This is a genomic window from Leyella stercorea, assembly GCF_021531355.1.
Taxonomy (GTDB): Bacteria; Bacteroidota; Bacteroidia; order Bacteroidales; family Bacteroidaceae; genus Prevotella.
In genome coordinates this window covers 1-48,942 of record NZ_JADYTS010000013.1, presented here as the reverse complement: position 1 = coordinate 48,942, position 48,942 = coordinate 1, and the positions used below count along the sequence as shown (strand labels likewise).

The 48,942-nt window shown below is 47.8% G+C and carries 34 protein-coding genes and 1 tRNA gene; 25 read left to right on the top strand and 10 right to left on the bottom strand.

From position 1 onward, the window contains the following. The 11 genes from I6E38_RS05155 to I6E38_RS05105 form a co-directional block, all read left to right on the top strand. On the top strand, positions 1–744 hold a 744-nt coding region (locus I6E38_RS05155), incomplete at its 5' end, for an ISAon1 family transposase (protein ID WP_235392988.1). 157 nt (positions 745–901) lie between these two features. Then, positions 902–986 (top strand) — tRNA-Leu (locus tag I6E38_RS05150). A 181-nt stretch (positions 987–1,167) separates the two neighbouring features. Then, complete coding sequence (locus I6E38_RS05145; protein WP_407936642.1) at positions 1,168–2,244, top strand: PDDEXK nuclease domain-containing protein; 1,077 nt, start codon at positions 1,168–1,170, stop codon at positions 2,242–2,244. 393 nt (positions 2,245–2,637) lie between these two features. Then, on the top strand, positions 2,638–3,552 hold the full coding sequence (locus I6E38_RS05140; protein ID WP_235392987.1) for a DUF4268 domain-containing protein: 915 nt from the start codon (positions 2,638–2,640) through the stop codon (positions 3,550–3,552). Positions 3,553–3,666: 114 nt separating this feature from the next. Further along, complete coding sequence (locus I6E38_RS05135) at positions 3,667–6,375, top strand: DUF4236 domain-containing protein (RefSeq protein WP_235392986.1); 2,709 nt, start codon at positions 3,667–3,669, stop codon at positions 6,373–6,375. A 28-nt stretch (positions 6,376–6,403) separates the two neighbouring features. Then, positions 6,404–7,891 carry an ATP-binding protein gene (locus tag I6E38_RS05130; RefSeq protein WP_235392985.1) on the top strand — a complete coding sequence of 496 codons (1,488 nt, stop codon included), beginning with the start codon at positions 6,404–6,406 and terminating at the stop codon, positions 7,889–7,891. Continuing rightward, on the top strand, positions 7,857–8,240 hold the full coding sequence (locus I6E38_RS05125) for an HTH domain-containing protein (protein WP_235392984.1): 384 nt from the start codon (positions 7,857–7,859) through the stop codon (positions 8,238–8,240). The genes I6E38_RS05130 and I6E38_RS05125 overlap by 35 nt, the downstream gene beginning before the upstream one ends. A gap of 130 nt (positions 8,241–8,370) precedes the next feature. After that, entirely contained in the window at positions 8,371–9,177 is an 807-nt protein-coding gene (locus I6E38_RS05120) for a hypothetical protein (protein WP_235392983.1), read from the top strand. 399 nt (positions 9,178–9,576) lie between these two features. Beyond that, complete coding sequence (locus tag I6E38_RS05115) at positions 9,577–11,781, top strand: sodium-translocating pyrophosphatase (protein ID WP_235392982.1); 2,205 nt, start codon at positions 9,577–9,579, stop codon at positions 11,779–11,781. A 154-nt stretch (positions 11,782–11,935) separates the two neighbouring features. Then, a complete protein-coding gene (locus I6E38_RS05110) occupies positions 11,936–14,122 on the top strand; it encodes a family 20 glycosylhydrolase (RefSeq protein WP_235392981.1) in 2,187 nt (728 codons plus the stop codon). Between the two features lie 24 nt (positions 14,123–14,146). Further along, entirely contained in the window at positions 14,147–15,193 is a 1,047-nt protein-coding gene (locus tag I6E38_RS05105) for a M28 family metallopeptidase (protein ID WP_407936641.1), read from the top strand. A gap of 171 nt (positions 15,194–15,364) precedes the next feature. On the opposite strand, the gene I6E38_RS05100 is transcribed toward I6E38_RS05105, so the two are convergent. The 3 genes from I6E38_RS05100 to purL all read right to left on the bottom strand — a co-directional run bounded on the left by I6E38_RS05100 (position 15,365) and on the right by purL (position 20,469). Beyond that, positions 15,365–15,940, bottom strand: coding sequence for a chromate transporter (locus I6E38_RS05100; RefSeq protein WP_235392980.1), 576 nt, complete (start codon positions 15,938–15,940; stop codon positions 15,365–15,367). Beyond that, positions 15,937–16,473 (bottom strand): chromate transporter, encoded by a 537-nt coding sequence (locus tag I6E38_RS05095; protein WP_235392979.1) that lies wholly within the window; start codon positions 16,471–16,473, stop codon positions 15,937–15,939. The genes I6E38_RS05100 and I6E38_RS05095 overlap by 4 nt, the downstream gene beginning before the upstream one ends. Before the next feature lie 255 nt (positions 16,474–16,728). Continuing rightward, positions 16,729–20,469, bottom strand: coding sequence for a phosphoribosylformylglycinamidine synthase (purL, locus tag I6E38_RS05090; protein WP_235392978.1), 3,741 nt, complete (start codon positions 20,467–20,469; stop codon positions 16,729–16,731). Between the two features lie 332 nt (positions 20,470–20,801). Here purL and I6E38_RS05085 point away from each other — a divergent pair, with 332 nt between their 5' ends. Next, positions 20,802–22,322, top strand: coding sequence for an OmpP1/FadL family transporter (locus I6E38_RS05085; RefSeq protein ID WP_235392977.1), 1,521 nt, complete (start codon positions 20,802–20,804; stop codon positions 22,320–22,322). A gap of 637 nt (positions 22,323–22,959) precedes the next feature. After that, positions 22,960–23,325 (top strand): helix-turn-helix domain-containing protein, encoded by a 366-nt coding sequence (locus I6E38_RS05080; RefSeq protein ID WP_235392976.1) that lies wholly within the window; start codon positions 22,960–22,962, stop codon positions 23,323–23,325. Positions 23,326–23,410: 85 nt separating this feature from the next. Here I6E38_RS05080 and I6E38_RS05075 read toward each other — a convergent pair whose 3' ends face one another. After that, positions 23,411–25,462 (bottom strand): HD family phosphohydrolase, encoded by a 2,052-nt coding sequence (locus tag I6E38_RS05075; protein ID WP_235392975.1) that lies wholly within the window; start codon positions 25,460–25,462, stop codon positions 23,411–23,413. Between the two features lie 103 nt (positions 25,463–25,565). Here I6E38_RS05075 and gltX point away from each other — a divergent pair, with 103 nt between their 5' ends. The 3 genes from gltX to I6E38_RS05060 all read left to right on the top strand — a co-directional run bounded on the left by gltX (position 25,566) and on the right by I6E38_RS05060 (position 31,311). Next, on the top strand, positions 25,566–27,083 hold the full coding sequence (gltX, locus tag I6E38_RS05070) for a glutamate--tRNA ligase (RefSeq protein WP_235392974.1): 1,518 nt from the start codon (positions 25,566–25,568) through the stop codon (positions 27,081–27,083). Between the two features lie 225 nt (positions 27,084–27,308). Further along, complete coding sequence (locus I6E38_RS05065; protein ID WP_235392973.1) at positions 27,309–29,117, top strand: DUF349 domain-containing protein; 1,809 nt, start codon at positions 27,309–27,311, stop codon at positions 29,115–29,117. A gap of 154 nt (positions 29,118–29,271) precedes the next feature. After that, on the top strand, positions 29,272–31,311 hold the full coding sequence (locus I6E38_RS05060) for a TonB-dependent receptor domain-containing protein (RefSeq protein WP_235392972.1): 2,040 nt from the start codon (positions 29,272–29,274) through the stop codon (positions 31,309–31,311). 219 nt (positions 31,312–31,530) lie between these two features. Here I6E38_RS05060 and I6E38_RS05055 read toward each other — a convergent pair whose 3' ends face one another. Genes I6E38_RS05055 through I6E38_RS05045 form a run of 3 tightly spaced genes read right to left on the bottom strand, consistent with a single transcriptional unit; the run spans position 31,531 to position 36,754 of the window. After that, positions 31,531–32,340 (bottom strand): GSCFA domain-containing protein, encoded by an 810-nt coding sequence (locus I6E38_RS05055; protein ID WP_235392971.1) that lies wholly within the window; start codon positions 32,338–32,340, stop codon positions 31,531–31,533. Positions 32,341–32,344: 4 nt separating this feature from the next. Beyond that, positions 32,345–34,909 carry a YfhO family protein gene (locus I6E38_RS05050; RefSeq protein WP_235392970.1) on the bottom strand — a complete coding sequence of 855 codons (2,565 nt, stop codon included), beginning with the start codon at positions 34,907–34,909 and terminating at the stop codon, positions 32,345–32,347. Between the two features lie 60 nt (positions 34,910–34,969). Next, positions 34,970–36,754, bottom strand: a complete 1,785-nt coding sequence (locus tag I6E38_RS05045; RefSeq protein ID WP_235392969.1) for a DNA polymerase III subunit gamma/tau — start codon at positions 36,752–36,754, stop codon at positions 34,970–34,972. A 111-nt stretch (positions 36,755–36,865) separates the two neighbouring features. Here I6E38_RS05045 and I6E38_RS05040 point away from each other — a divergent pair, with 111 nt between their 5' ends. From I6E38_RS05040 to I6E38_RS05000, 9 genes are all read left to right on the top strand, one after another. Beyond that, positions 36,866–37,201, top strand: a complete 336-nt coding sequence (locus tag I6E38_RS05040) for an FtsB family cell division protein (protein WP_235392968.1) — start codon at positions 36,866–36,868, stop codon at positions 37,199–37,201. Next, positions 37,185–37,610, top strand: coding sequence for a hypothetical protein (locus tag I6E38_RS05035; protein WP_235392967.1), 426 nt, complete (start codon positions 37,185–37,187; stop codon positions 37,608–37,610). The genes I6E38_RS05040 and I6E38_RS05035 overlap by 17 nt, the downstream gene beginning before the upstream one ends. A 132-nt stretch (positions 37,611–37,742) precedes the next feature. Continuing rightward, positions 37,743–38,516 carry a DUF4369 domain-containing protein gene (locus I6E38_RS05030; RefSeq protein ID WP_235392966.1) on the top strand — a complete coding sequence of 258 codons (774 nt, stop codon included), beginning with the start codon at positions 37,743–37,745 and terminating at the stop codon, positions 38,514–38,516. Positions 38,517–38,592: 76 nt separating this feature from the next. Further along, positions 38,593–39,918, top strand: a complete 1,326-nt coding sequence (locus I6E38_RS05025; protein ID WP_235392965.1) for a dihydroorotase — start codon at positions 38,593–38,595, stop codon at positions 39,916–39,918. Positions 39,919–39,923: 5 nt separating this feature from the next. Then, a complete protein-coding gene (locus I6E38_RS05020) occupies positions 39,924–40,745 on the top strand; it encodes a vitamin B12 dependent-methionine synthase activation domain-containing protein (protein WP_235392964.1) in 822 nt (273 codons plus the stop codon). Positions 40,746–40,780: 35 nt separating this feature from the next. After that, entirely contained in the window at positions 40,781–41,944 is a 1,164-nt protein-coding gene (locus tag I6E38_RS05015; protein ID WP_235392963.1) for a metallophosphoesterase, read from the top strand. 5 nt (positions 41,945–41,949) lie between these two features. Next, on the top strand, positions 41,950–42,618 hold the full coding sequence (locus I6E38_RS05010) for a PaeR7I family type II restriction endonuclease (protein WP_235392962.1): 669 nt from the start codon (positions 41,950–41,952) through the stop codon (positions 42,616–42,618). Further along, positions 42,605–44,194, top strand: coding sequence for an Eco57I restriction-modification methylase domain-containing protein (locus I6E38_RS05005; RefSeq protein WP_235392961.1), 1,590 nt, complete (start codon positions 42,605–42,607; stop codon positions 44,192–44,194). Before I6E38_RS05010 ends, I6E38_RS05005 begins: the two co-directional genes overlap by 14 nt. 32 nt (positions 44,195–44,226) lie before the next feature. Continuing rightward, complete coding sequence (locus I6E38_RS05000) at positions 44,227–44,985, top strand: lysophospholipid acyltransferase family protein (protein WP_235392960.1); 759 nt, start codon at positions 44,227–44,229, stop codon at positions 44,983–44,985. Positions 44,986–45,095: 110 nt separating this feature from the next. Here the strand turns inward: I6E38_RS05000 and I6E38_RS04995 are convergent, their stop codons facing one another. From I6E38_RS04995 to I6E38_RS04985, 3 genes are read right to left on the bottom strand one after another with little or no spacing between them, the layout of a single operon-like run. After that, a complete protein-coding gene (locus I6E38_RS04995) occupies positions 45,096–46,862 on the bottom strand; it encodes a hypothetical protein (RefSeq protein ID WP_235392959.1) in 1,767 nt (588 codons plus the stop codon). 52 nt (positions 46,863–46,914) lie between these two features. After that, positions 46,915–48,258, bottom strand: a complete 1,344-nt coding sequence (locus tag I6E38_RS04990; protein WP_235392958.1) for an OmpA family protein — start codon at positions 48,256–48,258, stop codon at positions 46,915–46,917. A 53-nt stretch (positions 48,259–48,311) separates the two neighbouring features. Next, complete coding sequence (locus tag I6E38_RS04985) at positions 48,312–48,545, bottom strand: hypothetical protein (RefSeq protein ID WP_235392957.1); 234 nt, start codon at positions 48,543–48,545, stop codon at positions 48,312–48,314. Between the last annotated feature and the right edge of the window lie 397 nt (positions 48,546–48,942).

Sequence of the window (48,942 nt, the reverse complement as noted above, 5' to 3'; positions counted from 1 at the left end):
AAGGGTACGCTGGTTGCAATGGTAAAGGGAGTGAAATCAGACTTTATAATCAAGAAGTTACAGCGTCTTCCTGCCGGCAAACGTGCAATAGTCAAGTCTGTTACTATGGACATGTCAAACTCTATGTATAAGATAGTACGTAAGTGTTTTCCCAATGCAGAGCAGGTCGTTGACCGATTCCATGTGCAGAAACTTATGTATGATGCTCTTCAGGACTTACGTATAAAGCACCGTTGGGAAGTGATGGCAGAGGATAATCGCATGCGTGCTTTGTACAAGGAGAAAGGGCTTGAATACAAGCCTGAGATATTAAGCTGTGGAGACACTCTTAAGCAGCTTATGGTAAGATGCAGCAGGTTACTTGTAAGAAAGCCGAATGACTGGACCGAATCACAAGCAGAAAGAGCCAAGGTTCTGTTCTGTCGATTCCCGGACATGAAAGAGTTTTATTATCTTGCTTTAAGATTGGGTAAGATATATTCGGATTACGATAACAAGGACGTGGCACGACCTAAACTCGCATTATGGTTTAATCAGGTTGAGCAATGGAACTGTGAAGAGTTTAATACAGTCATCAAAACGTTTCAAAGCCATTATGACAGAATACTGAATTTCTTCAATGACAAAAGAACTAACGCCAGTGCAGAATCGTTCAACTGCAAGCTAAAAACATTCAGGGCAGAATTCAGAGGAGTGAACGATCTGAAGTTCTATCTTTATAGGGTAAAACAGTTGTTTGCATAAGAAATGCAGATTGTTAAAAACACAACAATATTATATGAGCCGAATCATTTTCAAATAGCACATCACTTGAATTTAAATAGCACATTAATATTTTGTGAGTTCCAACTTTTTTCATTAACTTTGCAAAAGTTTTGAAAAACAAACGACAAACCCCACTGCGCTTGTGGCGGAATTGGTAGACGCGCTAGACTTAGGATCTAGTGTCCTGCGACGTGAAGGTTCGAGTCCTTTCAGGCGCACCATAAGAAATCCTAACTGCTTGATATTGAGTAGTTAGGATTTTTGCTTTTATGAAATTGCCGAGTTTTATATTTTTTACACGATTTTAGATGGTTATATCCGTTTGATTTACGGTGAGAGAACTTCACCAAGTTAATAAATAAACATAAATTCCGTTGTTTTTATGTGAGATTGTTATGTTTTATGTCTATCTTTGTATTCAAACTTATTCCTAAATATGGCCAATCTTATGGAGATTGCAAACTGCTTGAAGTGGAAGAGGCTGACCTTCTCAATGGCTATGTCTCTACCGCATATTGGGAAATTGGCCAAATGCTTCATGAACGCAAAATTGAAAGTGGGTATGGTGACAGCGTTGTAAAAAGATTGTCGGCAGACCTAAAAGAACGATACCCTAAAATGGGTGTTTTACCACGCCAACTTTGGAACATGAAGAAATTCTATGAGCGTTACGCAGGACATAATGAGAAAGTGCAACGCAGCGTTGCACTTTTGCCGTGGTCACATAATATGTTGCTTTTGAGCAAAGAATTAGATGATGATGCAACACTCTATTATGCCACAAAGACGGTGGAAAAAGGTTGGAATCGCGACTTGTTGCTCAATGCCATCAAACTCAATATGTATGAGACACAGGCATTGGCAAGAGTAGACAACAATTTCGACCGAACTCTTCCTGCAGAACAAGTGCAGTATGCCAACGAAGTGTTCAGCAGCAGCTATAATCTCGGCTTCTTGGGGGTGACCAGTCCTATTTTGGAGCTTGAACTTGAAGACCGTCTTGTAAAAGCCATCACACGTTTCCTTATGGAACTCGGCAATGGCTTCACGTTCATAGGCAACCAGCATGTGTTGGAATATAACGGCAAGGAAAGTAAGGTGGATATGCTGTTTTTCCATCGTGGGCTGCGTAGTCTTGTTGCCGTTGACCTAAAGATTGGTGCTTTCAAGCCAGAATATGCAGGAAAGATGAACTATTATCTTTCTCTGCTCGACCGTCTTGAGCGTGGTGCAGACGAGAACCGTTCCATTGGCATAATCCTCTGTGCTGAAAAAGACCGTGTAGAGGTGGAACTCGCACTTGAAGATATGGGCAAGCCTATTGGAGTGGCGGATTATCAGCTGATAATACCAAAAGAGAAATTACAGAAAGTCCTTGCTGACGAGATTAAGGCGTTTAGTGAGGAAAGAAATATGAATCTAAATCACTGCTGTCCAAAGAAAAATCTTGGACATGATTTTTTCTTTGGACAGCAGTGATTTGATATATATATCATCTCATTAGTGTCTCGATTTTAACAGGACGCGAATTACTAAAAAACAAATAAGAACAAACCATATTACATAAAGCACAAGTTTGTTATAATTAATTATAAGTTTTGAGGCTTTTTACTTTTTATCATATTAAATTATTATATTTGCAATCAAAACAATTTATTGACAATATGGGAAATTTAAATAAGCTTAAATTGGTATTCTTTAAGAAGAAGGGACCAATAAATGGTTGGCGGAACAACTTAGAGTAAATTAAACTATAGTTTTCAAGCGGTGTACAAATACCGCACAACCTTATTTGGCAACTATGAAAAGATTCTCCGAATTACAGGAAGCCATGTGAGCGATTTTATAAACTTTGAATAAAATTTTTAGAACATGAAGCTTGGTAAATTAGAACAGATAACAGATTTGCGTTCCATATGGAAACATGAGGCAAATGACTTCACACCATGGTTGGCTAAAGAAGAAAACCTTTGTGTGCTAAGTGATGTTATTGGGATTGATTTAGTTTTAGAGGAACAAGAGTCAAGTGTAGGAGATTTTAATGTTGATCTATTTGCCACAGAAGAAGGAACAGGACGGAAATTCATTATTGAAAATCAGTTAGAAGAAACCAATCACGATCACTTAGGAAAGATCATAATTTATGCTTCGGGAAAAGATGCTGAAGTTATTATTTGGATAGTAAGAAGAGCTCGTGATGAACACAAAAAAGCCATAGAATGGCTCAATCAGCACACAGATGATAGCTCCGCATTCTTTTTGATAGATATTGAAGTATGGAAAATTGGCAATAGTGAACCTGCTCCAAAATTTAATGTTGTGGAGCGTCCAAATGACTGGGCAAAGGCTATGAAAAATGTAGGTGTCATCAAAACCCAATCTTTGCAAATCCAATTTTGGCAACATTTTGTAGAGCTATGGGATTACAATACAATGTTTGCCCATACTTTTAGAAAACGAAAGGCTCATCCTCAGAATTGGTATGATATAAGTATGGGTAGTTCGGATTATCATCTCAGTATGGAAGTACATTTCCAAAAGAATAAAATTAATGCAGGTTTGTACATACCAGATAATAAAGATATCTATAATCTATTCTTTGAAAAAAGAACTGAAATAGAAAAAGCTTTAGATTCCATTGAATGGAGAAAAGCGAAGAAGGCAAGTCGCTTTCTAATTAGTAAAAACATAGATATTAATGATTCTGTAAATTGGGATGAGGCTTGTAATTGGTTAATGGATATGTGCCTTAAAATAAAGAGCATCACCGATATTTTCAGCAAGTAAGATGTTGTTTGGTATATATCGATGAAGAAAAGTTGTACTAATATTGATTGAATAAAAATCTTGGGTTTAATTAGGTAAACATATAGTAAAAACAAATAAAAAAGATAGGATGTCATGGGATTAAGAATAAGGAAATCGGTTAAAATAGCTCCAGGTGTTCGTCTGAACTTTGGGAAAAAAGGAATTAGCACATCTATAGGTAAACGTGGGGTAGGTGTTACTTTTGGACCAACCGGAACAACAGCTCATATAAGTGTGCCTGGTACAGGTATATCATATGTAAAGAAGACAGGAATAAGTAAAAGTAAACAGAAAGAAGTCTCTGTTAATACGGTTTCTAATTCTAGTGGAACCATTTCTTGTTTATTTTGTTTACTTTTTTTATTGATTTTGGTTATTGCTGTAGGAATTCAAATCAAGTTTGGATGGATTCCTTTAGTATTTTGTGTAAGTATTATCGTTTGTATAATGTTGGTACTTTATCTTGTGTTTGTATCTAAAAAAGATAATGTGCAAGGCAAAACAGATATTGATGAACAAGAAAAAACTATGCATTCTTTTTCTGAGATAGAAAAGTCTAGACAAAAGGAAGAAATAGTCGATAATATATCACATAATAACCGACAAACCTATATTTCTATGCCACTAAATCCTAAGGAACCATTTGCAAGATATAGCTATCCAAATCCAAATCTTTTGGAAGAAATGGATATGCATAAAAATTCCATTAGAAGTATAGTTAAGACAGGTGAATTTCAAAAATGTAAAATGGCTTTACCACTAATTTTGGGTCGACCAATTAGTGGGGAAAATGGTATTGTAGATTTGGCACTGCTTCATAGTATCCTCATTGTTGGAGATAGAAAAAGTGGAAAATCTAATTTGTTGGAATGTATGATTCTTTCTCTGTTATTCAAAAAACATCCAAATGAAATAAAGTTTGTTATGTTGGATATGAATAAGGACTCGTTAACGAAATTTTCTAAGATTTCAAAATCCTTTATGGCCGCCATAGAAGAGCAAGAGGAGCCTGTTGTTATTAACACAACAGCTGCTTATAATACATTAAATAGCTTATGTAGGTTGGTAGATATACGTAAGAACATGCTAAAGAAGACTGATACACATGATATAGAAGAATATAATAATAAATATGTAAATTGTCAGTTAGAAATAGCAGATGGACATGAGTTTTGGGCTTCTATAATTGTAGTCATTGATGAATTCGGAAAATTAATGATGAAAGATCCTGAGGAAACAGAAATGTCTTTAAGCTATTTATGCAAATATGGTGCTACAGTAGGGATTTATGTTATAGCGACCACTAATCAAACAGTAGAATCTGTTATTAATCAGAATATAATAGAGGCTTTTCAAGTAAAAATCATTTTTAAATGTTGCTCAATAGAATCCTCTGCAGTAAAACTAGTAGATAATGTTGAAGAATTAAAAAACAATGGTGAGTTTCTTTATATTCTTGATGGTAGTTCTTCATTATTACAGAGTGCTTTAATTACGACGGAGGAAATAATGGAGGTTACTGACTATATTTATATTCAACCTGGTCCTGTTGAACCAATGGGACTTCCAGTTATATCATGTGAGCAAGATAAGACGACAGTTGACAATCTGGATCCTATTCTACCAAATGCTGCGGAATTTATAGTATCAAGTCAAATCGGCTCAACTTCTTTTCTACAGCGAAGTTTCTCTATTGGATATAATAGAGCAGGAAGACTTATGGACCAATTAGAGACATTGGGAATTCTTGGTCCTGCAAATGGTTCAAGACCACGTGAAGTATTAATAAAAACTATAGAAGAACTAAAACCTATGTTTTCATCTTGTCATAACTCTTCTGTTGTTACTGAAAAAAAACTATCAGGATACCGATTGTTCCAAAAGGAATATGTCTTTAAAAATATGGAGAGCAATAAAAAGTTAGTGGAAATAGAGGAATTATCAAGTAAAGATAGCAGATGTAAAAAAGGAGAGAAAGTTCATTATGATAGTTGCCAAGAAGAGTTAAAGTCATTAATAGGTCTCAGTTCTGTGAAGGATGAAGTTTTTTTTTGGGCTAATTTCATCAAGTTGAATCAAAAACGACTTGAGCAGGGACTTCCTGAAACCAAGATATCACTTCATTGTATTTTTACAGGAAACCCTGGCACCGGAAAGACAACTGTAGCACGGTTGTTAGCAGGAATCTTAAAAGAATTAGGTGTGCTTAAAAAAGGGCAACTTATTGAAACTGATAGGTCTGGACTTGTTGCTGAATATATTGGGCAAACAGCTGTGAAAACAAACAAAATAATTGATAGTGCACTTGATGGCGTTTTATTTATAGATGAAGCTTATACCTTGGCACAAGGTGGAGCCCAAGATTATGGACATGAGGCTATTGCAACATTGCTAAAGCGCATGGAAGACCATCGTGATAGATTGGTTGTTGTTCTTGCTGGATATGAAAATGAAATGAAGATGTTTGTAAATTCCAATCCTGGGCTAAAATCTCGTTTCAATAGATATATTAACTTTCCAGATTATAATGCAGTGGAATTAATGGACATTTTTGAGTTCTATCTCCAAAAACAAGAGTATGAATTATCCTTGGATGCAAAAGTATTTGCAAAAATGTATTTGTTAAATGTACTTTCCCAAAAACAAATAGATTTTGGTAATGCACGCTTTGTAAGGAATCTTTTTGAGAAAACAATTGAGCAACAAGCTAATAGACTGGCTAAAACTACGGAATACAATAAAAAGACACTCAAAGTCATTGTGAAGGAAGACATAGAAAGGTGTATAGAGCGAATGTCTTAAAGCATACTATTTTAAATGAATGATATTTATGAATATACTTTCCTTTATTGGCGAAGCAACCGCCTACGACAAGAAACAGCAGCTCGAAGTAAAGCGACCAAAGAGTTGGCTAAAAAGTGTATCTGCCTTTGCCAATGGCGAAGGCGGAACATTAGTGTTTGGCATCAGCGACGACGACCAAGTGGTTGGTCTTGCTGATGCAGAGAGCGATGCCGAAAGAATAAGCGAAGAGATAAAGACAAAACTTGACCCTATACCTGCTGTCAACCTTGAATTTAAAGAGGTTGAAGGCAAGAAGCTTGTGATGCTTCATGTTTACAAGGGGCAAGAAACACCATATTACTATATAGGCGATAAGCAACGCTTAGCATTTGTAAGAGTTGGCAATGAGTCTGTTGTTGCTGACCGACTTCAACTAAAAAGTCTTGTAATGCAAGGTGCAGGTCGCTCCTTTGATGCGATTCCTTCACCCTATAAGTTTGAGGATATGGCTTTCTCAAAGCTCAAATCCGTACACTTCAAGCGGTTGAACCAATCGTTTGATGATAGTGATTTCGTATCATGGGGTATTGTAGATAATGATGGAAAACTTACCAATGCTGGTGCTCTTTTAGCTGACGACTCCCCAATACGCCATTCTCGTATATTTTGCACCCGTTGGAATGGCTTAGACATGACAAGCGGTTTGGGCGAGGCTTTGGATGATGCAGAACTGGAGGGTAGCGTTATCGGACAATTGCAAGATGCGGTCGCATTTGTTCGGAACAATTCACACCGAAGATGGTGGAAAGAAGATGATTATCGGGAGGAACTGCCCGATTATCCAGAACGTGCCGTAACAGAAGTGATATGTAACGCCATCATTCACAGGGATTACATGGAGCTTGGTAGCGAAATACACATTGATATGTATGATGACCGAATGGAGGTGTATTCCCCAGGCGGTATGTTTGATGGACGCTTGATACAACAACTTGACCCTATGACTGTACCTTCGAAACGTCGCAACCCTTTGCTCGCTGATTTCTTTCATCGCTTAAAGCTTATGGAGCGTAGAGGTAGCGGTATGAAGAAGATTATAGGTGAATATAAGCGGTTTGAGAATTTGGAGGATTACCATGCTCCAGAGTTCAACTCCAATGCTTCTGAATTCCATGTTACCATGTGGAACCTCAATTATGCCATGGATGTCATAAAAGATAATTCTCATGTCGTAAAAGCACCCGAAGATGTCGTAAAAGACGTCGTAAAAGAGACCAGAGATGTCGTAAAAGCCAAAGCTAATGTCACAAAAGAATTTGTAAAGGCTCAGCGGCAAATCTATAAATTGATTTCACAAATACCTCAAATCAATGCCACGCAAATGTCTGAGAACATGGGCATTTCCCTACGCCAAGTACAGCGATACCTTAAACAACTTTCAGACCTTAACTTGATTGTCAGAGAAGGAGGTCGAAAAAAAGGCATTTGGAAAATAGTGGATGAAGAATACGAAGGGTTCTTCAATAGAATATAGAAGTAATATTGCCAAGCGAAAGAAGCATGGATTACAAGAGCAACCAGAACTTATGCAAGTTAAATTGACTCTGCATATTCAAAACAATGTTGCATCTGCTTCATCGAATGACCCAATAAATGACTCAATAAATGACCCAATAAACTTGACAGAGAGGCAGAAGTTGATTTTGCAGATGTTCTCCGATGACAAGAACCTGAGCCGAGAAAGGCTTTGCGAGAAAACGGGGTTGTCTGATGCCACCGCTAAACGTGAGATTGCGTTCCTTAAAAAGGCCGGTTACTTGGAGCGTGTCGGCAGCCTTAAAACAGGGCATTGGATAGTTGTTTCAAATCATTTCCTGCTGTAGCTCTGTAGAAGGCGTTATGCCCAAATTCTCCAGGCATTTTTTTGTTGTTCCCATTTTATTATATACATTTGCAAAGTCATATAGCGTTATATGATTATATTGTCAACGTCAACTAATAAATAAAGGAAATATGAAAAAAGCATTTGTCTTTGCAGCAGCTCTTGCTCTCACATTCTCAAGCTGCGGCAACAAGACACAGAACACAGCAGCCAATGCTGATTCGGCTGCCGTAGTAGCTAACGAAGAAGGCGGTGCTGAGCTTAGCGAAGACAACAAGACCACCATCGACAATCTCACAGCAGAGCTTCAGAAGGCAATAGACGCCAAGGACGCGAAGACCACTATTTCGGTTCTTGCCAACCTCCAGACCATCTATAAGAACCTTGCTGAGGAAGGCAAGTTGGAAGAGGCTAAAGCTTACGGTTCTGCTATTAAGAAGTTTGTCAATGACAATGCCGAGTCGTTGAAGACCATTGCCAGCGGCAACAGCACGGTGGAAAGTCTCGTAAACGGCATCATCAACCTGCCTACATCAGCAGCCGCAACAGCTGAGGACGCAAAGGCTGCCATCACAAGCGACGTGGTTCAGCTCGCTTCTCCTGCCATTGCAAAGGGTGAAACGGTTGTGGAGACAGCAAAGGCTGCCGCCGAAATGGTGAAGAACGCTCCTGAAACAGTGAAGAACGCTGCCAAGTCAGCTGTTAAAAATGCTACCACAACAGCCGAGAACGCCGCTAAGGCTGCCGTGGACGATGCTGCTGCCAAAGCCAGCAACACTGCTGCAGAGGGAAAGAAGAAGTTGGAAGAGAAAAGAAATGCCGAACGCCAGAAGGCTGCGGAAAAGGTGAATGAGGCAAACAAGAAGGCCAACGAAGCCGTTAACAAGGTTGCCGACAAGGCGTTGAAGGGATTAGGACTGCATAATAATCAAGAATAAGTTCTGTCTTACAGCTTGTAAACTGCAGCTGTTACAGCAATGCACTTCCGCTATTACTGCCACATTATTTCATTCTATATACAAAGCGTCTCCTTCCATAGTTAGAGTTAACTAAGGAAGAAGACGTTTTGGTATATCAACGTTGTCGCGAAAAACTTCTTCATTTATAAAGGTTTGTAAATCTGTATGTTGTTTGTTATTTAACAACACTATTTCAACCCAATATTCAAAAAAACTACCGCAAAGGTAATAATAATAATTTCTCTTTCGCCGATGAAATAAACTTTAATAATTATTATTCTATTCTTTTTACTTTCATATCAATATATTTTATATATTTGCATAATCAATTTGTAACGACGGACTACTAATTCTATTATTAAACTTAAATATACCGTTATGAACAACATCCCTTTAGTTTTTTGGCTGATTCCTATTGCCAGCGTTGTAGCATTGGGAATGGCATGGTTTTTCTTCCGCTCGATGATGAAAGAGGAAGAGGGTACTGACCGAATGAAAGAAATCGCCGAGCATGTCAGGAAGGGTGCCATGGCTTATCTGAAGCAGCAGTATAAGGTTGTGGCTATTGTCTTTGTGGTGCTTGCCATCGTCTTTGCTTTTATGGCTTATGTGCTGAAGGTGCAGAATCCGTGGGTTCCGTTTGCATTCCTCACCGGCGGATTGTTCTCTGGATTGGCAGGTTTCTTTGGTATGAAAACCGCTACTTATGCTTCGGCGCGTACCGCCAACGGAGCGCGTACGGGGCTTGACAAAGGACTGAAGATTGCTTTCCGTAGTGGAGCCGTTATGGGTCTGGTCGTTGTCGGACTCGGACTGCTCGACATTGCTATATGGTTTATTGTGTTGAATGCCGTCTATCAGGGCGAGTCGACAGCCCTCGTCACCATCACCACTACTATGCTTACCTTCGGAATGGGTGCTTCTACACAGGCGTTGTTTGCCCGTGTGGGTGGCGGTATTTACACCAAGGCTGCCGACGTGGGAGCCGACCTCGTGGGCAAGGTTGAGGCTAACATACCCGAGGACGACCCGCGCAATCCTGCAACCATTGCCGATAATGTAGGCGACAACGTAGGCGACGTAGCCGGAATGGGTGCCGACCTCTACGAGAGCTATTGCGGTTCGATACTCTCTACTGCAGCTCTTGGAGCCACAGCATTTGCCATGAATGGCGACATGCAGTTGCGTGCCGTCATAGCACCGATGATTATTGCTGCCATCGGTATTTTCCTTTCGCTCATCGGCATCTTCATGGTGCGTACAAGGGAGGGCGCTACGATGAAGGAACTTCTCCACTCGCTTGGCTTGGGCACCAACGTCAGCGCCTGTCTGATAGCCGTTGCTACGTTCGTGATACTCTATATGCTTGGCATCGAAAACTGGTTGGGACTCTCGTTTTCGGTCATCAGCGGACTGATAGCAGGTGTCGTGATAGGTCAAGCCACCGAATATTACACCTCGCACAGCTATGTGCCTACGCAGAAGATAGCCGAAGCCTCGCAGACAGGTCCTGCCACTGTTATTATAAAAGGTATAGGTACGGGAATGATTTCGACGATGATACCGGTTGTCACTATCTCGGTAGCCATCATGTTGAGCTATCTTTGCGCCAATGGATTTGACATGTCGCTATCGGCAAAGTCCATCAGTACCGGTCTTTACGGCATAGGTATAGCCGCAGTGGGCATGCTCTCAACGCTCGGCATAACCCTTGCCACCGACGCTTACGGTCCGATAGCCGACAATGCAGGCGGTAATGCAGAGATGAGCGGCTTAGGCAAGGAGGTGCGCGAGCGTACCGACGCTCTCGATGCACTCGGTAACACCACCGCAGCCACCGGTAAGGGATTTGCAATAGGTTCGGCTGCACTCACAGCCCTTGCCCTGCTGGCATCGTACATCGAAGAGATAAAGATAGCAATGATACGTGCCGTGGACAACGGCAAGCAATATATCGATGCAGCCGGCAACGTGTTCGACCCGACGAATGCCTCGACCGTCGACTTCATCGAGTTCTTCCAGGTGAACCTAATCAATCCTAAGGTGCTCGTAGGAGCGTTCCTCGGAGCCATGGCAGCATTCCTCTTCTGCGGACTGACAATGGGAGCCGTGGGTCGTGCAGCCGAGTCGATGGTGCAGGAGGTGCGCCGTCAGTTCCGCGAGATAAAGGGAATACTCGAAGGCAAGGCTACGCCCGACTATGGCCGTTGCGTAGAGATAAGCACACGAAGCGCCCAGCGCGAGATGATATTGCCGTCGTTGCTCGCCATCATCATCCCGATTGTTGTGGGACTGGTGCTCGGAGTGGCTGGCGTACTTGGATTGCTTACAGGCGGATTGGCAGCAGGTTTCACCCTCGCCGTGTTCATGTCCAACTCAGGAGGAGCTTGGGACAACGCCAAGAAGATGATAGAGGAGGGCCACTACGGAGGTAAGGGTAGCGAGAACCACAAGGCCACTATCGTAGGCGACACCGTAGGCGACCCGTTTAAGGACACCTCAGGTCCGTCGCTCAACATCCTCATCAAGCTCATGTCGATGGTTAGCATCGTAATGGCAGGCTTGACAATTGCATTTCTTTAAAACGTAGAATATTGTATTAATATAAGATTATAACCTTATATTAATATAAGAAAGGAACACCGCGAGTATGTTTTCTCCTTAAAATCAGTTACCTTTGCAGGTAATATTGGTTTTAAGGAAAAAACATACAACAATAAATACAAATAAACGACAAATGAAAAGACTACTACTATTATCTGCTACGACAATCCTTTCAGCGGTTATGTCGGCACAGACCGTGGAGCGTATGAACAATTTGAAGCCCGAACAGAAGTCGATGGCTGTAAGCCTTAAGCTCACAGGCGAACTGTCTACCGACCGTAAGGGCGACTACAGACAGATGCGTGACCTCTGTTTTCAAGTACGCGACATCGACCTCAGTGACGCTAAGAGCACCGAGATACCAAAGAATGCGTTCCATTCGCGCCACCAACTCCTCACCATCGCTCTGCCAAAGGTGCTGAAGACCATCGGAACACAGGCGTTCTTTGCCTGCGACAAGCTTCAGAACATTACTATCCCGGCATCGGTAGAGAGCATCGGTGCAGCCGCTTTCTCGGGATGTAAGAGTATGACAGAACTTACTATCGACGGCGCTCCTGTAATCGGTGAATACGCATTTGCACGTCTGTCGGGACTGAAGACCGTCAAGGTCAATTCGAAAGTGCCGCCAAAGGCTGCCGTTTCTTCATTCTATGGTGTAGAGCCAGGCAGCGTTAAGCTCATCGTTCCGAAGGGCAGCGAGAAGGCTTATATGAAGGCAGCAGGCTGGAGCCGCTTCTATGCCGAGCCGAAGATGGCAAAGGAAGTGAGCGACCCGACGCTGTGCCTCACCCCAATGCCGCAGACCCTGACCGTTCAGAAGGGTGCTAAGGCGCTGAACGTGCAGACAGCCTGGAATATATTGCTTGACAAGAAGGATGATAATGTATTGAACAATGAGGTGGAGCGTGCTCGCGAGATGCTTACTGGTCGTATCGGCAACATCGTAAACAGCCGTCAGCGTGGCTTGCAGCTTGTTCTCGCCCTCGACTCGTCGCTCGACGACGACGAGGCTTACACTCTTACTGTAGACTCTAAGGGCGTGAACATCAAGGGCAAGACTCCGCGCGGCGTGTTCTGGGGACTGATGACTCTCGACCAGATTCTTCTTGGTTCGGGCAATAAGGAGTGTGTTGATGCCATTCCGCAACTCTCCATCAAGGACACTCCTCGCACTCACGTACGTGAATTGATGGTCGACCCTGCCCGTACATTCATTCCGCTCGACGAGCTGAAGGCTTTCATCCCCGAAATGGCTCGCTACAAGCTCAACGCTCTGCACCTGCACCTCGTAGACGACCAGGCTTGGCGCATTGAGATTAAGAAGTATCCGCAGCTTACCGAACAGGCTTCATCACGTTGGGGTCAGGACGACCTGCTGATGCCTTACAAGGGCTATTACACTCAGGAGCAGATGCGCGACTTGGTGAAGTTTGCCGCTCAGTATCACGTGGAGATAGTACCCGAGATTGAGATGCCGGGCCATGAGGTAGCTGCTATCAGTGTGTTCCCCGAACTTACATGTCATCAGCGTCAGGTGCCTATCCGCACCACATGTGGCGTTTCCAACGAGCTTCTTTGCCCGGGCAACGACTTCACATACGAGTTCTTGGGCAATGTATTCAAGGAGATTGCCGACATTTTCCCGTCTAAGTATATCCATCTCGGTGGCGATGAGGCTGGCAATCCGGCACTCGACTGCTGGACCGACTGCCCCAAGTGTCAGGTTCTGAAGAAGAAGCTCGGCATCACAACTACCGACCGTTCGGAGAACTGGAAGCTTCAGGGATATATGTTTGACCGCGTTATCGAACTCCTGCGCGACACATATCACAAGACACCGATGTTCTGGTATGAGACCGACTTCAAGAAGATTCAGCCGGGATGCGTAACATTCGCTTGGCGCAACGGACTCACCGACAAGGCTCTGCAGGCTGCCGTCGAGAACAACGCACGCATCATGCTCTGCCCGGGCGAGCACTGCTACTTCGACTATCCTATGGCTAAGGGCGACATGCCTGAGGTGAACTGGGGAATGCCCGTAACTTCGCTCAAGGCTACCTACGCTCTCGATCCGGCTTGGGGACACGACAAGCAGTTTGAGCAGAACAATCTTTTCGGCGTAGCCGGAACACTTTGGAGCGAGTGCATCACATCGCCCGAGCGCATATACTATCAGGCTTATCCTCGCTCTATAGCCTTGGCTGAGGCAGGATGGAGCCAGCAGCAGAACCGTTCGTGGGAGTCGTTCATCAAGCGTATGAGCCCGTTGGCTAAGGATATGATGCGACGTGGTGTGACTTTCTCTATGGAATACTAATCAAACAAAACGCTAATAATCAGGATGAACATCAGAACTGTTATCATGTCATCGGCTGTCGTTATGGCAGCCATGACTACTAATGCCTTTGCTGCAAAGAAGAATGCGGCAAAAGCGAACAAGAATCTCACGGCTCAGATTGAAGCCGGTATGCGCTCTATCACCGAGGATGCTGCACGTGCTCACGTGTATTTCCTCGCCGACGACCTGCTTGAGGGTCGACGTGCAGGCGAACGTGGTTCGCGTATAGCCAAGCAGTACATTATCTCGCAGATACGTCAGGCAGGACTGAAGCCTCTGTTGGGCGATTCGTACGAGCAGCCGTTTGAGGCTTGCGCTGTGCAGAAGCTCAAGCGCGGCGTGCGTTTCTATGTCAATGCCGACTCTATAGCCAAGATTAAGAAAGGTGTATATCAGTCGATGGCGCTTAGCAATGTGCTCGCTGTGTTGCCCGGCAAGAAGACTGACGAATATGTTGTGGTGGGCGCACATCTCGACCATGAGGGCGTGTACAACGACGTCGCTGGCGACAAGATATACAATGGAGCCGATGACAATGCTTCGGGCGTGGCTGCCGTGTTGCAGATTATGAAAGCCTTTGTAGCGAGTGGAGCACAGCCCGAACGTACTGTTGTGTTTGCTTTCTGGGACGGCGAGGAGTTTGGATTGCTCGGTTCGCAATACTTCACCGACCATTTCAGTGAAATGTCGAAGGTGAAGGGCTATCTCAACTTCGACATGGTGGGCAGCGGTACAAGCAGCAAGTATCTGATGTACTTCTTCACTGCGGCTCATCCCAAACTGGGCGAGTGGCTCAAGAACGACGTCAATAAATATCAGTTCAGCACTTTCGAACCCGACTATCGTGCTTGGGAGAATCCCGTTGGCGGCAGCGACCAGCAGTCGTTCCATCTTAAGGGAGTGCCAATCGTGTGGTATCACACAGGCGGACAGCCTCATTACAACCAGCCATCGGACGAAGCGTCGACCATAAACTATCCGAAGCTTACGGACATAACACGCGCTTCTTATCTTACGACTTGGCATTTGGCCAATGAAGCGGAATATTAGTTGAAAGTTGAGAATTGAGAGAAATATAGTCGAGAATTGAGAGTTGAAAGTTGAGAGAAATATAGTTGAGAATTGAGAGTTGAAAGTTGAGAGTTATGATATGTATAGTTGATTATATTTCAAAACTATAATTATCAATGGTAATCATAACTTTCAACTCTCAATTCTCAATTAGTAAAGCAGCATCAGTCCGGCAAACGCCGCCCAGCATATCATTCGTATAGGGTTGATTTTTAGCGCCATTGTACCAATGAGTGTAGCTGTGAAAATATAAAGGCTGATGCCGAAATACCAGGGGTTTATTGACGGTGCCGAGAAATTTTCGCTGTTCATTAACAGCAACGCGGCGGCGGCAATAAGCCCCACTACAGCCGGGCGCAGACCCGACATCACGTTTTGCACCACCATTGAGTTCATGTATTTCATGAACAGACGACAAATCAGAATCATCAGTATGAACGACGGCAATACCAGTGCCAGTGTGGCAGTGGCGCTTCCCAGCACAGCCATTGTTTCGCCCATGGCGGCATTATGTACAGCTGTGTAGCCGCAATAGGTAGCGGCGTTGATGCCGATGGGGCCTGGGGTCATCTGGCTTATTGCCACAATGTTGGCAAATTCAGCCGATGTCATCCACGCGTTGTGTGTCACCGTCTCGCTCTGAATGAGCGACAGCATTCCGTAGCCACCTCCAAATCCGAACAGACCGATTTTGAAGAAGGTGTAAAAGAGTTTCAGAAATATCATTCGGTTGGTTTTATTAATAGTCCATACAAATATCCGCACATTCCTGCTGCGGTAAGAACGAAGATAGGATTCACTTCAAGCAACCATATAAGCAATGCGCAGGCTATAGGAATCCAGCAGTTTATCCATGAGATGCGGGCAGCACGACCCATGCTGAACACCGGTGCGCATATCAATGCCACTACAGCCGGGCGTATGCCGTTGAATACGGAGCGTACCACTTCGTTGTCCTGGAACTGATGGAAGAACATGGCTATGAGCAATATTATCACGAACGACGGCAGTGCTACGCCGAGTGTGGCGCAGATGGCACCTCCCATCTTGCGCAGCTTGTATCCTATATACACGCTCATGTTCACCGCCAAAGCTCCTGGACACGTCTGTGCCACGGCTATAAGGTCGAGAAAATCCTTGCGATCCATCCATTTATGACGGTCTACTATCTCCGATTCTATCTGTGGAATCATAGCATAACCGCCACCAAGAGTGAAAAATCCTATTTTAAGAAAGATACGGAATAAATTAATGTACATAAAACCATACCATAAACAATAAGCCCCACTCCCAACGAGGAAGTGTCAAAATGGGAGTTATAGGAATTTAAGAAGAAGTTAATCCATCTACGATGAATGGAAGTTAACAGACAAATGCTTTGTTTTCAGCAATCTATACATATGTCCGCTAACTTCTGTTAACTACGGGCAAAGCCCAAACTTCCGCTAACTTCTATTTTGACACACCTCCTCTCCCTACTGGGGAGAGGTTGGGAGTGGGGCTTTTTTTATCTATTACTTATTGTTTTCAATCCACTTGCGTGCATTGACGAATGCCTCAATCCAAGGTGTAACGTCGTCATGACGACGCTCGGCAGGATACCAAGCGTTCTGCCATGGGAAGATGGCGCGCTCCAAGTGGGGCATCATAGCCAAGTGACGGCCGTCGGCTGAACAGATACCGGCTACGTTGTAGTCTGATCCGTTCGGGTTGCCCGGATACTCAGCGTAGTTGTAGCGAGCCACAACGTTGTACTTGTCCTCAGCCTCAGGCAATGAGAACTTGCCCTCGCCGTGAGCCACCCAGATGCCGAGCTTGTCGCCGCTGAGCGATGAGAACATCACGCTGTTGTTCTGCGGAATCTCCAAGCCGAGGAATGTGCTCTCAAACTTGTGTGAGTTGTTGTGCAGCATGCGTGTGCGGTGCTCGTGCTCCGGATTGATAAGGTTGAGCTCAACCATAAGCTGGCAGCCGTTGCAGATACCCAATGACAGAGTGTCCTTGCGTGCATAGAACTTGTCAAGAGCCTCCTTAGCCTTCGGATTGAAGAGGAATGCACCAGCCCAACCCTTAGCCGAACCAAGAACGTCAGAGTTAGAGAAGCCACCACAGAATACGATCATGTTGACATCCTCGAGAGTTTCGCGGCCGGTGATGAGGTCGGTCATCATTACGTCCTTCACGTCGAAGCCTGCAAGATAGAGTGAGTATGCCATCTCGCGCTCGCCGTTGGTACCCTTCTCACGGATGATGGCAGCCTTGATACCCGACGCTGTGCGACGGTCGGCAGAGATGCCGTAGCTTTCGAGCGAGCCCTTGAACGAGTCGTGGAACTTCATCTCAACAGGCTGCTTCTTGTAGTTGTCGCGGCGCTTTGCAGCACAACCGTTGAAGCTCTGGTCGCGGTCGAGCAGGTAAGAAGTCTTGTACCATGTGTCGCGCAGAGCGTCGATGTCGAAGGTGTGAGTATACTCGTCCTTCTTGATAACGATGGTGCGCTCCGACGGAGTGGGGTAGCCGATCTTTGCGTAGCCGATACCGTTCTCCTCCATGTAGTCCTTGAACTCCTCCTTGTACTTGTCTGAAACCTGGATTACAACGCCCGGGTTCTCGGCAAGGAGCATCTTGATGATGTCGTTGCCAGCGAGGCTGTGCAGGTTGATGTGCATACCGCCCTCAGTGTTGGCGAAGCACATCTCGAGCAATGTTGTGATAAGACCGCCGGCAGAGATGTCGTGACCTGCCATAATCCAACCCTTCTCGATCATGTCCTGAACTGCGTTGAAGCAGTCGGCAAAGTATTCCGGATTCTTTACGGTCGGAACGTCGTCGCCTACGAAGCCGAGGCTCTGAGCGAAGGCACTACCGCCAAGACGCTGCTCGTCGAACGAGAAGTCGATATGATAGAGTGAAGAGTTCTTGTCGTTAACCAATACAGGCGAAACAACCTTGCGGATGTCAGAAACCTCGCCACCGGCGCTCACGATAACGGTACCCGGAGAGATGATCTTCTCGCCGTTAGGATACTGCTGGCTCATTGACAGCGAGTCCTTACCAGTCGGAACGTTAACCTTCAGAGCCAGACAGAACTCGCTCAGTGCCTGAACGGCGCTGTACAGACGAGCGTCCTCGCCCTTCTGCGAGCGGCATGGCCACATCCAGTTGGCTGAAAGCGAAAGGCTGTTCATGCCGTCGGCGAGAGGAGCCCAAACGATATTGGTCAGAGCTTCGGCTACAGAGAGAACCGAACCAGCCTCAGGTGAAGCCAGACCAGCCTGCGGTGCATGACCGAGAGCGGTAGCGATACCCTTCTTGCCACGGTAGTCGAGAGCTACAACGCCACAGTCTGAGAGAGGCAGCTGAATCTGACCCTGACACTGCTGACGTGCAATCTTACCCGTTACCGAACGGTCTACCTTGTTGGTCAACCAATCCTTACATGCCACAGCCTCAAGCTGCAGTACGCGGCTTACGTATTTGTCGAGAACGTCGTCCTTGCCGTTCTCCGAAGTCTCCTCGTGAGTATACTCGGCATCCTTGTAGTGACGCTCTACAGTTTCGTCGCGCATGATGGTCTTAGGTGAGTGACCGAACATCTGGGCAACGTCCAGGTCGAACGGCTTCACGCCGTCGCCCTGCTTGAATGAGAAGTGTGCGTCGCCAGTGGTTTCGCCTACTACATACAGCGGAGCACGCTCGCGCTCAGCAATACGGCGTACGTGGTCGATGTGCTTCTCGTCGATGAGCAAGCCCATACGCTCCTGGCTCTCGTTGGCGATTATTTCCTTAGCCGAGAGAGTCTTGTCGCCGATAGGCAGTTTGGTCATGTCTATCTCGCCACCACACTCCTCTACGAGCTCCGAGAGACAGTTGAGGTGACCAGCCGAACCGTGGTCGTGGATACTTACTACAGGGTTTACGTCCTCCTCGCACAATGCGCGAACGAGGTTGTAGGCACGCTTCTGCATCTCAGGGTTGGCACGCTGAACGGCGTTCAGCTCAATACCGTTGCTGTAACGGCCGGTATCAACCGACGATACAGAACCGCCACCGAGACCGATGCGGTAGTTGTCGCCACCAACAACGACAACCTTGTTGCCCTTCTGCGGCTCCTTCTTCAGGCAGTCGCGCTTTGTGCCGTAGCCTACACCGCCGGCAAGCATGATAACCTTGTCGTAAGCATACTTCTCATTGCCCTCCTGATGCTCGAAAGTGAGCAACGAACCGGTGATGAGAGGTTGTCCGAACTTGTTGCCGAAGTCGCTTGCTCCGTTCGAAGCCTTGATAAGAATCTGCTCAGGAGTCTGATAAAGCCACTTGCGAACGGGCATGATGTCCTCCCAGTCGCGTGTCAGGTTGTCGTCGTCCTTGAGTCGCGGATAAGATGTCATGTACACAGCTGTACCGGCAATAGGCCATGAACCTACGCCACCGCCCATACGGTCGCGTATCTCACCGCCCGTACCTGTAGCTGCACCGTTAAACGGCTCTACGGTAGTAGGGAAGTTGTGAGTCTCAGCCTTGAGCGAGATAACGCTCTCGATGTCCTTCACCTGGAAGTAGTCGCTTGTCGACTGGTCCTTCGGAGCGAACTGCTCTACAACCGGACCCTGTGCGAAAGCCACATTATCCTTATAAGCAGAGAGAATCTTGTTGGGGTTCTCCTTAGTGGTCTGCTTGATCATTGCAAACAGCGACGACTCCATTTCCTTGCCGTCGATGATGAATGTTCCGCCGAAAATCTTGTGGCGGCAATGCTCAGAGTTGATCTGTGCGAAACCGAATATTTCCGAGTCGGTAAGCGGACGGCCCAATTCCTTCTCTATCTTATGGAGATATTCAATCTCCTCAGCCGACAGAGCCAGACCCTCCTGCTCGTTGTATTCCTCGATGTTATCCACGCGCTTGATAGGCTCAGGCTGGTGGTTGACAGTGAAGATGTCCTGGTTCAGGCCCTCATACATGCGCTGAAGCATAGGGTCGTGGTCGGCATCTTTCGAGTCGACGGGGAAATACTCCTCTATACGCGAAATGCCGTGGAGGCTCATATTCTGAGTTATCTCTACGGCATTCGTACTCCATGGAGTAATCATTTCGCGGCGTGGGCCCACGAAGAAGCCCTCGACAGTCTCACCCTCTATGAGTGTAGCACCGCCGTAAAGCCAACACAGTTCATTGATCTCATCTTGTGAGAGCTGGTGATCCACTTCTGTAGCGATCACGCTCTTGCTTGGAGTCATGAAAAATAAAATCATACTGCTTGTATATGTGTTTTGATTTGAATTCTATCGTTTGCAAAGTTACTACTTTTTAATCGAAAGCCTACCGATTTATTATTATTTATTTTTTTTCTTTGCATTATTATCATTGTTTGTTTAGGGGAATAATGATATTTACGTCGCAACGGGAGTCCGCCGTTCCTATTATGGACAATAAATTAAGCCCTAAACCTTGCACAAAACCTTTTGTTTGTGCAAGGTTTTATGCTTTTTCTGTTAATAGACATTAAATAACTGTTCTTTTGTACGGAAGAATAGAACAATCTGATTACCTTTGCAACCAATATTTTAAAGGTAATTAAATTAAGATGAACAAAATCAAGACAGTTTGCTTGACAGCAGCGATTGCCTCAAGCAGCTTTTCGTTTGCAGGAGGACTACTTACAAACACCAATCAGAACATAGCTTTCAACCGTATGATGAGCCGTGAGGCGTCAATCGGCATTGATGGCGTTTATTTCAACCCAGCTGGCGTTGCGTTTTTGGGTCAGGGTCATCACCTCTCGCTCAACTGGCAGTTGGCTTATCAGGACCGTTCTATCAAGAACGACTACAAGTTGTTCACCAACAACGTGAACAATCCTATCACTCCACGTACATTCAAGGGTAAGGCTTTCGCCCCCGTCATTCCCTCACTCCAATATGCTTACAACAAAGGACGCTGGTCGTTCCAGGCTAACCTGGCGCTTGCCGGTGGCGGTGGAAAGTGTACTTTCGACAACGGACTCGGTTCGTTCGAGAAGATTGTGAGCGAGACTGCAATGGGAGCATGCAAGTTGGCACAGGTTGTTGACGGCGTTGCAGCCCAGTATGGCGTTCCTGCCGTATTCTCAAGCAAGTTCGGTAAAGACGGCAAGTACACCTATGACAGCTATATGCACGGCCGTCAGTACTACTACGGCATCTCGATAGGTGCTGCTTATAAGGTGAATGAAAACTTCGCAGTATATGGCGGTGTGCGTACCGTATATGCATTGTGCAACTACTACGGATATGTACGCGACATCAAGGTAGGCAACATGCCCCTCTATCAGGTGCTCGACCCCACCAAGACCAATGCTGCTGACATCGAGCTCAGCTGCGACCAGACCGGTCTCGGATTCACTCCTATGATTGGCGTAGACTTTAAGACTGATCGCTGGAACTTCTCGGCCAAGTATGAGTTCAAGACTCGTATGCGTCTTAAGAACAAGTCGGTAAACCAGACTCCTTCAATCGGTAACCTCGATGGCAACTTGCGCAACGCATACCTCGCTGGTGGCGTGCCTGAGGCAGCTGCCGATGCTATCCTTAGCAATCAAAATGTGCAGGGAGCAACTACTATGCTTAAGAAGCAGTTCAACGCCGAGCTTGGCGAAGCAATTGGCGAATACGAGGACGGCAAGAAGATTGAGGGCGACATTCCTGCTCTTCTCACTGTAGGTGTAGGCTACAAGCCAATCGACGACTTGCGCATCAACGTAGGTTTCCACTGGTTTGACGACAAGCACGCCACTTCTTACAACAACCGTCAGGAGAAGCTCGACCGTGGTACATTCGAGTACAGCGCAGGTGTAGAGTACGATATCAACAAGAAGTTCACCGTAAGCACAGGCTGGCAGCGCACAAGCTACGGCATGACCGACGACTACATGGACGACAAGTCGTTCGTGGTTAGCTCTAACTCGGTAGGTGTAGGTGGCGTAGTCCACCTCTCAAAGAAGATGGATCTGCAAGTAGCCTACTTCCACACATTCTACGACACAATGAAGACACAGAAGAACAACTACTCTGCCGACTTCACTCGTAACAACAATGTGTTTGGTGTAGGACTGGACATCAACTTCTAAGTCTCATCATATAATTTGCTTAAAATAGGCCATATAACTTAAAGTTTCGGCAAGTGGTTATCGGCAATCGCATTGATATTAATTTATCGTGTGATTGCCGTTTTTTTATGTCCTCTCAACACAATATTTGCATTTTTAAGTCCTCAAAACTATGAGTTGAGCGCACAAGGAAATCTTTAGCTCGAAATTCTCGAGTTTTGAGCAATTTGAGATATGTTGTTGAAAATCACTGTGTTGCTACGTTAGTGTTGAAAATCGGCAATGCTATCAACGTAAAAAACACTCCCTTTTATTGCAAAACGACCACTTTTGCCTTTCATTTTAGCCTTGTTTGCATTGCAACTGTAGTCCTTTTACACTTCAACTGTAGTCCTTTTGCAATGCAAAGAAGCCTTGAATGGATTTTGGTGTGGCATTTTACGTCGAAAAACCGATAAAAACCGCCTCAGAAATCTCTAGAATCAATTTTCGTTTTGTAACACTTTTTTACTGCTTGTACAATATTTGCATGCCGTTAGCAAGCTGTGGCTATTATATATTTCTGAATTGTTAAAAACGGGTTGTAAAACACATTTAAGTGCATAATGTTTCTTGTTTATGAAACATTATGTCTATCTTTGTACCAAATTGAAAATGTATGGCACTAAATATCTTCCGACTTGTCTTGACTGACGAGGCACAGATGAATCTTACCCCTTTGGACGATGTGCTTGACAAGCACTTTGGAAAAGTAGGAACTTCGAAACGTGATGCTTTTGAAAGTGATGTTGATGAAGCATTGCATGCTTATCGTTTGGGAGAAGCCATCAAGAAGGCTCGTATAGAACAGAACTTGACCCAAGAACAACTTGGTGAACGTATAGGTGTGAAAAGAGCACAGATTTCTCGATTAGAAAGAGGTTATAGCATAACAATACCTACTATGCGAAGAGTATTCAAGGCTCTTGGTGTCGTAACTGCAACCATTGATTTGGGTGTTGCAGGAAAAGTGGCATTGTGGTGAAAATGCACATATTGGACATAAAACAACAAGAACAACATTAATTGACTTTCAAGATAAAGTCCTTAATGTTGTTCTTGTTTTTTTATTACTTCTTAGCCTCTGGATACGATATACGTGTGTGGTATATTGCTTTGAGGCGTTCGATGAGTACGACTTTGGCGAGTGCTATGTCGCGGAAGGTGATGGGGCAGTCCTTGAAGTAGCCGTCGGCAACGTCGCCGTCGATGATTTTGTTTACCAGAGTGGCAATGTTCTCCTCGGTGTATTCGGCTATTGAGCGCGAAGCAGCCTCCACGCCGTCGGCAATCATGAGGATGGCCTGCTCGCGTGTGAACGGGTTGGGACCTGGATATTCAAACGGTTTCGGGTCAATCTCTTCGTCGGGATGCTCGTTCTTATATTTAATGTAGAAGAACTTGGTCATTCCCGTGCCATGGTGGGTCACGATGAAGTCGCGTATGATGGTGGGCAGATTCTCACGCTCAGCCATTTTCACGCCCTCGGTGACATGATTGATGATGATGCGTGCGCTCTCCTTGTAGTCGAGGTGGTCGTGCGGGTTGACACCAGCCTGATTCTCGGTGAAGAATACGGGGTCAGCCATTTTGCCGATGTCGTGATACAGAGCACCGGTACGCACGAGCAGCGAGTTGGCACCAATCTTATTGGCTATTTCGGCTGCCAGGTTGCCCACCGTGATAGAGTGCTGGAAGGTGCCGGGCGCTATCTCCGAGAGGTCGCGCAGCAGTCCGCGGTTGGTGTTTGACAGCTCAAACAGCGTCACGCTCGACACGAATCCGAACATCTTCTCGACGATGTACATCAGCGGATAGGCGAGCAACAGCAGCACACCGTTCACCACGAAGTGGTAGTACATGTCGTGGTCCATGATGGTGAAGTCGTTGTCTTGTATCATCTGCAGCGCCAGATACACCAGTGCGCTGCCCATAGCCACGAGTATTCCCGTCTTGAACACCTGGGCGCGGCGTGTCAGTTCGCGCAGCGAGTAGATGGCTATCAAGCCCGCTACAATCTGAATGATGATGAATTCGTACTGGTATCTCACGGCGATGGTGCATATAAGCAGCATCGTGACGTGCGAGATGAATGCCGTGCGCGAGTCCATAAACACACGCACAAACATCGGAACCATGGCGAAGGGCACTATGTAGACGCTCATGAAGTTGTGGCGCATCATTATAGCCACTATCACCGGGAAGAACGTAATGAGCGAGTAGAGCATGGCGATGGAGCGCGGCTTGTTGAAGTAGTCGCGACGGAACAGTGCGAGGTATATGGTGAAGAGCGTCACCATAAAGGTCACAAGTATAATCTGTCCGATGATGGTGCTCGTTATCTCGTTCTGCGTAGCCGACCGGCGTTTTATCTCACGCTCGAACGAGTTGAGCACGCGGTAGGTGTATTCGTCGACAATGTCGCCACGGTCAATCACCTTCTGTCCGCTCATTACCATGCCGCTGGCAGGCGGTATGGACGACAGGAGGTCGTTGCGTTCGGTCAGCGAGCGTTCCTTGTCATATATAAGGTTAGGCTCGATGTAGTTGTTCAGATTGCAGCGTTGCAGCAGGGGGCGTTGCTGGGCAACCACGTCGTCGAGGAATATCTGCTCGTAAGCCGACAGCGTAGAGTAGATTTCGTCGAGCGGCATGGTCTGTGCGTTGTTGCCTATGACGACGCGCACCAGCGAAGTGGAGTCGCGGTATATCTCGTTGTATTCGGGCGTGTCCATGATGCCCGTCTGATATAGTCGGTGCAGCTGTTTGGCTATGATGTCGATGTACTGATGTGGCAGTCCGGGAATGCCGTCGTGGAAGTCGGAGAGGAACTTGTTCACCTGCTTCTTCTCCACCGTCTTGTCGTAGTTGTAGTAGGGCTGGTAGGTCTGCAGCAGCGAGTCTTCTTGGGCCTTGATGGTCTCGTCGGTCTTGTAGATAGGGAAGTCGAACTTGGCTATGAACGAGCCGTACATCCACGGCTTGCCTACGTCGTATCTGAATCGCTGGCTCTCATTGCGGGGCAGCGACCACACGATTACAGCCACAGTCACCAATACCAGCGCCATACGTGTGAACATATTGCGCCAGAAATGTTTTCTGCTCTTCTCAATTCTATACATATATAGTCTTATTATGGGTTTGGACTGCAATATTACAAAAAAAATGTCTAAATTGAGAAAAACTTACTACCTTTGTACACAAAAATAAATAACATACTATAATATGTCAGATAGAAAAGTAAGGGTGCGCTTCGCGCCAAGTCCAACAGGACCTTTGCACATCGGTGGTGTGCGTACAGCATTGTATAACTATCTATTCGCCCGTCAGCACGGCGGCGACCTGGTGTTCCGTATCGAGGATACCGACTCGCACCGCTTTGTGCCGGGAGCCGAAGACTATATTATCGAGTCGTTCCGTTGGCTCGGTATCAAGTTTGACGAGGGAGTGTCGTTCGGTGGCAACCACGGCCCGTATCGTCAGAGCGAGCGTCGCGCCATATATAAGAAATATGTCGACCAGCTTCTTGCCGACGGCAAGGCTTACATCGCTTTCGATACGCCCGAGCAGCTTGAGGCAAAGCGTGCTGAGATTCAGAACTTCCAGTACGACGCCAAGACACGTATGCAGATGACCAACTCGCTCACTCTCTCGAAGGAAGAAGTGGAGCGTCGCATCAACGATGGCGAGCAGTATGTGGTTCGCTTCATGGTTGAGCCGGGCATCGAGGTGCATGTCGACGACATGATTCGTGGTGACGTGAAGATAAAGAGCGACATTCTCGACGACAAGGTGCTCTACAAGAGTGCCGACGAGCTGCCTACCTATCACTTGGCAAACATCGTCGACGACCACCTTATGGAGATTACTCACGTGATACGTGGCGAGGAGTGGTTGCCCAGCGCACCGCTTCACGTTCTGCTTTATCGTGCTTTCGGATGGGAAGACACTATGCCTACATTCGCCCACCTGCCGCTTCTGCTCAAGCCGGAGGGCAAGGGCAAGCTCTCGAAGCGCGACGGCGACCGTCTCGGTTTCCCCGTATTCCCGCTTGAGTGGCACGACCCCAAGACCGGCGACATCTCTTCGGGCTATCGCGAAAGCGGCTACTTCCCCGAGGCTGTTGTCAACTTCCTCGCCCTGCTGGGCTGGAATCCCGGTACAGAGCAGGAGATGTTCTCGCTCGACGAGCTTGTTGAGCAGTTCGACATCCACAAGTGCTCTAAGTCGGGTGCCAAGTTCGACTATCAGAAGGGCATCTGGTTCAACCACGAGTATATACTGCGCAAGTCGAACGAGGAGATTGCCGACCTCTTCGCACCTATCGTAGCCAACAACGGCGTTGACGAGTCGATGGAGCGCATCACACAGGTAGTGGCTATGATGAAGGATCGTGTGAGCTTCGTCAAGGAGCTTTGGCCTCTGTGCTCGTTCTTCTTCATCGCTCCTACAGAGTACGATCAGAAGACCGTGAAGAAGCGCTGGAAGGAAGACTCAGCCAAGGTGATGGGCGAGTTGGCAGAAGTGCTCCAGGGCATCGACGACTTCTCTATCGAGGGTCAGGAACCCGTCGTGATGAAGTGGGTTGAGGACAAGGGCTACAAGCTGGGCGACGTGATGAACGCCTTCCGCCTTGCTCTTGTAGGTATAGGCAAGGGTCCGGGCATGTTCGACATCTCGGCTTTCCTCGGCAAGGAAGAGACAATCAAGCGTTTGCAGCGTGCAATCGAGGTACTGAAGTAAGCCTTTAGGCTACTAAAGTAAGACATACAGGGGGTTATGACACCGCGTCATAGCCTCCTTTTTTGCTTTAAATACAAAAAAATCATACTTTTTTGTCGCTTTTCGGTTTTTTTTATTTAAGTTTGCACTCTATATAAATATATATGTATATGAAAATCATGCCTTGGCAAAGCCTTGGCATGGTGAGAATTTGAATTACCCTTATCATAAACTTAAAACAGTGAAATGATGGACTCTCAAGAGAAAGCCTTGAATCAAGGTACACAAGAAGTGGCGAATGTGGAGAACGTAGCTGAAGTTCAGAACGTAGACACTCCCGCCGAACAGCCGGTGGCTAACACCAAGGTATACAAGACAAAGCAGGAGGTTGTAGAACGCCTGAAGCAGATTGCACAGAGCGACGACAATCCTGACAAAGATGAGATCGACCTACTTAAGACTGTATTCTACAAGTTGCACATCGCCGAGCGCGAAGCACGTTTGAAGGAATACATCGAGGGCGGTGGCGATCCCACAACATACCAGATTGTGCCCGACGAAGACGAAGAAACATTCAAGGAGCAAATGGCTGTAGTGCGCGAAAAACGTGCAAAGGTGTTCCTGGAGCAGGAAGCTGAGAAGCAGGCTAACCTTGTGAAGAAACTCGCCATTATCGAACGTATCAAGGCTATGGCTACATCGCCCGATGAAGCCAACAAGTCGTACAACGAGTTTAAGGAACTGCAGCAGGAGTGGAAGGACATCAAGGCTGTGCCGGCAGATAAAGCCAGCGAGCTGTGGCGCAACTATCAGCTTTACGTTGAGCAGTATTACGACCTGCTGAAGCTCAACTCTGAGGCTCGCGAGTACGATTTCAAGAAGAATCTTGAGATAAAGACCAAGCTGTGTGAGGCTGCAGAGAAGCTTGCCGACGAGGAGGACGTAATCAGCGCGTTCCACCAGTTGCAGGAACTCCATCAGCAATATCGTGAGACAGGTCCCGTTGCCAAGGAGTTGCGCGAGCAGATATGGACCCGCTTCAAGGCTGCATCTACCGTCATCAACAAGCGTCATCAGCAGCACTTCGAGGACCTTCGCGCTGGCGAGGAGGAGAATCTTGCACGCAAGACAGCCCTCTGCGAGAAGGTAGAGGAGATTGGCAAGCTCGAAAACAAGGGCGCTGCCGACTGGGAGAAGCACTCTAAGGAGATAATCGAAATACAGAACGAGTGGAAGACCATAGGTTTTGCACCGCAGAAGATGAACGTCAAGATATTCGAGCGTTTCCGCGCTGCCTGCGACGACTTCTTCGGACGCAAGACTGAGTTCTTCAAGCAGCTCAAGGCTGCCTATGCCGACAACATAGAGCGCAAGAAGGCTCTCGTTGAGAAGGCTAAGGCTCTGGCTGAGAGCACTGACTGGAAGTCGACAAGCGACAAGCTCATCGCCCTCCAGAAGGAGTGGAAGACCGTAGGCCAGGTGCCCAAGAAGCTCGGCGACCAGCTCTGGAACGAGTTCCTCGGTGCTTGCAACAAGTTCTTCGAGGCACGCAAGGCTGCCAATGCAGGCACACGTGGCGAAGAACGTGCCAATCTCGACAAGAAGCGTGAGCTCATAGCTCAGCTCAAGGGTCTTGGTGCTGATGCCACAAAGGATCAGGTTCAGGCTCTCGTCGACGAATATAATAAGGTAGGCCACGTGCCCTTCAAGGAGAAGGACACTCTTTATGCCGAGTATCATGAGGTGCTCGACGTAATCTATCGTCAGCTGAATATCTCTACAAAGCGCCGCCGTCTTGACGACTTCAAGTCGAACATCAAGAACATGGCTAAGCGTGGCGAGGAGGCTTTGGGCTCAGAGCGCTCACGCCTGATGCGTCGTTTCGACCAGCTCAAGCAGGAGATTCAGACCTACGAGAACAACCTCGGTTTCCTCAATGCAAGCTCTAAGAAGGGCAACAGCCTTATCGACGAGATGAATCGCAAGGTGCAGAAGCTCCGCGACGACCTCGAACTGGTTCGCCAGAAGATTAAGGCTATCGATGCTGAGAAGTAAGAAATGGTATTAATATATACAATTAAACAATGATAAGTTGCACAGCGCTGCAACGACAACTCGCACTGCCAGTGATTGGTAGTGCGAGTTTTTAAAATATACGCCCCTGTATTATTTTATTCATTTTTATTAATTAATTCATCTAAAAAAATCTATGTACAGACACAGATTTAACGACAGACAGGCTCTGCGCTTCAAGCATTTCTCGCGCCGTAGCTATGCTCTGTTCAGCTGTATCGGACGTGAGGTGCTCATCTGCACCCTTAGTGTAGCAACTTTGACCTACGCCAAGGCAGACGGAATCAGCACTAAGCCTGCTGCTACAGCAATGGCTGCCGACTCACTTGGCCGTCAGGAGGTGAAGCTCGACGAGGTGCTTGTCACCGGTTCGCGTGCTCCGCTCACTGCGTTGCAGTCGGCAAAGATTGTGACTGTCATCTCGCGCGACGACATTCAGCGTGCGGAGGCGTCAAGTATCAACGACATTCTTAAGTTAGCCACGGGCGTAGATGTCCGTCAGCGCGGTGGCTTTGGTGTACAGACGGACATCAGCATCAATGGCGGCACGTTCGACCAGATTACCATTCTATTGAATGGAGTGAACATGTCAAGCCCGCAAACCGGCCATAATGCAGCCGATTTCCCAGTTTCTCTTTCTGACATTGAGCGCATCGAGGTTCTCGAGGGTGCTTCGGCACGTGTGTTCGGTTCGTCGGCGTTCAACGGCGCCATCAACATCGTGACGCACACCGACAAGGAGAGCAGTGTGCGTGTGTCGGCCGAAGGAGGCTCGTTCGGCACATTCGGTGGCGATGCTGGTTTGAGTCTTCGCACAGGCAATGTCAGCCAGCAGCTCAGCGGAGGCTATACGCAGAGCGACGGTGGCACAGCCAACAGCGATTTCAAGCGTCGTCGCATGTATTATATGGGAGCTTTGGAGTCGCGCTACGTCAATCTGTCGTGGCAGGGCGGTCTGTCGTCGCAGGATTATGGCGCATCTACATTCTACAGCGCCCGCTTCAACAACCAGTGGGAGGCAACACGCCGCTTCATGGCATCGGCTCTTGCAGACGTACGTCCGTTTGCCGACGAGCGTCTGGTGTTCTCGCCCTCGGTATATTGGCACCGCGATGTAGACCATTATCAGCTCACTCGCGGCAAGGAAGGAGCACAGAACGGCGAGAACTATCACCGTATGGATGTATATGGAGCTGCTCTCAATGCCCATGCCTCGTGGTTACTGGGTAAGACAGCCGTTGGCGTCGACCTGCGCAAGGAGCACATCCTCAGTACTGCATACGGAACACTGCTCGACGAGAGCGAGTGGACTGCCATACACGGTTCCGACCGCCACTACGACCATCGTGGCGACCGCACCAACACGAGCGTCTTTCTTGAGCATAATGTAATTCTCGGTGGATTCACCCTGTCGGCTGGCGTGCTTGCCAACCGCAATACGGGACTCGACAACCGTTTTCGTTTCTATCCTGGTGTAGACATTTCTTATCGTCCGAGCGACAACTGGAAGTTCTACGCTTCGTGGAACAAGGCGCTGCGTGTGCCCACATTCACCGACCTTTATACTTCAAACTCGGCACAGCAGGGCGATCCCAACCTCAGCCCAGAGCGCAATTCTACCTTCAAAATTGGTACACGCTTCCGCACACGTGGCGTTGAGGCTGTGCTGAGCGGATTCTACTCTGAGGGCAAGAACATCATCGACTGGGTTTATCCTACAGCCGAGAGTCGCAAGTATCAGGCGATGAACATCGGCAAACTCGACAATATGGGCTATTCGGCTGACGTTACGCTCAATATGGACGAGCTCGTTCCGGGTTCGTTCATCACACGTGTCAAGGCTGGCTATGCCTTCATCCACCAGAAGCACGAGACCGACCGCGAGATATTCGGCTCGCTCTATGCTCTTGAATACTTGCGTCATAAGGCCACATTCCAGCTCGACCACCGCATCTGGAGCCGTCTGTCGGCATCGTGGGCAGTACGTTGGCAGGAGCGCATGAACAACTATTCGCCTTATACCAAGGTCGACGTAAAACTGATGTGGACCGCTCCGTCGTACAGCCTTTACGTTAAGGCCGACAACCTGACATGCCACAGATACTACGACCTCGGTGCTGTGCGCCAGCCGGGTCTGTGGATTATGGCAGGCGGAAGCGTGAGGATAGGGTTGTAAGATATCGAAACCCAACAAAGCATACCACTCCCCTCCCCCGTAGGGAGGGGAGTGGTATGCTTTGTAAACTTATATAGGAGGGTATGGCGTCCTCGCCATACCCTGCGCAAGAAAACGAGTAGCGGAGGCCGGAGACCTCCGCTACTGTTTTTATCCTTCCATAGCAAACAAATCATATTACTCCCCTCCCTACGGGGGAGGGGCCGGGGGTAGGGCTCTTCACTTGTACCTCTCCATCAACTCCCTTTCCCCTTCCTTCGCCTTTTCCAAGAACTTCTTGTATTCTTCGGCTTCCGGATTGAATGGTCGGTGGGCGAGAGCAGCCTTTATCGGGTGCCACTCTTCGAGAAACTTGCGTGTTTGCTTGGAGAAGAAAGTTTCGCCGAAGCGCTGCCAGATGTATTCCACAGCCTGGTCGGTAGGGTGGAGCATGTCTTCACGATAGAAACGGTAGTCGCGCAATTCGTCGTTGACAATCTCGTAGGCAGGGAAATACACCACGTTGTCCATCTCCTTTGTCAACTTGTCGGCAGCCAAAAGCAGCGTTGCCTTCGACAGCTGACTGCCGTGAAATCCGTATTTGGCGTAGCGGATGGGGCTTACGGTGATGATGATACGAACCGAAGGATTAATCTTCTGGAGTGTGGCAATTGCCTCACGCAGATAGTCGGCACACTCGTCAACGCTCAGCTCGCGCTCGGTGAACAACCGCTGTGGACGCTTCCGGCAATTGTCCACTATCTCGCCCGTCTCGTTGAGGATGTAGACATGGTTGGTGCCGAGCGTGAACACAGCCGTCTGAGGGGCTTCATCGGTTGCAACAAGCTCATCGGTCCATCGCTTCACGGTGTGCATGATGCTTGCCGGATTGTACATCACGCCGTATGGATTGACCGTAGCGCGAAACTTGTCCTCCACAAATCGCCGTCCTATGTTGTCGGCAAAGCAAGAGCCTACAAAAAGCATACGCTCGCGCGGTTCGATAGCGAACGGCGCGAGCGTAATGTTTACTGGTGTACGAAACTCCATATTGTTATTTCTTCAGTTCGTTTGTTTCATTCTTGCGTCTCTTCATTTCGAAGAATACGCCTGCGGCGATAGCCAGTACGAGCAACAGATAAGCCACATAGGCAGCTGTTTCGGTGTTCTTCACCGATGCAGGCTTGAATGTCAGCACTACGGTGTGCTTGCCTGGCTTGACGTTGATGGCTCTAAGGATGTAGTTGACACGGCCTACTGGAGTGTCTGTGCCGTCGACAGTGGCTGTCCATCCGGGATAGTAAACCTCCGAGAACACTACGATGCCACCCTTCTGCGACTCTACTGTGTATGTCAGCTCGTTAGGCTCATACTTCTTCAGAGTCACTACGGCATTTGACTGTTGTGCTACAGGCTCGCCCAGAACATCCTTAAACTTGCTGTCGGCTACAGCCTCGTGGCGCAGATTGAGCTTTCCTACGGCATCAATCTCGGCGTTGGCATTGTCAACATAGCTTATACGGTCTACAAACCATGCGTTGCCGAAGGCGTACGGATTGAGCAGCGGAGCTGTCTGTCCGCCCTGCAGCGGCAGGATTACGTACTTGGTGTTGAGCATGTTGAGCACCGGATAGATTGAGTCGCCAGCCACACGGGTCATGTCGCCTTGTGCGTTGACGATGGCACCCTGCATGTCGCGCATCTCCTTACCGATATACTGGTCGATCATTTCCTGATAGCGGCGCAGCTTGGCAGCGTGGTATCCGCCGATAGACTTGTGATAGTAAGAAGTCTCGTTTTCGTTGAACGTGTTCGAAGCGAGGTTAAGCACACGATAATCGGGCGCTTTGTCCTGCATGATCTGGCGGTCGGTGGCTGTCTCCTGTTGCGGAGTCTCGCGCACGCTACGCTCTACGAACATGCCGTCGTTGAGATAACGCTTGTTGACCTGCCACATATCAACGAGGCAGAGCACGATGATGGCACCCACAGCATACTTGGGCTGTATCTTCTTCATGCGCAGCAGCAACAGCACAGCGGTGCCGAGCACGATGACGAAGAATGTGCGCCAGCAGTCGGCGGTGAATATCGAGATGCGTATCTCCTGCAGATTGCTGAGCAACGGACCAAGATATTCCGACGGAATCTGCTTCATTGCCTCCAGCTCTGAAGCCGAAACATAGTCGGGGAAGAATATCGACGGCATGATGGCAAACAGCAACGCCATGCCACCCGTAGCTATGAAGCTCACCCACAACCAAAACATGTTGGTCGTGTTGTGCGCAATGATAGGATGTTTCGACGTGCCGAGGTATATGCGTATCTTCTGTGTGAAGAAGTCGGGAGTGTCGAATATCTTCTTAAGTGCCAACATTGCCAGCAAAGGAATGGTGAACTCGGCAATTACGAGTATCGAAGCCACCGTTCGGAACTTGGCATACATGGGTACATAGTCGAGGAATAGGTCGGTAAACCACATGAAGTTGTGGCCCCACGAAAGCAGTATCGACAGACCGGTGGCAAGGAACAGCGCCCACTTCATAGGTCCTTTCACGATGAACAGACCCAGTACGAACAGCATCAGTACGAAAGCGCCCACGTATACCGGTCCGCTTGTGCCGGGCTGGTTGCCCCAGTACTGTCCCAACTGTTGATAAATCTGATAGAACTGCGGGTCGGCTTTCTCCATAGCCTTCTCGTTCATGGCAAGCGGCATTGACGCTCCGCCCTTGGTGTTAGGCACGAGCAGTGTCCATGTCTCGTCGATGCCATAGCTCCACTGTGTGATGTAGTCGCGGTCGAGACCGCTGCTTGTCTGGTTGGCTGAGTTCTTCTTCACCAGTTCGCTCTTTCCTCGCATCGACTCCTGGGTGTACTGCCAGGTGTGGTAGAGGTTGGAGAGGTTGATGACAACGCCCAGTGCGGCTGCCACAAAGCACACGCCCGTAGCCTTGCCAAACTGTGCCAGGCGATGATTGCGAACGGCATCCCACAGATAAGCCAGCACCATGAAGGCGATGATGAACAGATAATAATAGGTCATCTGCACGTGGTTGGCCTGTATCTCAAGCGCCGTGAACAGTGCCGTGATGACAAATCCCCACACATACTTTCCTCTATATGCCAGCACAATACCTGCTATCATAGGCGGCAGATAAGCCAGGGCTATCACTTTCCAGATGTGTCCGGCAGCGATGATGATGAAGAAGTAGCTGCTGAACGCCCATATTATAGAGCCGAGCACAGCCAGCTCACGACGGAAGTCGAATGCGCGTAATAGGATGTAGAAGCCCAGAAGGTATGCAAACACATACCAGACGTTCTCGGGCAGCCACAGGTGGTAGAACTTGCCTACCTCGTTCAGAACCTGCTGGCTGTCGTACGACGGTGCCATCTGATAGGTAGGCATTCCGCTAAAGAGCGAGTTGGTCCAACGGGTGCGCTCGCCTGTGCGCTGATAATACTCGGTCAGCTCCTGACCCGAGCCTCGTCCTGCCGACGAGTCGTGGCGATAGAGAATGCGGCCTTCGGTATCTGCCGGGAAGAAGTAGGCAAATGCGATGACGGCAAACAGCAATACTACCAGAATGTCTGGCAGAAATCTTTTCAATGTCTTCATTTATGTAATCTTTTGTTTTGTTACGAATGGTTCGTTGTTACGTCAGCTTCGATTGCCGGCTTACGTCAGCTCCAGTCCCATGGCTTCGACGAACGAGCGCACTTCCTTCTGCTTCATCAGTTCGTCGAACACCTCCTTCTTGGTGAGTTTCTTGCTTATCTCCTCGGCTTTAGCCAGTCTGAGTGTGAGCGTTATGTTGCCGTTGTGCAGAGCCTTTGCCATAGTGGCACGTATTCGTCCCTTTATGGTATCCACTTGGTCGAGCAGCATCTGGTTGTCGACGATTATCTCGATGGCAGGAAATTCTGCTATGCGTGGCCTCATGTTCTTCATTCGTGAGGCAAGACTAATCATCTTCTGCGGCATGCGGTTGCACATCGACAGCCATTGCAGTTCGAGGAAGTCCTGGTTGAACTCCTCATTCTCGTCCTTGTTGGTTATTTCCGCCTCCTGCTTCTTCTCCGTTTGCTGCTTCTGCTGAAGGCTTTGGAATGTGATGCCGAGGCTCGACAGCTTCATGGCTGGGCGTTTGGGTGCTGCCGTAGGGGCTGAAGCCGTAGTCGTAGCGGCTGCCGTGGCAGCTCCCGATTGTGTGATGTGTGCCGAGGCAGCGCCCATGGCAGCAGCCAGAGCGGCGTTATTCTCCGGAGCGGCCACCTGCCGAGCCGCTGCATTCCGGTTCATCGTTAAGTGCTTGAACAGGGATTTCAGACTTTTGGGGCTACGCCCCGCGCCATCGGCAGCATCCTCGGGCTGTGTCAACTGAGCCACCTGTATGAGTGTCAGCTCGACGAGCAGTCGCTTGTTGCTGCTCTGTCTGTAGGACAGGTCGCACTGATTGGTCAGCTTCAGTGTCTGATACAGGAACTTCGTGGGGCATCGCTGCGCCTGGTCGGCATACTTCTGCACCTGCTGCTGGCTTGCGTCGAGCAGTTTCAGAGTGCTCTCGTCCTTAGCCATGAGCACGTTGCGTACGTGCGACGCCAGTCCGTTGATGAGGTTGCCACCGTCAAAACCCTTCTCTATGATGCTGTTGAGCAGCACCATTATGTCGCTCACCTTGTTCTCAAGCGCCAAGTCAACCATGCGGAAGTAGTTGTCAGCATCCAGCTCGTTGAGGTCTTCAATCACCTTGGCGTAGGTGATGTTGCCCTGGCAGAAGCTCGCCGCCTGGTCGAATATCGACAGAGCGTCGCGCATACCGCCGTCGGCTTTCTCGGCTATTATAGCCAGAGCCTCCTCTTCGTATGTGATGCCCTCCTTCTGTGCCACGTTCTTTAGGTGCGATATGGTGTTCTCCACAGTCATTCGCTCGAAGTCGTATATCTGGCAGCGCGACAGGATTGTAGGCAGAATCTTGTGCTTCTCGGTGGTGGCGAGGATGAAGATGACGTGTGCCGGCGGCTCTTCAAGCGTCTTGAGGAAAGCGTTGAAGGCGGCAGACGACAGCATGTGCACCTCGTCGATGATGAAAACCTTGTACTTGCCCACCTGCGGCGGAATGCGTGTCTGCTCCATGAGCGACTTGATATGCTCCACCGAGTTGTTGCTGGCGGCGTCAAGCTCGAAGATGTTGTACGAGCGCTGTTCGGCAAACGCCTTGCAGCTCTCGCACTCGCCGCATGCCTCGCCCTCAGCAGTGGGGTTCATGCAGTTGATGGCTTTGGCAAAGATGCGTGCGCAAGTGGTCTTGCCCACGCCGCGCGGTCCGCAGAACAGATAGGCATGAGCCAGCTTTCCGCTCTTCACGGCGTTCTTTAGGGTGGTGGTCAGAGCCTTCTGGCCCACTACCGAGTCGAACGTCATCGGGCGGTATTTGCGTGCTGAAACTATATATTCTTCCATATTATATAATGTGCGATGATGATAATCAACTGCAAACTTACTATAAAAAATTCTATTTTCGTGTATGAATACGGAAAATTATGAGTAAGTTTGCATACAAATTAAATAACAATGGGTCGTCTTAAACTTATAATGGCTCTTGTGGGCCACTACAAATATGCTATTGTCATCATCGCCGGAATTATACTCGTAGGCTTTGTCGATGAAAACAGCTTTATGCATCGTGTCCAGTTGGAGATGCAGATAAGCGACCTTCGCCAGCAAATCGACAAGTACAACGCCCAGAACGAGGACGACATGCGCAAGCTCAGGGAGCTTAACCATGTGCCGGGGGCTTATCAGAAGATTGCGCGCGAACGCTATTTCATGAAGACCGACGACGAGGATATTTATGTATTGAGTGACGATAAAAAACCACAAACCGACAATAATGAAACAAATGAGTAGAGTACAGAGTATGCTGTTCCTTGTTGGCGGCATACTTATGGTTTTAGGAGCAGGATGTTTTGCGTTCATGTATGCACGCGAGGTGGCTTGCTGGATTTATCTTGTAGGTGCACTGTTGTTCGCCTGGATGCAGGTGAGCGAGATTTATGAGGGCAACAACCCCACCATCAAGCGTCTGAAGCGTATCATGACGCTTGCCGACATATTGTTCGTGTTCTCCGGACTACTTATGGTAGACACCGCTTTCCAGTTCCTTCGCGATACATTCACCAACTATACCACTTACATTGAGGTGGTTTACAACAAGTGGGTGTTGCTGTTGCTCGTGGCTGCAATTCTCGAAATGTACACTATGCACCGCATCAGCAGTTGCCTGAAGAAGGAAGAAAACACTACCAACGCTCAGTAGGAAGATGTATTAGGCGTGTCGAAAAAAATCTAAATAAGAATAATCTTAACTTAAAACTCGACAAAAACGTCTTTTATTCAAATAATACATATTACCTTTGTCTTTATACAAATTTACAAGTAACCACATTTTATGAGTAAAATACTTTACGCTTTTATCACAATCATGGCGTTAGCGTCATGCGGCAATTCTTATAACATCCAGGGATCGTCAAACGTTTCTACACTCGACGGACGCATGCTCTATCTGAAGGTTCTACATGACAACGATTTCAAGACTATCGACTCGTGCGACGTAGTGCACGGACAGTTCCACTTCAACGGATCGTTCGACTCTATATGTATGGCCAATATTTTCATGGATGATGAAAGCGTACTGCCTCTCGTGCTCGAAAAGGGTGACATCACTATCAAAATAGACAATACTCAGCAAACAGTCAGCGGCACTCCGCTCAACGACGAGCTGTTCAAGTTCTTCAATCGCTACAACCAGCTGAAGAATCAGGAGGCAGAACTCGTACACATGCACGACCGCGCCATTATGGACGGTTCGGACATGAACGTCGTAAACAGTCGCATCAACGCCGAGGCTCAGCGACTGACTGAGCAGGAGGACAAGCTCGTCACTTCGTTTGTCACCGACAACTTCGACAACGTGCTCGGTCCTGGCGTATTCTTCATGGTGACCATCGGCTATCGCTATCCCGAACTCACTCCGTGGATTGAGGACATCATGAGCAAGGCTACTGATAAGTTCAAGAACGATCCTTACGTAAAGGACTACTATAAGAAGGCACAGGAGAACCAAGCCATAATGAATGGAATGAAGACCCCTGAACAGGCAATGCCTGCTCCTGCTCCAGCCCAGGGGCCAACTCCCAATGAGCTGGCTGCGCCTGCGCAGTAGGAGTCGGGGTGTTGAGTTGAGATGTTGAGATGGTGTGATTAAAAAACAACATAACAACCATTTTTTTGAAGAAAAAATGAAAACATTAATATTTGGAGGAACCGTTGTCAATGAGGGTGTAGCCCGAAAGGCTTCCGTGATTGTTGACAATGATGTTATAACAGAGATAGTTGAAGGTACAGACTCTCCCCGTGGCAACTACGACAGCGTCGTGGATGCTACGGGGTGTTTTGTTTTACCCGGTGTGATTGACGACCATGTGCACTTCCGCGACCCCGGATTGACACAGAAGGCCGACATCGAAACAGAGAGCCGCGCGGCTGCGTTTGGCGGTGTCACGTCGTATTTCGACATGCCCAACACCAATCCGCAGACCACAACGCTCGAGGCACTCGATGACAAATATGCGGACGCTGCACGCAAGTCGCACGTCAACTACGGCTTCTTCATCGGTGCCACCAACGACAACATTGATGTCGTTACGTCTATAGACCCGCACCGTGTGCCCGGTATAAAGCTGTTTATGGGTTCAAGCACAGGCAATATGCTCGTCGACCGCAAGGAGGTGCTGCAGCAGCTGTTTACAAAAGCGCAACTGCCCATCATGACGCATTGCGAGGACACCGACATAATCAATCGCAACATGGCTGAGGCTAAGGCCAAGTATGGCGACGACCCGGCTGTAGAGCATCATCCCGAGATTCGTTCGGAGGAGGCATGCTGGCAGTCTACACGCCTCGCTGTGGAACTTGCCGAGCAGACAGGAGCTCGTCTGCACGTAGCACACCTCACTACAGCACGCGAGTTGCAGCTCTTCGGCAGCAATCCGCGCATCACCGCTGAGGCTGTCATAGCCCACCTGTTCTTTTCGGATGCCGACTATGCCACACTCGGAACACGCATCAAGTGCAATCCCGCAATCAAGACAGCCGCCGACCGCGACGCCCTGCGTGCCGCACTCAACGACGGACGCATTGCCACCATCGGTACCGACCACGCCCCACATCTTCTTGCCGACAAGCAGGGCGGATGTGCCCGTGCTGCTTCCGGCATGCCTATGGTGCAGTTCTCGCTCGTTGCCATGCTGCAACTCGTCGACGAGGGCGTGCTCACCATCGAGCGTCTGGTTCAGCTGATGAGCCACAATCCTGCCGAACTGTTCGGCGTGTCGCGTCGTGGCTATCTGCGTCAGGGCTACAAGGCCGACATAGTCATTGTGCGTCCCGAATCGCCCTGGACTGTCGACAAGGAGTGCATACAGAGCAAGTGCGGATGGAGTCCGATGGAGGGACACACATTCGCATGGCAGGTGCGCACCACAATGTGCAACGGCAGCATAATATACAACAATGGAGCCTTCGACACCACGAGTCGTGGTGAGGCATTGGAGTTCAGACTCTGATATATATGGATAATATAACACAGATAGATTTCAACATCGCCCAACTGCGCCCTTACATCAACTGGTTGTACTTCTATCATGCGTGGGGACTCGCCGGCAAGCCGCAATCCGAGAAGGACAAACTGCTCAACGAGGCAAACTTCATGCTCGACCAACTGCAACCGCGCTATCAGACGCATGCACTTGTAGGCCTGTTCGATGCCAATGCCGACGGCGACGACATCGTAGTAGGCACAGAACGCATGCCGATGCTGCGACAGCAGCGCCCCTCCGAGCCTGGAGCGCCTTACCTCTGTCTTGCCGACTTCGTGCGTCCGCTGTCGTCGGGCATAAAGGATAGGGTGGGGGTGTTTGCCGCCAGCATCGACGAGGCGATTGAGCACGACTTCCAGCAGGACGATTTCCAGCGCATGTTAGCCCAGACTCTTGCCGACCGATTGGCTGAAGCCACTGCCGAACTTGTCCACTTGCAGGTGCGCCGAACCATTTGGGGATATGCTCCCGACGAAAATCTCGACATACCGCAGCTTCTGCGCGAGGACTTCCAGGGCATACGGCCAGCCGTAGGCTATCCGTCGATGCCAGACACGAGCCTTAACTTCATCATCGACCGCCTCATCGACATGAAGCGCATAGGCATACGCCTCACCGACAGCGGTGCCATGAAGCCCCACGCTTCTGTGTCGGGACTGATGTTTGCACATCCCAAGGCACACTACTTTGACATCGGACGCATCGACGACACCCAGTTGCGCGACTATGCGCGGCGCCGTCATGTGCCCGTAGAACTGATGCGGAGGTTTCTCGCCTCACGTCTGGCAGACTGATGTGTCTTCTTTATTCATACAAACGATAAAAATAGATGATAGCCCGTATATTCATATTTATAATACTGGCAACCCTGTTGCCCGACCTCTACGTCTATCGTCGCTACATACGCCACCGCTTCGACCTCTCGCTCCTGATGCGTCTGTTGTGGTGGGTTCCGGGTGCTGCGATGGTGGCGGTGACGCTTGTCTACGCCATGATTGACGACTTTGCGCCAGCCAACCTCACGTTGTTCAACATCTATCTGTTCATGCTCGGACTGATAGTGGTGCCCAAGCTACTGTTCGTTCTGTCGTCGATAGCCGGACGTGGCGTGCGCCGTATGGCGGGAGGCACGCGCAATTGGGGCAACTACTTCGGATTGCTGCTTGTGCTGGGACAGCTTTACGTGCTGTTCACTGGTTCGATGACTGGCACCGACCATCTGCGTGTGCGCCGTGTCACCGTTCGTGTGCCCGACCTTCCCAAGTCGTTCGACGGCTATCGCATAGTGCAGTTCAGCGACATCCACCTCGGTTCGATGCGCAGCGAACTGCTTGAACGTGCCGTAGAACAGATGAACCGCTTGCGTCCCGACATGATAGCGTTCACCGGCGACATTCAGAACATGCGCCCCGACGAACTCACTCGCCACACGTCTACGCTGCGTCGTCTGCATGCCAAGGACGGTGTCTACTCCGTGTTGGGCAATCACGACTACTCGGAGTATGTGCCTAAGTTGCCCATGCAGCAACGCCGTCACAACGAACAGCTCACACGAGAGTTTCACGCCAACGTGGGTTGGCAGCTCTTGCTCAACGACCACCGCATCATTCGTCGTGCCAATGACTCCATAGTGATTGCGGGCGAGGAGAACGACGGTCTTCCGCCATTCCCCAGCAAAGCCGACCTCAAGCGCACGCTGCGTGGAGTCAACGCCCATTCGTTCGTAGTCATGCTTCAGCACGACCCCTCGGCATGGCGTCGCTCCATACTGCCCCGCAGCAATGTGCAGCTCACTCTGAGCGGACACACGCACGGCGGACAAATGAGTCTGTTCGGATTGCGCCCCACAAACCTGACGGGTCGCGAGGACGACGGACTCTACCAGGAGGCAGGCCGCGCTCTGTTCGTATCCACAGGATTGGGCGGTTTCGTGCCGTTCCGATTCAATATGGATCCAGAAGTGGTGGAAATTACTTTAAAAAGTAAAAATTAGAGAAAATGAAACAGAAATACAATAAACAAATAGCTAATGCGGTTAAATCTTTTTGGGAAACCAAAAAGAAGCAAGGAAATGTTTTGGCAGGTAAACAGCTTGATTCTTTTCTTGATATGTTAGCCAATGTTGCGGTTGATGCTGGTGTGCCACGTGAATGTATATATTTAAAGAATAATCATATACCTGGATATTATCGTGCTACCAAGGATTGGGATTTTCTAATTGTTTCGCCTAAAGGAAACCTTATATCTGCAATAGAGCTGAAGTCGCAAGTTGGATCTTATGGCAATAATTTAAACAATAGGGTTGAGGAGTCACTTGGCTCTGCTGAAGATTTTTGGACTGCCTTTCGTGAAAAGGCTTTTGTATGCAATCAGTCACCTTGGCTTGGCTATTTGATGGTTGTAGGTAAGGACGAAGGAAGTACTCATATAGTTAAAGTAAACGAGCCACATTTTCACGTTGGCTCTGAGTTCATTGACTCTACCTATCTTGATCGTTATCGTATATTGTGTCAACGTCTTGTGCTTGAGCATAAATATAATGCTGTTGCTCTTATAACAACAACAGGATGTGACAACTATGAAAGTATAGCAGAAAATATTTCAATAGATACATTTATAAATTCATTTATTGGTTATCTTTTAGGTTTAACGGATGAGTTTAAATAGAATCCAAGATAATAAAAAATACGGTGGTGGGCAATATGGGGTTGTTTACACCAAGCCTGAAGTCGTCAAGTTTATTCTTGATGAGGTTGGTTATTTGTCTTTGTCCAATCTTTCTTCCGTTAAGATAATGGAGCCATCATGTGGAGAAGGAGAGTTCTTGTTGGAAATAGTTAGTCGACTTAAAAACTCCTCGCAATTATTCAACTTTGATTTTAATCAAGCTTATCATAACTGTGTTTTTGCTTCGGAAATAGATGCGGAAAAGGTAAAAGTTTGTTGTGAACGCTTAAAAATAGAGTTTCCCGAACTTATCAATGTAGAAGAGAATATTATAGTAGAGGATTATTTGCTTGGTAGACATAATCAAGTAGATATAGTAGTAGGAAATCCGCCATATATAAGATACGAGGACATTCCAGAACAGAAGCTCGCTATTTATAAGTCGTTTCCAACCTTCTATTATCGTGCTGATATATATGTATTGTTTTATGAAAAGTCACTTTCATTATTAAAACCCAATGGTAAACATTGTTTTGTTTGTGCAAATCGTTGGATGCGTAATAAGTATGGCAAGTTATTGAGAAAGTTGGTGGCTGATAATTACAGTATTGATAAAATAATCAATATGGAGAATGTTGATGCTTTTCAGAAAAACGTGTTGGCTTATCCTGCAATTACATTGATTTCAAATAAAAATAGGAATGATAGTGTTCTTTATGCAAATATAAACAAGATAGATGACTTCTTAGATATTGAATATGAAATGTTGCCGTCACCAGAAGGAGAAGACTGGACATCAATGTTCAATTCTTTTGATAAAGGATTGAGTCTTATAGAAGAACAGGGGTTTAAAATAGGAATAGGTGTTGCGACGGGTGCTGACAAAATCTTTATCTCAACGGAATTAAAGGATAAAGTGGAAGAAGATTTGTTGTTGCCTGTTATTGGAGCCAGAGACCTTAGTGGTGACTGCATGAAATGGGGTGGCAAGTATTTCCTTAATCCTTATTCAAAAGATGGTCAACTTGTTGTCCTGGACAAATATCCCAGAGCAAAGGAATATTTAGAAAGTCACAAAGAACAGCTTATCTCACGTCATAAGGTGCGTAAGAATCCTTCACGTTGGTATGCAACAATAGATTCTGTTTCACCAACATTAATGACTAAGACAAAGATTCTTTTACCTGACATCTCGGGTAATAATTATGTGTTTGTTGATGAAGGAAATTTCTATCCTCAGCATAATATTTACTATATTATAGGAGGTAATCTGTCACAGATCCGTGTGCTTGCAGCTATACTTATGTCTGATTTCGTACGTAAGCAGTTGAATAATCTTACCAACCACATGAATGGAGGGTACGCTCGTTGGCAAAGCCAATATTTGCGTAAGCTCCGCATTCCAGTAATAAGTGCTATCTCAGACAATTTATCGGATAAAATAATGAAATATTATGAGAATAAGAACATTGAAGGTATAAATAACTGTGTGGATGAAATATTATCCAACGAATGTGACAACAAAGATAAAAGAGTGAAAAAACAGCCCAAACAACTTGTCTTTTCATTCTGTTAAATAAAAGTATAATAATTAAACATTAAAAGAATATGAAGTATATATATCGTATTTATCAGCTCTTCATAGCTCTTCCGCTGATTGCTGTATACACCGTAATAACATGTCTGATGGTAATTGTCGGCTGCGCATTGGGCAACGGTCATTTCTGGGGATATTATCCCGGCAAGTGGTGGGCGCAGTTCATTGTGCGTGTGCTTCTGCTGCCCGTGAAGGTAGAGGGACGCGAAAACCTGCAGAAAGGGCAGTCGTATGTGTTCGTAGCCAACCATCAGGGAGCGTTCGATATATTCCTGATTTACGGTTTCCTGTGCCGCAACTTCAAGTGGATGATGAAGCGCCAGCTGCGTCAGATGCCTCTCGTGGGCAAGGCGTGCGAGTCTGCCCACCACATCTTCGTCGACAAGCGAGGTCCCAGCAAGATACGCGAGACCTACGACCGTGCACGCAAGACGCTGCAGGGCGGCATGTCGCTCGTGGTATTTCCCGAAGGAGCACGTACGTTTACGGGTCATCTGGGCGTGTTCAAGCGTGGAGCTTTCATGCTGGCTGACGACATCGAACTGCCCGTTGTGCCAATCACCATCAACGGCTCGTTCAATGTGATGCCGCGTATGCGCGACATGCACTGGGTGACATGGCATCCGCTGCGCCTCACTATCCACAAGCCTATCATGCCGATAGGCAAAGGTCCCGACAACATCAAGCATCTTGAGAGCAAGAGCTACGACGCCGTTATGTCGGGACTGACAAAGGAATACCAGGGATTTGTGGAGAATCCCGACCAGTAAATCCCCACCCTCCTAAAGTATTATACAACAAAGCGCCCTGTAAAGGCGAAAGCGTTAACAATTAGTGCTTTTGCCCTTGCAGGGCGCCAATGTAGTTTAAACCTTATCTATTAGAAGGTATAACCCAATTCATTGCGCTGTTGGATGAACTGTGTCTTTTGCAAATTAACTTCCCATTTCTTGCTTGTGAACTTACCTGCTGCCAATTTAGCGTCATTATCGCTGTTTAGGCAAACCTTAAAGTCATTAACTCCCTGCAACGGTAGAGGAATTGTAACACACTCTCTTGTAGCTGGGATATAGCGTTTTTTGCTTCTTGTATCGTCTACATAAGAATAAACCTTGGCAGTACCATCAACTTTCTTTTGTATTGTATTGGCTATAGTCTGCCATGCTATACCTGCACCCTTAGCACCAGAAATAAGCTCCAATGTCTTTAGATTATCCATCTTTGAGAAGTCGTATTTCTCGTCACGGGTATCATACTGTAATACGAGATGTTCAACACCCTTTGCGTCAGAGAGGTCGTACTTGGTTCCGTAGTGTGTGAAGAAGAACTTGATTTCGCCTTCAATCTTAATCAAATCGTCTATTTTACCTTCGAACATATAGTATGCCAAAGTTGAGTTTTCCTTTACCAAGTCAAGCTTCACTTGTTTGTCGTTTTTATACACCTTCAGCGGATTAGTCTTGCTATGAGCAGCATTTCGGTCAACAATGAACTTAATCTTCGGTTCACTATCTACCCAATATTTAATACCACAGTAAGGGTCTAAGCAAAGGATTTCACGTACATTAAATACGATAGAACTCTTTACACTCGTGTCGTCGCCACCGCTATTTTCCTTCAGTTCTTTCAGCAGCACAGCGATGTAATCCAAAGCTTCCTTTTGGCTCTTGTTGCCGTCTTCTACAGCCTTCACAAGTTTCGCAATCTCGTTCTTGATATTGTTGAATGCAGCAGTGTAGTCGGGCATATTCTCGATAGCCTTCTTGATAGCATTGAGCTTAAGAGACATATCTATAGAGTGCAGCGCCAAAATAGTATTAAGAGTATTAATCTTAGCCGATAGCGTTAGGGTCTGTGTCTTCATAGCTGCCTCAATAAATGCCAATTTCTCAGAGAGTTTCTTAGTCTGATCCTTCATAGCTGTCTCGATAGCAGCGAGCTTGTCGTTGTAATCGGGCAGACCGTCGATGGCAGTCTTGATGGCCTGGAGTTGTTCGGTGTAGTCGGGCAGCGCCTTGATAGCCTCATCAAGAGCATCAAGCTTGTCCGCGAGCTTAAGAGTCTGGTCCTTCATAGCTGTTTCAATATATGCCAATCGATCAGAGAGTTCCATAGTCTGCGATGCGAGTGCCTTCTCTATAGCCTCAAGCTTCGATGTGTAGTCGGGCAGAGCGCTGATAGCCTTCTCTATAGCCTGGAGCTTTTCGGTGTAGTCGGGCAGCGCCTTGATAGCAGCCACGAGAGCGTCGCATTTCTTTTCGAGTGCGAGAGTCTGAGCCTTCATGGCGTCCTCAATGAGAGCCAACTTGCCTTCCAATGTTATGGTTTGCGCCTTCATTGCAGCCTCAATGGCAGCGAGCTTGGTATCGACAGTAGCATTGAGCGAGTTGAGCACGTCCTTAATGGCTTGCAACTTGGTCTGCTGGTCGGCGTTCATCTTGTCGATGGCAGCCGTGAGCTGAGCGATGGCCTGCTCGTTCTTGAGCGTACCATTATTTATGGCATCCACCACCTTACTAAAGTCGTTGACCACAGTCACACTCATAGTGTAGTCGATCTGGGGAGCGTCTTCTTGACAAGAACTGAAGAACGCTGGTGTCGCCAGCAACATTGCGCCGGCTAACAGAATAGATTTTAATGTTCTCATAGTCGTATGTTTTTAGTTTTTATATTCTCAACTTTTTTACCTTTTTACTCTTTTACTTTTTTACCTTTATAGTAACGCGTCGTCCTTCGGCAGCCTTCTTTCCTTCCTTCGAGCCGATGGCTGTCTGCGGCTGGATGTCTTGCGGAGCGAAGCCTTCTTTGATAAGCACGTCTACAACGCGCTTCATGCGGCGCTCTGAGAGCAGCTGGTTGTAGTCGGAAGTACCCGGTGTACTTGCTTCAGCCACAACGGTGAGTTTCTCGCCCTTCACGCTGCGTGCGAACGAGCGTAGGCGGTCCATTTCCTCACGGCTCATATACGAACTGTTGTGAGCAAACTGCACGTAGTGTTCAGGTGTAGCTACCACAGCCTTCTTGCTGTTCTGGCAGTCGTCAAGCTGTCGCTGCAGGTCGGCGTTTTGTTGCTGTGCGTTGCGGCGGAGCTGAGCCTCCTGGTCGGCGCGTGCCTTCTCTGAGTCAGCCTCCTGGCGCAGGCTGTTGGCTCGGTCGTTGAGAGCAGCAATCTCGCCGTCGTAGTAGTCGCGCTGCATGCGTGCACGGCTCGGTACGAAGTTGTAGCGTACGGTAGCCAGAGCGTAGATAAGGTGCTTGGGAGCCACCTCCTTACGGTTGAGCAGCCAGTCCATCTCGCCCTTAACGCCTACAGTGAATCGGCGGCTCACGTCAGCCTCGATGTGCAGAGTGGCAGGTATGTATAGCTTGTCGAAGTTCTCGTGGCGGTTGCGTGTGCTCACGTTGCCCGTAATGGTGACAGTACCGTCGTTGCTGATGTTGGCGTCGCTGCCAATCGATGAACTTGTACCGTTCTCGGTCTTGGTGTTGTTGATCCACATACCGTACTCGTTGCCTCGTGCCAGAGTGCCGCCCAGTCCGGTGCCCAACCAGATGTTGAACCACTGAGCCTTGCGTGCTGGCCAGAACTCCATGAAGTTGAACTGTACGCCGAGCTTGATGTTGTGGGTGTTCATCATGTAGTTGCCGTAGGTCTTGACTGGCATCACCTTGTTGTCAATCACCGAGAAGCGTTGTTCGCGACGATAGCGCGACCAGAGGTAGTCGGCACCTACACGTATCCATGGGCGGATTGTGAAGTCGATGCCACCGCCTACAGCAGGCGACTGCTTGTAGCTCGACTTGGCGTCGAAGTTCTGATACCACACGCCGTTAGCCCATGAGAGTCCGCCCTGAGCATAAATGCTCCACTTGTTGGTGCGCAGTTCCTTATTGGTATCGCGTGGCGGATTAGCTATGCCCTCGCCAGCTGTCTGCGCCTGAGCACCGACGAAAGCGAGCGTTGTAAGCAATACGCTGAGCCCTACTCTTGCCCATCTGCCACTGAATAGCGGAATGAGCGGTTTAGTTCGTCTTGTATTCATACTTTATTAATTTAGATTGTTTATATATTTTATATTATTCTGTGTTGTGTCGTTTATATCAAGTTTTTGAGCCATTGTAGGAAAGTAAGTTTTCGGTGTTCGTCTTCGGGTGGAGGTTTTTGGGGGATGGCTCCACCCTGCATACAGCCGCCACGTCGGTCTATCTCCACGTTTATCATCTCGCGGATAGTGTCGAGCAGTTGGGCGCGATCTTCCAGATACTGCTCGGTTTCGTCGGTCTTGTGTCGGCGGCTGTCTTGCCGTATATATTTGTCCGTTTGACTCATAGCTTTAGGTTTATAAGTTTCACGTATGGCGTAGTCGTCTCTTTTAAAGTGTCAGTTAACAAGTGGAGGTGTCGGCGAGTTTTGTTGTTCTTGTATGGTGTTATGAAGAGAGTTATTATTAGCGTTTTATCACAAACTGCCAATTACCTCCACTTGTCAACTGACTGCACGCTTGCGTTAGTCTTGTTTAGTCTTGGTGTCGCAAATTTACGCATAAATTCAACTATGTATAGTGTGATAATTGGACAAAATTGTGTGATAATCGGACAATTTGCATTGTGCTAAATTGTTCTAATCGGACATTTGAATGGTGTAAGTGGTTGAGAATCAGGGGAACATCATGAACATAAAAGGCCAACATACACAGCCCCGCAAAGCCCATTCCCCCGAAAAGCCC

Coding starts and splice junctions, on each gene's coding strand:
- I6E38_RS05145 (WP_407936642.1), top strand. CDS start 1,168: ATGTCTATCTTTGTATTCAAACTTATTCCTAAATATGGCCAATCTTAT.
- I6E38_RS05140 (WP_235392987.1), top strand. CDS start 2,638: ATGAAGCTTGGTAAATTAGAACAGATAACAGATTTGCGTTCCATATGG.
- I6E38_RS05135 (WP_235392986.1), top strand. CDS start 3,667: ATGGGATTAAGAATAAGGAAATCGGTTAAAATAGCTCCAGGTGTTCGT.
- I6E38_RS05130 (WP_235392985.1), top strand. CDS start 6,404: ATGAATATACTTTCCTTTATTGGCGAAGCAACCGCCTACGACAAGAAA.
- I6E38_RS05125 (WP_235392984.1), top strand. CDS start 7,857: ATGAAGAATACGAAGGGTTCTTCAATAGAATATAGAAGTAATATTGCC.
- I6E38_RS05120 (WP_235392983.1), top strand. CDS start 8,371: ATGAAAAAAGCATTTGTCTTTGCAGCAGCTCTTGCTCTCACATTCTCA.
- I6E38_RS05115 (WP_235392982.1), top strand. CDS start 9,577: ATGAACAACATCCCTTTAGTTTTTTGGCTGATTCCTATTGCCAGCGTT.
- I6E38_RS05110 (WP_235392981.1), top strand. CDS start 11,936: ATGAAAAGACTACTACTATTATCTGCTACGACAATCCTTTCAGCGGTT.
- I6E38_RS05105 (WP_407936641.1), top strand. CDS start 14,147: ATGAACATCAGAACTGTTATCATGTCATCGGCTGTCGTTATGGCAGCC.
- I6E38_RS05100 (WP_235392980.1), bottom strand. CDS start 15,940: ATGATATTTCTGAAACTCTTTTACACCTTCTTCAAAATCGGTCTGTTC.
- I6E38_RS05095 (WP_235392979.1), bottom strand. CDS start 16,473: ATGTACATTAATTTATTCCGTATCTTTCTTAAAATAGGATTTTTCACT.
- purL (WP_235392978.1), bottom strand. CDS start 20,469: ATGATTTTATTTTTCATGACTCCAAGCAAGAGCGTGATCGCTACAGAA.
- I6E38_RS05085 (WP_235392977.1), top strand. CDS start 20,802: ATGAACAAAATCAAGACAGTTTGCTTGACAGCAGCGATTGCCTCAAGC.
- I6E38_RS05080 (WP_235392976.1), top strand. CDS start 22,960: ATGGCACTAAATATCTTCCGACTTGTCTTGACTGACGAGGCACAGATG.
- I6E38_RS05075 (WP_235392975.1), bottom strand. CDS start 25,462: ATGTATAGAATTGAGAAGAGCAGAAAACATTTCTGGCGCAATATGTTC.
- gltX (WP_235392974.1), top strand. CDS start 25,566: ATGTCAGATAGAAAAGTAAGGGTGCGCTTCGCGCCAAGTCCAACAGGA.
- I6E38_RS05065 (WP_235392973.1), top strand. CDS start 27,309: ATGATGGACTCTCAAGAGAAAGCCTTGAATCAAGGTACACAAGAAGTG.
- I6E38_RS05060 (WP_235392972.1), top strand. CDS start 29,272: ATGTACAGACACAGATTTAACGACAGACAGGCTCTGCGCTTCAAGCAT.
- I6E38_RS05055 (WP_235392971.1), bottom strand. CDS start 32,340: ATGGAGTTTCGTACACCAGTAAACATTACGCTCGCGCCGTTCGCTATC.
- I6E38_RS05050 (WP_235392970.1), bottom strand. CDS start 34,909: ATGAAGACATTGAAAAGATTTCTGCCAGACATTCTGGTAGTATTGCTG.
- I6E38_RS05045 (WP_235392969.1), bottom strand. CDS start 36,754: ATGGAAGAATATATAGTTTCAGCACGCAAATACCGCCCGATGACGTTC.
- I6E38_RS05040 (WP_235392968.1), top strand. CDS start 36,866: ATGGGTCGTCTTAAACTTATAATGGCTCTTGTGGGCCACTACAAATAT.
- I6E38_RS05035 (WP_235392967.1), top strand. CDS start 37,185: ATGAAACAAATGAGTAGAGTACAGAGTATGCTGTTCCTTGTTGGCGGC.
- I6E38_RS05030 (WP_235392966.1), top strand. CDS start 37,743: ATGAGTAAAATACTTTACGCTTTTATCACAATCATGGCGTTAGCGTCA.
- I6E38_RS05025 (WP_235392965.1), top strand. CDS start 38,593: ATGAAAACATTAATATTTGGAGGAACCGTTGTCAATGAGGGTGTAGCC.
- I6E38_RS05020 (WP_235392964.1), top strand. CDS start 39,924: ATGGATAATATAACACAGATAGATTTCAACATCGCCCAACTGCGCCCT.
- I6E38_RS05015 (WP_235392963.1), top strand. CDS start 40,781: ATGATAGCCCGTATATTCATATTTATAATACTGGCAACCCTGTTGCCC.
- I6E38_RS05010 (WP_235392962.1), top strand. CDS start 41,950: ATGAAACAGAAATACAATAAACAAATAGCTAATGCGGTTAAATCTTTT.
- I6E38_RS05005 (WP_235392961.1), top strand. CDS start 42,605: ATGAGTTTAAATAGAATCCAAGATAATAAAAAATACGGTGGTGGGCAA.
- I6E38_RS05000 (WP_235392960.1), top strand. CDS start 44,227: ATGAAGTATATATATCGTATTTATCAGCTCTTCATAGCTCTTCCGCTG.
- I6E38_RS04995 (WP_235392959.1), bottom strand. CDS start 46,862: ATGAGAACATTAAAATCTATTCTGTTAGCCGGCGCAATGTTGCTGGCG.
- I6E38_RS04990 (WP_235392958.1), bottom strand. CDS start 48,258: ATGAATACAAGACGAACTAAACCGCTCATTCCGCTATTCAGTGGCAGA.
- I6E38_RS04985 (WP_235392957.1), bottom strand. CDS start 48,545: ATGAGTCAAACGGACAAATATATACGGCAAGACAGCCGCCGACACAAG.